We start from the raw sequence: 57,047 nt of genomic DNA on the forward strand, positions 1-57,047 counted from the left end.
ACGAGACGCCCGACGGCTTGATCACGAACAGGTCGGCACCCGGAACGCGGCCCGAGACATTGCCGCCCGTCCACACCACCAGGCCGTACCGAGTCAGCTCGGCGTGCAGTCGCGCGACGTCGGCGCGCACGCGGGCGATCGCGACCTCGACCTGGGGTCCGAACGAGCTCATCGCGCCGCCTCCGAGATCGCGACCGCGATCGAGCCGCCGGGGCGGCGGCTGTGCGCGACGGGGGCGGCGAACACGTGGACTCCTTCGTCAGGGGCGGTGCTGGACTCGGCGCCGGAACGGGCCCGGGTGCGTGCCGAAGCGTTCGACGCTTTCGTGTGACACCCGATGTGACCGTTCACATGGCGGTGCCCATAGTAACCCCAGGGCCGATCGAACTGTCAACTCGGCCGAATCACGGAACGGTAACGCCGCTCGGAACGCGGTCAGAATGCCGGCCGCCCGGTCGACGCGCGCACGACGAGCTCCGGCACGATCGTCTTCGGCCCGGCCGGGGCCGAAGGCTCCCCCGGCGCGGTGCCGGCGTCGCCGGCACCGCCCGGGCCGCCCGCCGAGGCCGCCGCCTCGGACGGGGCATCCGCATCGCCGATCAGCAGCGACACGCAGCGCCGGCCGAGCTCGGCGAAGTCCTGGCGCACCGTCGTGAGCGGCGGCCAGAAGTGCGCCGCCTCGGGGATGTCGTCGAAGCCGATGATGGACACGTCGCGGGGCACGTCGAGGCCGGCGTCGTGGATCGCGTGCATGAGCCCGAGCGCCATCTGGTCGTTCGAGGCGAAGATCGCCGTGAAGTCGCGCACCCTGAGCAGCTCCCGGCCCACGTGGAAGCCGAAGTCCGCCGTCCAGTCGCCGAGGATCGGCGCGGTCGTCGGCACGTCCTGCGCGCTCATCTCCTCGAGGAACCCGCGCATGCGAGCCTCGGCCTCGATCCAGTCCTGTGGGCCGGTGAGGTGGTAGATGTTGCGGTGCCCGAGCTCGATCAGGTGCCGCGTGGCGAGTCGCGCGCCGGCGATCTGGTCGACCGAGAGCGCATGGTCGGGGTCGCGCCCGGTCGACTGCAGCGTCACGTAGGGCACGTCGATCGACAGCTGGGCGAGCGTGTCGAACACGCGCACCTGCGGCGCGATCACGACGAGCCCCTCGATGCCCTGCGCGGCGAGGTGGGCCAACCCGTCGGCGATCGACGCGGGGTCGGAGGCCTCGATGTTCGCCGTGCTCACCCAGTACCCGGCGGCCCGCGCGGCACCCTCGATCGCCGCGATGCTCGAGGCCGGGCCGTACTGGGTGCTCGTGCTCGACGCCGACAGGATGCCGAGCGTGCGCGACCGGTGCGTGACGAGCGCCCGCGCGGCGCGGTTGGGCGTGTACTGCAGCTCGGCCATGACGTCGAGCACGCGCTGCTTGGTCTCGGGCCGGATGCTCGGATGGTGGTTCAGCACGCGCGACACCGTCTGGTGCGAGACGCCGGCGAGGCGCGCCACGTCGCGGATGCTGGGGGGCCGGCCCCGCTGCGACTCTGCTGTCACGGCGACCTCGTTCACGTCACGGCATGTGCACGGTCACATGCGACGTGCACCAGTATGCCCGAAGTCCGCGAACGGCATGTGACGGTCACACATGTGACGGTCACATGGGCGAACGGGCCGTCTTTCCGCTCCGGATGCCACGGATCCCGGCTGCGGGGTGACAATGGGGCGGTGTCCGACTACATGAGGAACCTGCCGCTCAGCTGGAAGGAGCGGCGCGACGAGTCCGACGTGCACTCCGACTGGCGGGCCGAGCTCGACGAGGTGCTCGCGCAGGGCGAGGCGATCTCGGCCGGGCTCGGCGACGGGGCATCCGATGCCGCCGACGCGCTCGCCGCGAGCCTGCGCGCACTCGGCGCCGACAGCCGTGCGCGACGCAAGGTGCCCGTGCGCCTGCTGGCCCGCGGGGTCCTCGACCTCCTCGCGCTGGCGCGAGAGGCATCCGTTCGACCGCCCCTCGCCGAACGCACCGGCGGAGCCGTCGCCCTCTACCTGGCCGCCAAGGCGCCGACCGAGATCCGGGCGGTCACCCGCGGCCACGCGCTGCGCGCGACCGACGCCGATTGGGAGTTCGGCCACGGGCCGGTGCTCGAGGCGCCGGCGGTCGAGATGATCGAGTTCCTCGCGGGCCGCAGCCTCAGCGCACCGCGGCCGGCCGCACCCGAGGGGCCAGCAGCACCGCCAGCACCGCGATGACGACGGTCACGACGAACTCGACCGTGTAGCCCGACGAGGCGGCGATGGTCGCGACGAGCGCCGTCGCCGTGATCGCGACGACTGATCCGAGCGACTCGCCGATCGTCAGCGCCGCCGAGTTGAACCCCTGTTCGGGCTGCGGCGACTGCGACAGCACCGCGACCGAGAAGCGCGGGTACATGAACCCCATGCCGGCGCCCGCGACGGTCCACGCGGCGAAGGCGACCGCCGGGTGCCACCGCATCGCCGCGCCCGCGAGGATGACCGCGAGCGCGACCAGCAGCAGGCCCGTGCCGATGCGAACCGCGGCGGTGTTCGAGACCCGATCGACGAGCCGGCCCTGGAGCCACGACGCCGCGGCCCAGCTGAGGCCCGCACCGGTCAGCACGGCGCCCGCGAGCGCCGGCGGCATGCCGTACTCCTCGCGGAACATGGCCGGCAGGTAGACCTCGGTCGCGAAGAAGGCGCCGCCCACGATCGCGCGCAGCATGATCGTCGCGGGCATGCCGCGGCGCACCAGCAGCGTGCCGCGCGGCACGAGCGGGCGGACGGCGATCACGATCACCGCGATCGACGCCACCGCGACGATGCCGCGCCACGGGTCGGGCAGTTCCTTCGCGAGACCGAGGACGAGGGCCGCGAACGCGGTGACGACCGACCACGCGATCCGGCCGATGCTCCACGGCACGGCGGGGTCGCCCCGCAGCCGCTCGCGCTCCTTGGCGAGCGGCGGCAGGATCATCGCGGCCACCGGCAGGATCAGCACGAGCACGCCGAGGAATACCCAGTGCCAGCTCGTCGCCTCGGCGATGACGCCGGCGAGCGCGGGCCCAACGATCGACGGGATGACCCAGGCGGCCGCGAATCCCGCGAACACCTTGGCCGTGAGGTACTCGGGGTAGACGCGCGCGACGACGACGTAGAGCGGCACGATCACCGCGGCGCCGCCGAGGCCATGCACGAATCTGCCGACGACGAGCAGCTCCATGCTGGTCGCGGTGCCCGCGATGAGCACGCCCACGAGCCAGACGACCGCCGAGGCGAGCAGGGCCGGCATGGGCCCCGAGCGGTCGACCCAGTTGCCCGCGATGACCATGCCGACGACGCCCGAGGCGAGCGGCATCGAGAACGCGACCGCGTAGAGCGCCCAGCCGTCGAGGTCGTCGGCGACGAGCGGCATGACGGTGGTGACGGCGAGCGCCTCGAACGCGGCGAGCACGATGAGGGCGAACATGCCGAGGCTGAGCCACCGGTACGGCGCCGACAGCACGCCCGGCCGACGCGCGGGAGCGGCTTCGGGCGATGCGGGCGGCGTCGAGGGTGCTTCGGTCACCCGATCGAGCCTACGACGTGCCTCGCGGTCACATCTCCTCGTGCGTGTCGGGGTCGCCGCCCCAGAGCCGGCCGCGTTCGAGCGCCGCGATGGCCTCGACCTCTTCGGGCTGCAGCGCGAACCCGAACACGTCGAGGTTGGCCCGGCGCCGCACGGGGTCGGCCGACTTCGGGATGGGGATCGCCTCGAGCTCGACGTGCCACCGCAGCACGACCTGCGCGGGCGTCACGCCGTACCGAGCCGCGAGCTCGGTGATGACCGGCTCCTGCAGCAGCTCGCTGCGCTTGGCCAGCGGGCTCCAGCTCTCGGTGCGGATGCCGTGCTCGTCGTGGAAGGCGCGCAGCTGCGCCTGCGGGAAGTAGGGGTGGAGCTCGACCTGGTTGACGACCGGGAGCAGGCCCGTCTCGCGCTCGAGCCGCTCGAGCATGGGCTGGGTGAAGTTCGAGACGCCGATGGAGCGCACGAGGCCCTTCTCGCGCAGCGTGATCATCGCGCGCCACGTGTCGACGTACTTGTCGGCGCTGGGGTTCGGCCAGTGGATGAGGTAGAGGTCGACCCACTCGAGCCCGAGCCGGCGGCGCGACTCCTCGAAGCTCGTGAGCGTCGCCTGCGACCCGTGGTGCCGGCCGGGCAGCTTCGTCGTGATGACGAGGTCGCTGCGGTCGACCGTCGTGCGCGCGATCGCCTCGCCGACCGCCGCCTCGTTGCCGTAGTTGTAGGCCGTGTCGATGAGGCGGTAGCCGTCGTCGATCGCGGTGAGGATCGCCTCGACCCCCGGCTCGTCGTCGAGCCCGTAGGTGCCGAGCCCGAGGGCGGGGATCCGGTTGCCGTCACGAAGGGCGTACTCGGGCGCGGTCATTGCTCCATCCTCACGCACCCGGGCGACCGGCGCCACCGCGCCGCACGAGGATTCAGGAATCCGTCGGCACCGCAGGGAGCTCGGCGAAGGCGCGCACGGGGAACGTTCCGAAGCCCTCGATGCGCGGTGGCACGGCCGTGAACCGGGCGCCGCGCGCGGGCACGCGCTCGAGCGCGGCGAGGTGCTCGACGACGTGGATGCCCGCGTCGAGCAGGATCGAGTGCGCCGGCCGCTCGCCGCCCGACTCGGTGTCGTCGATGTTGAGCGAGTCGATGCCGACGAGCGCGACGCCGACGTCGGCGAGGTACTGCGCGCCCGCGCCGGTGAGGAACGGCGCGCCGGTCGCGTACGCGGGCGTGCCGAACCGGCTCACCCAGCCGGTGTCCAGCAGTACCGCGGCGCCGCGCAGGTCGCGTTCGAAGAACACCTCGGCGGGGATGCCGCGCTCGGTCGCGTCGGCGAGGTGGAAGACCTCGGCCCGCAGCCCCACGAGGGTCTCGAGCGGCAGCGAGGCGAGGTCGCCGCCGCCCTCGTACCGGTGGAACGGGCTGTCGAGGTACGTGCCGGTGTTGCCGGCGAGGTGGATGACGTCCATGCGGAACTCCGTGCCGGGCGCGTAGTTCGCCCGCGAGGCCTCGCGCGTGAGGTGCGGCGTGATCGTCGGCGCGGGGATGCCCGGGTAGGTCACGAGCCCCTCGCGGATCGGGTGGCTGAGGTCGACGAGCTCGCCGCGGGCCGGGGCATCCGCTCGCTCGCCGGGCTCGCCGACCGCGTCGGCGACGCCCCGCGATCCCTTGTGCGCCTCCTCGACGACCTGCAGGTTCGTCAGGGCGACGGATGCCACGAGCGCGAGCCCGAGGTGACGCACGAGCAGTTCGGCGACCTGGGTCTCGGTCACGTCGGCCGAGGGCAGGTCGAGGCGGAAGCCGTCGGCCCGCAGCCCTCCCCCGTTCACGAACGCGATGTCGGCGTCGAAGGCGGCGCGGTACTGGGTCATGCGGTGGGCTCCTCAGGGGCGGGGATCGAGGCGGTTCGGCGAGCGCGGATGCGCCGCACCACGGTCACGACGACGGCGGCGGCCGCGAGCAGCAGCGGCACCAGCAGGTTCGACCAGGCCAGCACGAGCAACCCCACGGTCATCACGGTGGCGACGACGGCGAGCCACCAGCCGAACGACCAGCGCCGCAGGAGCAGGGTGGCGGCGACCATGCCGGCCGCGTAGATCGCGACCATGTTCGACGTGTGGACGAGGATGAAGGCCGTCAGGTCCAACCCGTTCGCGAGCATGAGCGCGAAGTACACGGCGACGAGGCCGGCGGTGAGCAGCAGCGCTCGGCGCGGCACCTCGCCGGCGGCCGCGCCCTTCGCGAAGAAGCGGGGCAGGTCGCCGTCGCGACCGAGGGCCGCACCCAGCTTGGCGAAGGCGGGCAGGTACGCGTTCATCACGCCGAGGCAGACGATGGCGGTCACGATCGCGACGAGCGTCGACCCGATGCCGGGCGCGGTGGAGTCGACGAGGTCGAGCAGCGGCACGACCCCCGTGCCGGCCTCCTCGCCGAGCACGCCCACCGTCACGACCTGGAGCCCGAGGTAGCCGGCGCCGACGACGACGATCGCGATGCCGGTGGCGAGCGGGATGATGCGTCGCGGGTTGCGGAACTCGCCCGCGATGTGGGTGCCGACCTCCCACCCGGCGAACGCCCACACGAAGAGGCTGATGGCCGTGCCCACACCCGCCCACCCGTGCGGGAGGAACGGCTGGAAGTTCGAGGCCTCGACGGCCGGGAAGGTCACGCCGACCACGCCGACCACCGTGGCGATCAGCAGCCCGGTCAGCGCGAACTGCGCCCACCCGGCGACGCGCACGCCGAACCAGTTCGCCACGAACGGCGGGATGAAGACGGCCAGGGCGATGATCGGCACGGCCGAGCGGTCGACGCCGAGCACGGCCACCACGTACTCGCCGCCGAGCACGGCGAGCACGGGCGCGCCGACGCAGACGCCGAAGAAGAACCAGTACCCGGTCATGCGCGCGGCCGTGTCGCCGAGCGTGCGGCGGACGTAGCTCGCGACGCCTCCCGCGTCGGGGTAGCGCGATGCGAGGGCTGCGAAGGTTCCCGCGAGCGGGATCGACAGGACCAGCACGGCCGCCACGGCGACGATCGAGGCGGGTCCGGCGGCCGCGGCGGCGAGGCCGGGGAGCACGAGGATGCCGGTGCCGAGGACGCTGGCGATGTACAGCGCGGTGCCCTGCCCGAGGCCGAGACTGCCGCGGCCCGCCGGTGGGTGGTCATAGGCCGGGTCGGCGGCGATCGCCGGGCCCGTGGCATCCGTTCTCGTGGTCACCTGCTCAGTTTGGAGCATCCGAACGCGCCGTGTCGCTGGCAGGCAGGACACGCTTCATCGAATTCCTGCCACCGATGCCGCGCGTGCTACAGGCGCGCGAGCGCGCCGTCGATATCGGCGAGCAGGTCGTCGACATCCTCGATGCCGACCGACAGCCGCACGATCGACTCGGGCACCTCGGCCTCGGTGCCGCGCACCGACGCGTGGGTCATCGACCACGGGTGGTTCACGAGCGACTCGACGCCGCCGAGCGACTCGGCGAGCTGGAACAGCTCCGTCGACTCGGCGAACCGGCGCGCCGCCTCGCCGCCGCCGGCGAGCTCGATCGAGAGCATGCCGCCGAAGCCCGACATCTGGCGCGCCGCGAGCTCGTGCCCCGGATGCGACGGCAGGCCCGGGTAGAACACCCGGGCGATGCCGTCGTGCGATTCGAGCCGCTGCGCGATCGCGAGGGCGTTCCGGCTGTGCCGCTCCATGCGCACGCCGAGCGTCTTGATGCCGCGGGTCGTGAGGAACGCGTCGAACGGCCCCGAGACGGCGCCGGCCGCGAACTGCGTGAACCCGACGCGCTCGGCCAGCTCCTCCTGCCCGGCGGCGAACACCAGCGCGCCGCCGACCACGTCGGAGTGGCCGCCCAGGTACTTCGTGGTGGAGTGCGCGACGACGTCGGCGCCGAGCGCGATCGGCTGCTGCAGCGCTGGGCTCGCGAACGTGTTGTCGACGACGGTCAGCACGCCGCGCTCGCGGCCGAGCGCGGCGAGCGCCGCGACGTCGGAGATCTTCATGAGCGGATTCGACGGCGTCTCGACCCAGAGCACCCTGGTCGCCGGCTCGATCGCCGCGCGCACCGCGTCGAGGTCGCTCGTGTCGACCGTCGAATGGCGGATGCCCCAGGCCCCGAGCACGCGGCGGACGAGCCGGTGCGTGCCGCCGTAGACGTCGTCGCCGATCACGACGTGGTCGCCCGGCGCGAGCACCGTTCGCAGGAAGGCGTCCTCGGCAGCCAGGCCGGACGCGAACGAGAGGCCGCGGACGCCGCCCTCGAGCGCCCCGAGCTGCGACTCGAGGGCCGTGCGCGTGGGGTTGCCGCCGCGCGAGTACTCGTAGCCGCTCCGGAGCCCGCCGATGCCGTCCTGCACGTAGGTCGAGGTCTGGTAGATCGGTGGGATGACCGCGCCCGTCGTCGGGTCGAAGGCCTGGCCCGCGTGGATCGCGCGGGTGTCGAAGCGTGCGTCGTCGTGCATGGGATCGTTGCTTTCGCGGGTCGGGACGGTCGGTTGCGGGTCAGTGGGAGAGGTAGGCGAGCAGGTCGCTGCGCGTGATGACGCCGAGCGCCTTGCCGCCATCGGTGACGAGCAGCGCCGGCGCCGAGCCGAACGCCTGGCGCGCGGTCACGACGGGCTCGTTCACGCCGATGAGGGGCAGCGGGTCGCCGACCACCGTCTCCACCTTGTCGGTGAGCTTCGCCTCGCCCGTGAAGACCAGGTCGAGCAGCTCCTGTTCGCGCAGGGATCCGCGCACCTCGCCGAGCACGACGGGCGGCTCGGCCGAGATGACGACCAGCTGCGAGACGCCGGTGCCGGTCATCCGGTCGATCGCCTCCCGGATGGTGTCGCCGGGGTACGCGTACACGAGCGGCGCCGTGCGGTCGGCCTTGGACGCGAGGACGTCGGCGATCGTGTGGCCCTCGGGGGCGTTGCCGAAGCCGTAGGCCCGCATCCACTTGTCGTTGAAGATCTTGCCGAGGTAGCCGCGACCGCCGTCGGGCAGCAGCACGACGAAGACGTCGTCGGCGGTGACCTCGGGACGGGCGGCGGCCTCGAGCGCGGCGACGACGGCCATGCCGGACGAACCGCCGACGAGGATGCCCTCTTCCCGAGCCAGGCGACGCGTCATCGCGAACGACTGCGCGTCGGTCACGGCGATGATCTCGTGCGGCACGGCGGGGTCGTACGCCCCGGGCCAGAAATCCTCGCCCACACCCTCGACGAAGTACGGCCGGCCGGTGCCGCCCGAGTACACCGACCCCTCGGGGTCGGCGCCGATGATGCGCACGCGGTCGCCCGAGGCCTCTCGCAGGTAGCGGCCGGTACCGGTGATGGTGCCGCCCGTGCCGACGCCGGCGACGAAGTGCGTCACCCGCCCGTCGGTGTCGCGCCAGATCTCGGGACCGGTCGTCTCGTAGTGCGAGCGAGGGCCGTTGGGGTTCGCGTACTGGTTCGGCTTGAACGCGCCGGGGATCTCGCGCACGAGACGGTCGGAGACGCCGTAGTACGACTCGGGGCTGTCGGGCGCGACCGCGGTCGGCGTGACCACGACCTCGGCGCCGTAGGCCGTCAGCACGTTGATCTTGTCTTCGCCGACCTTGTCGGGCAGCACGAAGACGCAGCGGTAGCCGCGCTGCTGGGCGACGAGCGCGAGCCCGACGCCGGTGTTGCCCGAGGTCGGCTCGACGATCGTGCCGCCCGGCTTCAGGTCGCCGCTGGCCTCGGCGGCATCGATGATGCGCGCGGCGATGCGGTCCTTCGAGGACCCGCCCGGGTTCAGGTACTCGAGCTTCACGAGGACCGTGGCATCCGTCACGCCCTGCGTGACCCGGCCGAGCTTGACGAGCGGGGTGTCGCCCACGAGGTCGACGATGGATTCGGCGTAGTTCATGTTCATGCTGTGTGTTCGTTCCTGTCAGTCACCGGCTCTGGTGGAGAGCGCCGAACAGCGAGCGGATGCTGCGCGCGGCGTTTCGGAAGGGGTCGCCTGCCTAGCGACGACAACACAGCAGTGAAGAGCTCACGGAGACCACCATACAAGGCGGCGCGCTCAGGGCGATGGCCGCTTCGCGGATCTCCTGGCTGAGCCCTTCGCGGGGAACAGCGTCTCGGATTCCTCGAGCGACATGCCGTTCGTCTCGGGCACCTTCGCGAAGACGAACGCGAACGAGAGCGCCGCGAACGCGGCGTACATGCCGTAGGTGAACAGCAGCGAGAAGTCGCTGAGCGCCGGGAACGTGACCGTCACGATGAAGTTCGCGATCCACTGCGCGGCCGCCGCCAGGCCGAGGGCCCGCCCGCGGATGCGGTTCGGGAAGATCTCGCCGAGCAGCACCCACACGAGCGGCCCCCACGAGAAGCCGAAGAACACGACGAACAGGTTCGCGGCGACGAGGGCGACGGGCCCCCAGCCGCCCGGCAGCGACACCTCGCCGTCGACCTCGACCGAATTCGCGAACGCGAGCGCCATCGTCGCGAGGCTCACCGTCATGCCCGCCGAACCGACGAGCAGCAGCGGCCGGCGACCGACCCGGTCGACGAGCGCGATCGCGACGAACGTGACGAGGATGTTCGTGACCGACGTGATCACGCTGATCGTCAGCGAGTCCGACTCGTCGAACCCGACCGCCTTCCACAGCGTCGTCGAGTAGTAGAAGATCACGTTGATGCCGACGAACTGCTGGAACACCGACAGCAGGATGCCGATCCAGACGATGCCCTTGAGCCCCAGCACGGGGCCGCGCAGTGCGCCCTTCGCCTTGGCGGCCTGCTCGTCGGCGTGCATCGAGGCGCGGATCTCGGAGATCGCACGGTCGACCTCGGTCGGCTGGATCTCGGCGAGGATGCGCCTGGCCTCGTCCTCCTTGTCGACCGTCATGAGGTATCTCGGCGACTCGGGCAGCAGCAACGCGATCACGCCGTAGACGACCGCCGGCACGACGCCCGCGAGGAACATCCACCGCCACGTCTCGAGTCCCCACCACAGCGGTTCGGATGCCCCGCCCGCGAGGTTCGCGAAGATCGCGTCCGAGAGGAGCGCGGCGAAGATGCCGAACACGATCGCGAGCTGCTGCAGCGACGCCAGTCGCCCGCGAGCCCGGCGCGGCGAGATCTCGGCGATGTACGCCGGCGAGACGACGGATGCGATGCCGATGCCGAGGCCGCCGACGAGGCGCCAGAGGATGAGGTCCCAGACGGCGAACGCGTAGCCCGAGCCGATCGCCGACACGAGGAAGAGGATCGCGCCGATCATCATCACCGGGATGCGCCCGTACCGGTCGGCGAGGCGGCCCGCGAGTTCGGCGCCCGCGGCGCAGCCGAGCAGGGCACTCGCCACCGCGATGCCCGTCAGCGTCGCCGAGAGGTCGAACTGCGCCTGGATCGCGTCGACCGCGCCGTTGACGACCGAGGAGTCGAATCCGAACAGGAACCCGCCGACCGCTCCGGCCGCCGCCAGCGCGATGACCTTGGCGTTCATGCCGCTGCCGCGACCGGCCAGGTCGACCGGTCCCGTTCCGGCTCCCGTTCCGGCTCCGGCTCCGGCTCCGGCTCCGGCTCCGGCTCCGGCTCCGGCTCCGGCTCCGTGCTTGCGTGCCTCGATCTCGTCGACCATGTCGTCCCCCTTCGACAGGCCGAGCCTATCGTCGGGATCGGCACGGCCCCCCGGCGCAGGTGGCTCACAGCTGCATGCACTCGAATGGTTCGGGACCGCCGCGTAGCCTGAGACTGCGACGTGTCCGCCGCATCCCCCGACCGGAAGGCCCCTCCCGTGAGCGCCAGCCCCTCGACCGGCTCCTCCCGACCGACCGCCAAGCAGCAGCGAGCCGCCGAGCGGGAACGCAAGCTCGCCGAGTACAAGCGCCAGGAGGCGCGCCGCAAGCGCAACCGCAAGCTCGCCATCGGCGGCGGCATCCTCGCGGCCGTGGTCGTGGTCGGCCTCGTCGTCGCGGCGTTCGTGCTCGCGCCGAAGCCCGCGAACTACACCGCCGGCGGCTCGGGTGCGCAGATCGAGGGCGTCGAGACGTTCGACAACGCGTCGGCCCACGTGCCGGGCGCCGTCGACTACCCCCAGACGCCTCCCGCCGGCGGCGAGCACAACCAGGTGTGGCTCAACTGCGGCGTGTACACCGAGCCCGTGCCGAACGAGAACGCCGTGCACTCGCTGGAGCACGGCGCGATCTGGGTCACGTACGACCCGTCGCTGCCGGCCTCGGAGCTCGAGACCCTGAAGGCCGCGCTCCCGTCGACGTACGTCGTGCTCTCGCCGTTCGATGGGCTCCCCTCCCCGATCGTGTTGAGCGGCTGGAACGTGCAGCTCCAGGTCGACGAGGCGGACGACGCGCGCGTCGGCGAGTTCCTCGAGGAGTACTGGAAGAGCGACCTCGTACCCGAGCCCGGCGCGCTGTGCACGGGCGGCGTGGACGCGCCCGGCAAGGCGTGAGCGACGCCGAGCCGAGCCGTCGGCGGCCGGCGCGGCTCGCCGCGCTCGTCGCGGCGGGCATCGCGCTCGTCGTCGTCGCGATCGTCGCCTTCTCGTTCGGGCGGCTCTCGACGCTCTCCGACCCGACGCCCGCCGACCGCAGCGCCGACGCGGGGTTCGCGCGCGACATGCAGGTGCACCACCTGCAGGGCGTCGAGCTGGCGATGCTGATCCGCGACCGCTCGGAGGCCGACGACATCGCGCACCTCTCGTACGACATCGCCACCAGCCAGGCCCAGCAGGCCGGCCAGATGTACGGATGGCTCGAGCAGTGGGGTCTCTCGCAGGCCGGCTCGGAACCGTCGATGACGTGGATGACGCGGCCCGCGCGCGGTGGGTCCGACGGGTCGGGCCACGATGGGCATTCGGATGCCTCGGGGTCGGCCGCCGCGGGCGCCGCGACGGCGCACGAACCGGGTTCGCCGATGCCGGGCCTCGCGACCCCCGAGCAGGTCGCGCAGCTCGAGGCGTCGACGGGCGTCGAGGCCGAGGAACGCTTCCTCGAGCTGATGATCGCCCACCACCGCGGGGCCGTCGAGATGGCCGAGGCGGCGCTCGACCGGGCCGACTCCGGCGTCGTGTTGAACCTCGCCCGGGCGATCGTCGCGAGCCAGTCCTCCGAGATCGAGCTGATGGAGCGCATGCTCGCCGAGCGCGAGTGAACCTCGATCGGGCTCCTCCGGCAACCACCCAACTCACCGCGCCCGGGGGCCACTCCACGCCACGGTCTACCTGTCGACAAATCGACCCGCTACAAGTCGACAGATCGACAAATCGACCCGCTACAAGTCGACAAGAAGACCGCGCGCGTGGACGTCCTCCCCCACCCCGCGGAAATCAGCGCGCTACGGGCCGAGGAACCCGTGCCGCTCGAGCACGGTGTCGATGAGCACCTTGAGCGCCGGCTTCGCGTCGACGTTCGAGTACTTCACCGCAACGTTGCCCTTGCCGCCCTTCGCGCCGGGGATGTCGGCCTGCGCCTGCGCGATGAGGTCGAAGTCGATCGCGTGCGTCGCGAAGTGGTCCTTCGCGGCCGTGAACATCACGTACCCCTTCTGGTAGCTGTCGAAGAACCGGTACATCGGCACCTGGCGGAACATGATGGGCGAGAGCCGCGGCGCGCGCTCGTCGACGTACGACCAGAACTCGGTGAGCCACGGCCTCCCGATCTCGGGAGCGTTCCGCAGGTAGGCCTCGGGCGATTCGGTGACCATGCGAGGAGGGTACCGCGTCGCGCGCCCGGCCGACCGGTTCGGCGCTACTCCGCCACCGAAGCCGCCTCCGCGACCCCGGCCGACGCCTCCGGCACCGACCCCGGCACCGACGCCGGCACCGAAGCCGGCGCCTGCGCCAGCTGCTGCCGGTACAGCGCCTCGTAGACGCCGCCTGCCGCGATGAGCTCGGCGTGCGTGCCGCGCTCGACCACGCGGCCCTCGACGATCACGAAGATGACGTCGGCCGCGACCACGGTCGAGAGCCGGTGCGCGATGGCGATCGTCGTACGGCCGCGGGCCGCGTCGTCGAGCGCTTCCTGCACGACGCGCTCCGAGATCGTGTCGAGCGCGCTCGTCGCCTCGTCGAGCACGAGCACGGGCGGGTCCTTCAGCAGCACGCGGGCTATCGCGATGCGCTGCTTCTCGCCGCCAGAGAGCCGATAGCCGCGCTCGCCGACGACCGTGTCGTAGCCGTCGGGGAACGAGGCGATCGTCTCGTGGATGTTCGCCGCGCGAGCGGCGGCCTCGAGCTCGGCGTCCGAGGCATCCGGCTTGGCGTATCGGAGGTTCTCGGCGATCGTGGCGTGGAACAGGTAGGTCTCCTGGCTGACGATGCCGATCTGCGAGACGAGCGACTCCTGGCGGAGCTCGCGCACGTCGACGCCCGCGAAGCGCACCGACCCCCCGGATGCCTCGTACAGCCGCGGCACGAGGTACGAGACCGTCGTCTTGCCAGCGCCGGAGGGGCCCACGAACGCGGCGTACTCTCCCGGCTCGATCGTGAACGAGACGTCGTCGAGGGTGGGTCGGGCACCGGCCGGGGCATCCGGATACGCGAACGACACGTGCTCGAACTCGACGCGCCCCAGTGCGGCGTCGGCCGGCACCTCGCGCGCGTCGGGCGCATCCACGATCGCCGGCCGCAGGTCGAGGTACTCGAAGATGCGCGCGAACAGCGCGCTCGAGGTCTGCAGATCGAGCGCCACCCGCATGAGCCCCATCAGCGGGAACAGCAGCCGCGCCTGCACGGTCGTGAAGGCGACGATGGTTCCGGCGGTGACATCCGCGCCGCCCGCGATGAGCCAGCCGGCCACCAGGTAGACGATCGCCGGGACCGACGACATGAAGATGCCGACCATCGCGAAGAACCACTGCCCGGTCATCTGCTGCTTCACCTGCAGCCGGATCTGGTTCGCGTTCTCGTCGGCGTAGCGGTCGATCTCGCTCTGCTGCCTCGTGAAGCTCTTCGACAGCAGGATGCCCGAGACGCTCAGCGTCTCCTGCGTGATCGCCGTCATCTCCGACAGCGACTCCTGCGTCTTCGCGGCGACCTTCGCCCGCACGAGGCCGACGCGGCGCTGCGCGAACACCATCACCGGCAGCAGCACGAGCGCGATGATCGTCAGCTGCCAGTTCAGCAGCAGCATCGCGACGAACGCCGAGATCACGGTGACGGTGTTGCCGAGCACGCTCGACACCGTATTCGTCAGCACGGATGCCACGCCGCCCACGTCGTTCTGCAGCCGCGACTGGATCACGCCGGTCTTCGTGCGCGTGAAGAAGCTGAGCTCCATGCGCTGGAGGTGCGTGAACAGCCGCACCCGCAGGGCGCCCATCACCCGGTTGCCCACCGTCGCGGTCAGCCAGGTCTGCCAGACGCCGAGCAGCGTCGACACGACGAACACGATGATCATGGCGAGCACGAGCCAGCCGAGCACCGGCAGGTTCGGCGGGGATGCCTCGCCGTCGGCGCCCACGGGGAACAGCCCGTCGTCGAACGCGCGCTGGGTCAGCAGGGGCGGCACGACGCTCAGCGCCGCGCCGATGAGCACGAGCACGACGGTGACGATGAGCGCGGCCTTGTGCGGGGCGAACAGCTCGCCGATGCGGCGCATCAGGTGCGGGATGCGCGGCGCGTCGGCGTTCTCGGCGCGCTGCGACGCCTCGTCGGCGCTCGAGATGCGGGTGCGCGGCTTGCCGAACTTGCCGGTCTGGCTGCCGGGCGGCGACTGGTGCATGCTCACTGCTTCACCCTACGCGCGCGCACGCAGACGACAGACGGATGCCGCGGGCCGGGCCCGCGGCATCCGCTCCCCCTGCCCGCCTGGGTCAGCCCTTGGTCGCCCCCGCGAGGAGCCCTCGGACGAAGTAGCGTTGCAGGCCGAAGAACACCGCGAGCGGGATGATCATCGAGATGAAGGCGCCGGCCGTCAGGCGCTCCCACTCCTGGCCTCTCGAGCCGACCATCTCCGCCAATCGTTGGGTGAGCGGCGCGACGTCTTGCGTGCCGCCCGAGAAGATGAGCGCGACGAGCAGGTCGTTCCACACCCAGATGAACTGGAAGATCGCGAACGACGCGATCGCCGGGGTCGCCAGCGGCAGCACGATGCGGAAGAAGATCTGCCCGTGCGTGGCGCCGTCGACGCGCGCGGCCTCGATGATGTCGCCCGGGATCTCGGCGATGAAGTTGTGCAGCAGGAAGATCGCCAGCGGCAGCCCGAACATGGCGTGCGCGAGCCAGACCGGTGCGTAGTTCTGCTCGGGGATGATCGGCACGACGTCGTGCAGCCAGGCCTGCATCGGCCGCAGCCAGGTCGAGAAGATCTGCAGCAGCGGCACGAGCGCCATCTGCAGCGGGATGATCTGCAACGCGAACACGAGGACGAAGAGCGTGGTCGCGCCCTTGAACTTGATCCACGCGAACGCGTAGGCGGCCATCGTGGCGAAGACCAGCGGGATGAGCGTGCCCAGCAGCGCGATCGCGATCGAGTTGACGATGTAGGCGCCGAGTTGCGGCGACGACTGCGACGTCGACAGCAGCACGTCCCCGTAGTTCTCCAGCGTGAACCCGGGGTTCTCGAAGATGGTCCACCAGCCGGTCGTGCGCACGAGCTCGCCGGGCCGGAACGACGAGATGAGCAGGCCGAAGGTGGGAATGGTCCAGACGACCGCGATGATCAGCGACACGATGGTCGCCGTGCGCGACGTCAGGCGCTTCTTCACCCGCGCGGTCTTCGTGCCGCCGTACTCGGCCTGCTCGGCCTGCTCGAGCGAGCCGACGTCTTTGCCGACGGGAAGGTCGGCGGGGGCGATGCTCATCGGATCTCCCTCTGCTTGCGAAGCACGTTGACGTTGTAGACCACGATCGGCAGCACCAGGAGGAACAGGATCAGCGCGAGCGCCGAACCACGGCCGACCTCGCTGGCCCGGAACGCCTGCGTGTACATCTCGTTCGCGATGACCGAGGTGTTGAAGTTGCCCGCCGTCATCGTGCGCACGATGTCGAAGACCTTCAGCGTCGCGATCGAGATCGTGGTGAGCACCACGACGAGCGACCCCCGGATGCCCGGGACGGTGACGTTGATGAACCGCTGCCACGCGTTCGTGCCGTCGAGCTCGGCCGCCTCGAGCTGCTCGGTCGGCACGCCCTTGATCGCCGCGCTCAGCAGGACCATCGCGAAACCCGTCTGGATCCAGATCATCACGATGATGAGCAGGAACGTGTTCAGCGGATCGGTCTGCAGCCACTGCACCGGTTCACCGCCGAACGCGACGACGATGCCGTTCAGCAGGCCGATCTGGTCGCGGCCCGGCGACTTGTACTCGTACACGAACCGCCAGATGATTCCGGCACCCACGAACGAGATCGCGATCGGCATGAACAGGATGACCTTGTAGTACTTCTCGCCGCGCGACTTGTCGATGAACACGGCGTAGGCCAGGCCGATGATGGTGGAGATCGTCGGCACGAACAGCACCCAGATGACGGTGTTGATGAGGGTGCGGATCGCCGTCGGCTGCGTGAAGGTCCAGATGAAGTTGTCGAGGGTCCAGTCGCCGCTGCTGTCCTGGAAGGCGAGCAGCGACGTGCGGATCGCGGGATAGATGAGGCCGATGGTGACGAAGATCAGCGCCGGAGCCAGGAACCCCGCGAGCTGCCAGTAGTCGCGGCCGCGCTTCGGCGCCTTGTCGATGAAGAAGATGAGGAGGCCGACCACCGCGGCGAACACCGCGAGCCCCATCACCACCTGCAGCAATTTGCCGAGCAGGTCTTCCGTCGTCATCGTGCCTCCCGATTCTCCGTTGAATTCAGCCGAAGCTGGGTAGCCGAGGGGCGGGGTTCGCACCCCGCCCCTCGATCATTCCGCGCCGGACGCGCAAGCGCCACCCGGCGCGCGGACTAGCTCGCGGGCCAGCTGGCCTCGATGGTGTCGAGGACCTGCTGGGTCTCCTCGCCGGTGACCCAGGCCACGATGCCCTTCCAGAAGGAGTCGGCGCCGACGGCACCGGGCATCAGGTCGGAACCGTCGAAGCGGAACGTCGTCTCGGGGTCCTGGAGGATCTCGATCGACTGCACCAGCAGCTCGCTCGACGCGTTCTCGGGGTCGACGCCCGTGTTCGCGCTGATGACGCCGCCGAGGCTCACCCGGTTGTTCGCCCAGGTGTCGCTCGACAGGTAGGCGCGGACCGCCTCGACCTCTTCGGCGTCGCGGAACGCGACCACGATCTCGCCACCACCCGTGACCGACAGCGGGTCGTCGGCGTTGGCCGGCGGGGTCAGGAAGCCGAACACGTCGCCGTCGGACGCGACCTCGACCTCGTCGCCGCCCTCGGGGTTCCAGAAGGTCTCGTAGAACGAGGCCTGGTGGTGCAGCGAGCACTCGCCGTCGATGATCGGGAGGCCGGCCGTCTGGAAGGCCTCGGTCACGAGCGTCGACACGTCGCCGATGCCGGCGTTGACCATCTCCTCGCTCTTCAGGTACTCGCCGACCGCGTCGAACGCCTCAGCGACCCGCGGGTCGTTGAAGGGAATCTCGTGCGTGACCCACTGGTCGTAGACGTCGGGGCCGTGCATGCGCAGCATGTAGTCCTCGATCCAGTCGGTGGCGGGCCATCCGGTGGCGTCACCCGACTCGAGGCCGACGCACCACGGGGGCGAACCCTTGTCTTCGGCGATCTGCTCGGAAAGGGTCTTCAGCTCGTCGAGCGTGGCGGGGATCTCGTAGCCGTTCTCCTCGAACTCGGCCGGCGAGTACCAGACGTAGCCCTTGATGCTCGCCATGAGCGGCGCGCCGTAGAACGTGTCCTCGTAGGTGCCGTACTTCTTCCAGTCTTCGGACCAGAACTCGTCGGTGTTCGCCTCGACCGCCTCGGAAGCCGGGATGAGCCAGCCACCCGCCGCGAGGCGGTTCATGAGGCCGGGCTGCGGCACGAAGCCGATGTCGGTCGCGTTGCCGCCCTCGGCGAGCACGGCGATCTGTGCCTCGAACTCGCTGGAGCCCTGGTAGTCGATCGAGATGCCGGTGCACGTCTCGAAGTCGGCCCACGACTCGACGAGCCGGTCGGCCTCGAGGTCGAGGATGGTGCCGCTCGCGGTGACCTCGGCGCCGTCGAACGTGCCGTACTGCTCGTAGTCGGCGCAGTCGACCTCGGCGGCGTCCTGCTCCGCGATGTCGCCCGTGCAACCGGTGAGGGCCAGTCCGACCGCGGCGGCCGCCACGACGGGCACCATCCACCGGCGATGCCGTGTGAGTCTCATGTCGTCTCCTCGTTGAGTGTGAATGCAGGTGGGCCCCGATCCCCCGGAACCGTTTCCAGCGACCACGCTAGGACACAGTCGTCGTCGCGCACAAGGCGACGACGGTCACGATCCGGAAACCATGCGCGCCGAGCCCGGCGAAACGGTGAGAGCGCGATCACGATCGGAGATGACGCCCGGCGCGACGGCTCGCTTGACGAGTGGAACCGGTTCCACCGCTGCTCGGGAGCGAGCGCTATGCTCGGCAGCGGGAACCGCCCGATGGAGGGAGGCGCGATGGCCGCGATCAGCGATGTCGCGCGTCTCGCGGGGGTCTCGAAGGCCACGGCGTCGCGCGCGCTCTCGGGTCGGGGCCACGTCGCGCCGGCCACTCGGCACCGGGTCGAGCAGGCCGCCGCCGAGATCGGCTACATCGCCTCCCCCGACGCCGCCAGCCTCGTCACCGGCCGCACGATGAACGTCGGCGTCGTCATCCCGTACGTGAACCGCTGGTTCTTCGGCGAGGTGCTCGAGGGCGTCGAGACCGCCCTGCTGGCAGCCGGCTACGACCTCACGCTCTACCACCTCGGCGAGCCGGGGCCCGAGCGGCGGCGGGTGTTCGACTTCTTCCTCGCCCGCAAGCGGGTCGACGCCGTCCTCGCCGTCGGCATCGACCTCGCTCCGCACGAGGTCGAATCGCTCGATCGCCGCGAGAAGCCGATCGTGCTGCTCGGCGGCAGCGGCGCCGGTGCGGCCCGGCTGTCGATCGACGACCGGGCGATCGGCCAACTCGCCACCGAGCATCTGCTGCACCTCGGCCACACGCGCATCGCGCACCTCGCCGGGCTGGGCGCGGCCGCCCACGGCCACAGCGTCCCGGGCCTGCGGCGCCGCGGGTTCCTCGAGGCGATGTCGGCGGCCGGCCTCACCCCGGCCGGCCGGGCGCACATCGTCGAGGCCGAGATGTCGCTGCCCGGCGGCTACGTGTCGGGGCTGCAGCTGCTCGGACACCCCGGCCGCCGCCCGACCGCCGTCTTCGCGGCCTCCGACGAGGTCGCCTTCGGGCTCATGCGCGCCGCCGACCGGCTCGGCATCTCGATCCCGGGCGAGCTCTCGGTCATCGGCGTCGACGGGCACGAGTACGCCGACCTCTTCGGCCTCACGACCGTCGAGCAGCACCCGGCCGAGCAGGGCGCGCTCGCCGTCGAGGTGCTGCTGCGCCTGCTCGGCGAGGGCGACGCGGTGGACCCGCTCCCCGACTCCGGCGCCCCGCTGCCGACCCGGCTCGTCGTGCGTTCGAGCACCACGAGCGCGCCCCGCTGAGCGACGCCGGGCGCCCTCCTCAGGCCGCGTCGCCGATGAGGATCGCCTCGGCCTCGGCCGGGGCATCCGTCTCGGTCTCGTCGGCGTCGGCCCGGGCGAGCGCCTTCGCGCTGCAGACGACGATCACCGCCGCGACGAGCACCGACGCCGCGCCGGCCCAGTACGGCGCGGCAGGCGAGAGCAGCTTCGCCAGCTCGGTCGCCGCGGGCGGCGCGATGGCGCCGCCGAGGAAGCGCACGCCCGAGTACGCACCGGATGCCACGACGCGCGGCAGCTCGGTCGCGCCCATGACGCACTCGGTGAGCACCGTGTTGAGCACGCCCAGCACGAGCCCGCCCGCGATGATCAGCCCGACCAGCACCGCGACGTCGTCGATGAAGAGCGCGCACGCGGCGAGGTCGAGCGCGAGCAGGGGCAGGGCGACCCAGAGCACGCGTGAGCGGCGCACGCGCGCGGTCAGCCATGGCGCGACGAACACCGAGGTGATCGCAAGGCCCACGCCCCAGCCGAAGAAGGTGAGCCCGAGTCCCCAGACGTCGAACATCAGCACGAACGGCGAGTAGGCCAGCATCACGAAGAAACCGATGTTGTAGAAGAGCGCCGCGAGGGCGAGCGCGAGCAGCGTCGGGTTGCCGAGCGCCCTGACCGAGGCGCTCAGCTTCGTCGGCCGGAACTCGGCCGGGTCGTCCTTCCGCAGCAGCACCGTGATCGCGATGAACGCGAAGGCCATGAGCGCCGCGGTGCCGAAGAACGGACCGCGCCAGCTGACGTCGCCGAGCGCGGCGCCCACGAGCGGGCCGATCGCGATGCCGAGGCCGAGCGCCGCCTCGTAGAGCACGATCGCCGCACCGGTGCCGCCCGAGGCCGCTCCGACGATCGTCGCGAGCGCCGTCGAGATGAAGAACGCGTTGCCGAGGCCCCAGCCGGCGCGGAAGCCGATGATCGCCTCGACGTCGTTCGAGAGGCCGGCGGCGGCGGCGAACACGATGATCAGCGCGAGGCCGATGAGCAGCGTCTTCTTCGGACCGATCCGGCTCGAGACGAAGCTCGTGACGAACATCGCGAGTCCGGTGACGGCCAGGTACGCCGTGAACAGCATCTCGGCCTCGGTGGGCGTGGCCTCGAGGCTCTCGGCGATCGCCGGGAGGATCGGATCGACCAGGCCGATGCCCATGAACGAGATGACGCTCGCGAACGCGACGGCCCAGACCGCCTTCGGCTGCTTCAGAATCGATCCGGATGCCCCGTGCGCCGTGCCGCGGCTCACGCGACGGCCCCCTCGCGCGCAGCGACGTCGGCACGCTCCATGCGGGCGCCGAGGATCGCGACGGCCGTTTCGAGCACGCTGCGCTCGGCGTCGTCGAGGTCGGCGAAGTGGGGGGCCATCGCCGCGGAGAGCTCCTCGCGCCACGCGTCGAGGGCGGCGAGCCCGCGCGGATCGGCGGAGATCAGCCAGGCGCGGGCGTCGCCGGCATCGGCGATGCGCCGCACCCAGCCGCGCTCGTCGAGCGCGTGTACGAGCTTGGTCATGGTCGGCTGCGAGACGCGGCTGACCCGTGCGAGCTCGCCCAGCCGCATCGCCCCGAGGTCGCGCAGGACGCTGAGCGTGCGCCAGGTGGCGGGAGACTCCGCACTGCCGGTCGCAGTGGCGGCCAGGCGCGTAAGCCGGTGGTTGACCGCGACGAGCCGGCCGATGAGGTCGGTCAGCCGCGGATCGGTGGAGGCATCCGTGAACTGCATAGCCCAACTATATAGGCGATCTATGCATATGCGGCCCACCCGACGATTCCGCGCATTCCCGCGGGTGTGAGAAACCCCTTTCTCGGAATCGGTCTCGATCTCGGCATCAGTTTCGGGAAAGCGGTTGCGAACGCCCGAGGACATGGGGTAGAAACGTCTCCAGTCGCTGAGATAGCGCTTTCTCAGACGGTGATCAACGAAGATGACTGGAGCATCCGTGCCAGAGATGACAACCCCCGGCGGGCCCGCCCGCCCGCTGCATCGGCGAGGCGGCGCATGAGCGCCCTCGGCGAGCTGCGCAGCTTGAAGGGCGCGGCCGCCCCCAAGCAGCGCAAGCAGAACAAGGCGGCCTTCCTCTTCCTGCTCCCGTGGTTCGTCGGCCTCGCGCTCATCACCGTCGGGCCGATGGTCGCGTCGTTCGCGCTCTCGTTCACGAGGTACAACCTGCTGAGCCCGCCCCGGTTCAACGGCGTCGAGAACTACATCCGGATGCTCGAGGACGAGCGGCTGCACAAGGCCCTGGTCGTGACCTTCCAGTACGTGCTGGTCTCGGTTCCACTGCAGCTGGGTCTCGCCCTCGTGCTGGCCCTCGTGCTGGACCGCGGCCTCCGCGGCCTCGCCCTGTACCGATCGGCCTTCTACCTGCCGTCGCTGCTCGGTGCGAGCGTCGCGATCGCCATCCTGTGGCGCCAGCTCTTCGGCGTCGACGGGCTGATCAACATCGCGCTCGGATGGTTCGGCATCGAGGGCCAGGGCTGGATCTCCAACCCCGAGACCGCCCTCGGCACCCTCATGATCCTGAACGTCTGGACCTTCGGCGCCCCGATGGTGATCTTCCTCGCCGGCCTGCGGCAGATCCCCGTCATGTACTACGAGGCGGCCTCGGTCGACGGCGCGAACCGCATGCAGCAGTTCCGGCACATCACGCTGCCGATGCTGACACCGATCATCTTCTTCAACCTGATCCTGCAGCTCATCGGCGCCTTCCAGTCGTTCACCCAGGCGTTCGTCGTCTCCGGCGGAACGGGCGGCCCCGTCGACTCGACGCTGTTCTACACGCTGTACCTCTACCAGCAGGGCTTCGCGAACCTCAACATGGGGTACGCCTCGGCCATGGCCTGGCTGCTCCTGGTGATCATCGCCGCGCTCACCGCCATCAATTTCTGGGCCTCGAAGTATTGGGTGTTCTACGATGACCAAGACTGACCCCTCGACCGACCTCGCGCCGCTGACCGAATCGGTCGTGACCGGACTTCCGCCCGAGCGAGTGCGCGAAGCGCGCCGCCGCCGGCATCCGTTCCGCAAGCCGGTGACGAGCATCCTGCGCCACGCGTTCCTCATCGCGGCCGCCGTGCTGATGCTCTACCCGGTGATCTGGATGGTCGTCAGCTCGTTCCGCCCGACCGAGCTGATCTTCCGCGAGGCCGGCCTCGTCTTCGACAGCTTCGAGATCTCGAACTACGTCGAAGGATGGAACGCCCTGTCGTACCCCTTCAACGTGTACCTGCTGAACTCGGGGCTCGTCGTCGTCGGCTCGATCATCGGCAACCTGGTCTCGTGCTCGCTCGCGGCCTACGCGTTCGCCCGGCTCGAGTTCACGGGCAAGAAGTTCTGGTTCGCGATCATGCTGCTGAGCATCATGCTCCCGATCCACGTGATCATCGTGCCGCAGTACGTCATGTTCTCCCAGCTCGGCTGGGTCAACACGTTCCTGCCGCTGATCGTGCCGAAGCTGCTCGCGACCGACGCGTTCTTCATCTTCCTGATGGTGCAGTTCATCCGCGGCATCCCGCGCGAACTCGACGAGGCCGCACGCATCGACGGGGCGGGGCATCCGCGGATCTTCCTGCAGATCATCCTGCCGCTCATGGTGCCCGCGCTCGCGACCACCACGATCTTCACGTTCATCTGGACCTGGAACGACTTCTTCAGCCAGCTGATCTTCCTGACCAAGCCGAGCCTCTACACCGTGCCGCTCGCCCTGAACGCGTTCCAGGACGCGCAGAGCTCGACCGACTTCGGCGAACTGTTCGCGATGAGCGTCGTCTCGCTCATCCCGATCTTCCTGATCTTCCTCTTCGGCCAGCGGTTCCTCATCAAGGGCATCGCCACGACGGGGATCAAGTGACCGGCCCCACCGGTCGCACCACCATCACCATCCGCACCACCAGCACCACGCTCATTCCCCGAGCACCTCACGACAGCACCAGGAAGGAACCGACCATGCGAGGCATCACACGACGCCGTGCCGGGTTCGTCGCAGCCATCGGCGCCGCGACGCTCGTCCTCACGGCGTGCGCCGGCAACGACGCCGGCGGCGGCGAGGCCGCAGCCCCCGAACTGAAGCTCAGCGACGAGCCAGTGACCCTCTCGTTCACGTGGTGGGGCAACGACACCCGCCACGCCGCGACCGAGGAGATCATCGCCGCGTTCGAGGCCGAGTACCCGAACATCACCATCGAGCCGCAGTACACCGACTGGGCCGGCTACTGGGACAAGCTCTCGACGTCGGTCGCCGCGGGCGACATCCCCGACATCATCCAGATGGACGAGAAGCAGCTCTCGACCTACGCGGCCAACGGCGTGCTCGCCGACCTGGGCGAACTCTCGTCGATCCTCTCGACCGAGGACTTCCCCGAGGCCGTGCTCGGAACGGGTGCCCTCGACGGCACCCAGTACGGCGTGCCGGTCGGCATCAACTCGTACACGATCATCGCCAACAAGGACCTGCTCGACCAGTACGGCGTCGACCTGCCCGACGACGAGACCTGGACGTGGGACGACTTCGTCGCGACCGCCGAGGAGGTCGCGACGGCTTCGGGCGGCGCGATCGTCGGCACCCAGTCGTGGGGCTTCGAGGACGGCGGCCTGAACAACTGGCTGCGCCAGCACGGCGAGTCGCTGTACGACGGCGCCGAGGTGGCCGCCAGTGAAGAGACGCTCGCCGGTTGGTGGGAGTTCCTGCTCGAGGCGACCGAGGCCGGCGCGACGCCCGACCCCGCCGCGACCATCGAGCGCGAGTCCGGCGGCCTCGCCGAATCGTTCACCGCGACGAACGCCTCGGCGTTCGGCCCGTGGTGGTCGAACCAGGTGCAGGCGCTGCGCGACGCGAGCGGCCAGGACCTCGTCGCCCTGCGCGTGCCCTCGACCGCTGACGGCAGCGCGTACTACAAGCCGTCGATGTTCTGGTCGGCCTCGGCCAAGACCGAACACCAGGCCGAGGTCGCGACCTTCCTCGACTTCCTCGCCAACAGCGAGGAGGCGGCCGACCTGCTGCTCGCCGAGCGCGGCGTCCCGGCCAACGAGAAGATCCGCGAGTACATCACGCCCAAGCTCGACGAGGTCAACCAGACCGTCGTGGAGTTCCTCGACGGCCTCGCCCCCGAGGTCGGCGACGCCCCGCCGGCCACGCCCCCGGGCGGCGGCGCGATCGAGACGATCATCGACCAGCACACCCAGAAGGTGCTGTTCGGCGAACTGACCCCCGAGCAGGCCGCGACGAGCTTCATCGAGGAGCTCCAGCGGGCGCTCGACGACGCGGCGATCTGATCCACCCACCCGGCGCCCGGCCACCGGACGCCACCCGACGGTCCCCCTGACCGCCACCCGACGGCCTGACCGTCACCACGACGGTCTGACCGTCACCCGACGGTTCCTCCCCGACCGTCACCCCTCGGGGCGGCTGCCGCACCTCGCGTGCGGCAGCCGCTCCCCCTCATCTTCCCGGCGCCGAACGGCAGCCGCAGCCGACATCCTTCCGACGGAGGTCCACGTGCCCAATCCGGCGCAGCGCCAGGTCACGATCGCCCAGGTGGCCGAGTACGCCGGCGTCTCGCAGGCTTCCGTGTCGCGAGTGCTCAACCGCAACGACAAGGTCGACCCGGCGATCTCGGCGAAGGTGCTCGACGCCATCGACAAGCTCAACTACTCGCCGAGCCAGATGGCGCGCAACCTCGTCCGCGGCCGCAGCAACACCGTGGCCCTGCTCGTGCCCGACCTCGAGAACCCGATGTTCCAGGGCGTCCTCAAGGGCCTCAGCCGCGAAGCCGCGCGCGACGGCTATCGCGTGCTCGTCGCCGACACCGCCGAGCGGGTCGCCGACGAGGAGGAGATCGCGATCGAGGCGCGCTCGCGCTGCGACGCCCTCGTGCTGGTCTCGCCGCGCATGCCGGCCGAGCGCCTCGAGGCGCTGCTCGAGCGAGTCCGCCCCACCGTCGTCGTGAATCGCCCCGTCGCGAGCGATCCGGCCGCCGAGCTCTCGGTCGACTACGCGCACGCCAGCCGCACGCTCGGCGAGCACCTCATCTCCCTCGGCCACACCCGCATCGCCTACCTCGCGGGCCCGCCGCAGTCCTACGCCGACAGCCTCCGCCGCCGCGGCCTCGCCGAGCTCGCCGCCCACCACCCGCAGCTCGAGGTCCGCGACCTCGCCGGCGGTTCGCAGGTCGAGGACGGCTACCGCGCCGCCGAGGCCGTGCTCTCCGCCGGAGTCACCGCCGTCGTCGCGTTCAACGACCTCGCCGCGCTCGGCCTGCTCGCGCGACTTCGCGAACTCGGCGTCGACGTGCCCGGCGAGCTCTCGGTCACCGGCATCGACGACGTGCCCCTCGCCCGCTTCGCCGCTCCGGCCCTCACCACGATGTCGGTGCCGCGGCTCGAGCTCGGCGCCCAGTCCTGGCGGCGCCTGCGCGATGCGATGGCCGGCGAGCCGGCGACGCATCCGCTCTCCTACCGCGCGATCCTCGAGGTCCGCGGCAGCACCGGGCCCGCGCCCGAGGCATCCGGCTGGCTGTCGCCCGGCCGCCCGGTGCTGCGACTCGGCCACCGCATCGTCGCCCGCTACGAGGAGGGCACGTCGATCGACGCCGTGCTCTCGCCGCGGCCGTTCCTGCACCCCGTCGAGACGCTCGGCGGCGTGCGCGTGACCGACGTGCATCCGACCGACCACCTGCACCACTTCGGCATCGGCGTCGCGATCCCCGACGTCAACGGAACCTCGTACTGGGGCGGACGCACGTACGTGCAGGGCGTCGGCTCGGTCATGCTCGAGAACCAGGGCCGCCAGCGCCGCGACGACGTCAGCGTCGATGCCGACACCCTCACCGAGCGGCTCACCTGGATCGACGAGCGCGAGGTCGCCCAGCTCAGCGAGGTGCGTACGCTCCGCGGGCGCGCCGTGCGGCTCGGCGAGCGCGACGCGTGGTCGATGGGCTGGCGGAGCGTCCTCACCGCGAACTTCGGCGCGCTGCGCATCGGATCGCCGGCCACGAACGGCCGGTCGGGTGCCGGGTACGGCGGCCTGTTCTGGCGCTTCCCGCGATGGGATGCCACGGTCACGACCGCCGACGGCGTCGGCGAGCAGGCGGCGCACGGGTCGTCGTCGCCGTGGCTCGCGGTGACGGATGCCTCGCGCCGGGTCACCGTGCTGCTGATCCAGCCGGCCGGCGCACCGGCCCGGCCCTGGTTCGCCCGCGTCGCCGAGTACCTCGGCGTGGGGCCGGCGGTCGCGTGGGACGAGGTCGCCGAGGTTCCCGAGGGCGGCACGCTCGAACTCGGCATCGACGCACTGCTCATCGACCGGGCGATCACGGACCCGGGCGAGCTCGCCGAACTCGCCGCCGCGCACGCCGCCGAGTGGCGTCCGGGCCCGACCGCGAAACCGGCCCCCAAGGGATGAGCGCGGGGCACGCCCCGGTTGGAGCGGAGACCGGCGCGGCGAGCGGCTCGGCGAGCGGCCGCCCCCGCATCGGCATCGCCGGCATCCACGGACACGGCGCGAGCCATGTGCGCGCCGCGCTCGAACTCGTGCGCGCGGGCCGTGCCGAGCTCGCGGCCGTGGCCGACCCTCGCCCCGTCGAGGGCGACCTCGCAACGCTCGCCGGCGGCGCGACGACCGGCGGCGCGGGGGCGAGTCATCCCATCGCCGTGTACGCGGACGCCGCGGCGATGATCGCCGCCGAAGGGCTCGACATCGTCGTGCTCTCGACGCCGATGCACACGCACCTGCCGCTCGCACTCGCGGCGCTCGACGCCGGATCGCATGTGCTGCTCGAGAAGCCGCCGACGCCGACGCTCGCCGACTTCCGCCGCCTGGTCGACGCCTCGGCGGAGGCCGGCCGCGCCGTCCAGGTCGGCTTCCAGAGCCTCGGCTCGGCCGGCATCGCGGCGGTGCACGACCTCGTCGCCACGGGCGCCGTGGGCGAGGTGCGCCACTACGGCGCCCTCGGCACGTGGCTGCGCACCGAGGCCTACTGGACCCGCGCCGCCTGGGCCGGCCGCCGCACGCTCGACGGCGTGCCGGTCGTCGACGGCGCGGTCACGAACCCGCTCGCACACGCGACGGCGACGGCGCTCGCGATCGCGGGGGCGACCTCCGAGGCGGATGTCGCCGCGGTGCGCCTCGACCTGCACCGGGCGAACGCGATCGAGGCCGACGACACCTCGTCGCTGGTCGTCGACCTCGTCGGTCGTCCGCCGCTCGCGGCGGCGCTCAGCCTCACGGCGCCCAGGCGCAGCGAGCCGTCGGTGATCGTCGAGGGAACGGCCGGGCGGATCGTCTACTGGTACACGCTCGACCTCGTGCAGGTGTTCGAGCCCGGCTCGACCGTGCCGGTGACCTCGACCCACGCGAGGACCGGCCTGCTCGAGAACCTCGTCGACCACGTCTCGGCCGGCGCGCCGTTGCTCGTGCCCGTCGCCGCGACCGGAGGCTTCATGCGCATCCTCGAGGCCGTGCGCATGGCGCCCGCGCCCGAGCCGATCGACCCGTCGTTCCTCGAGCGCCGCACGGGCGCCGACGGTGCGCACCTCGTGGTCGACGGCATCGAGGCCTGGAGCGAGCGGGTCGTGCTCGAGGGACGCACCTTCGCCGAGCTCGGAGCACCCTGGGCCTGACGCCACCTCCGGCGCCCGCGCGCCGGTCCGGCGCCCGCCCCTCCGGCGCCCGCCCCTCCGGCGCCCGCCCGCGCGTCGCCGAATGATGACGAAGTGCACCGGATGATGTCGTTCCGGTCGCGCCGACTCGGCATTCCGTCATCACTCGCGGGTGCTTCGCTCAGGGCCAACCCTGTGGTCGCCGCCCGGCACGGCGTCGTAGCCTCCGCGTGACGCGACCTGCGGCACCGATCCGAGCCGCGGCGGCACGCCTGTCCCGAGGAGGGCACCATGACCACCGAAACCTCCGCCGCCACGAGCGCGGCGATCACCCCCGACGAGGGGATCACGCTGCAGCGGATGGCCCGCGCGGGCGGCTACCGAGGGCCGAACGACGGCGTCCCGGGCCCGAACACGTGGAGGGGCATCCAGCATCTCGTCACGGGCTACGGCTACACGGGCGCCATCGACGGCCTGCCGGGGCCGAACACGTGGAAGGCGGTCCAGCGGCTCGCGGCGAAGGGCGGCTACACCGGCCCGATCGACGGCGACCTGGGGGCCGCTTCATGGAAGGGCGTCCAGACCGTCCTCACGGGCTTCGGCTACGCCCACCCGATCGACGGCATCCCCGGGCCGGCAACCAACACGGCCTTCCAGGTCCTCGGCCGCATCGGCGGGTACTTCGGGCCCTACGACGGCGTCCTCGGCCCGCACTCGTGGCGGGGCATCCAGACCGTGCTCGCCGGCGCCGGGTACACGGGGCCCGCCGACGGCGTCCCCGGACCGAACACCTGGAAGGCCCTCCAGCGCATCGCCCGGCGGGGCGGGTACGCCGGGCCGATCGACGGCGTTCCCGGTCCGAACACGTACGCCGGGCTCGCGGCACTCCTGGTCAGGAGCGAGCACGACTGACGGCGTGAACGACGGATGCCCCGCGGCTCATGACGAGCCACGGGGCATCCGCGTGTTTCAGGTGACGCAGGTCACCTCAAGGGGTGCGCTCGAGTGAGCGCACGTGTTACTTGAGGGTGACGGTCGCCGTCAAGGTGCTGCCCTCCGAAGAGGGCGGCGATCACTTGAGGGTGACGGTCGCGCCGGCTTCCTCGAGGGCAGCCTTGGCCTTCTCGGCGGTCTCCTTGTTCGCGCCCTCGAGCACGGCCTTGGGAGCACCGTCGACGACGGCCTTGGCCTCGCCGAGGCCGAGCGAGGTGAGCTCGCGGACGACCTTGATGACCTGGATCTTCTTGTCACCGGCAGCCTCGAGGACGACGTCGAAGGAGTCCTTCTCCTCGACCTCTTCAGCAGCGGCGCCGCCGCCTGCGGCAGCGGGGCCGGCAACGGCGACGGGGGCGGCCGCGGTGACCTCGAAGGTCTCCTCGAACGCCTTGACGAACTCCGAGAGCTCGATGAGGGTCAGGCCCTTGAACTGCTCGAGCAGTTCTTCAGTGGACAGCTTCGCCATGATTTTCTCCTTAGATTTCCTGGTTACTCACCGCTTGAGAGGCTCGCGCCTACGCAGCGGACTCCTGCTTCTCACGCAGCGCGTCGACCGTGCGAACGGCCTTCGAGAGCGGTGCGTTGAACAGATATGCGGCTCCGAACAGCGAGGCCTTGAAGGCACCGGCGAGCTTCGCCAGCAGCACTTCGCGGGACTCGAGGTCGGCGAGCTTGCCTACCTCTTCGGCGGTCAGGGGCTTGCCATCGAAATAGCCGCCCTTGACCACGAGGAGGGGGTTCGCCTTGGCGAAGTCACGCAGCGACTTCGCGACGGCGACCGGGTCACCGTGCACGAATGCGATCGCCGACGGGCCCTTGAGCTCGTCGTCGAACGAGGAGATCCCGGCGTTGTTGGCCGCGATCTTCGTCAGCGTGTTCTTCACCACGGCGTAGCTCGCGTCCCCACTGATGGACTTGCGCAGCGTCTTGAGCTGGGCAACAGTGAGGCCGCGGTATTCGGTCAGCAGAACGGCGGTCGAGCTCTCGAACAGGTTCGTGAGTTCGGCAACCGAGGCTTCCTTGTTCGCCATGGCCACTCCTTGTGTCTTCAACGTGCATCGCGGAGGCGCTGCACGGCCTGGAGCGCTGGCCTGCAAAAGAAAAGAGCCCCGGCGCAGACGCGCGGAGCTCGAACCGGAAACCCGGAAAGTCTTCGTCACACCTGCGCGGGCCCCTGCATTCGCAGAGCTTCGGTCGGCTCGCCCACTGCTCTCGCAGCCTGCGCGCACGACGACCAGCGGTCTTCGGCTTCGGGACACATTACCGGATGCCTCGGCGACCGCCAAATCGGCGAGGCACCCGGGCCGACCGGCCCGGGTGCCTCCTGCTGTGCCGTCCGCGACGGCGCGATCGATCCGGCGTCGCGGCGCCGGTCAACCCCGCACGTCGACGGTGAACGCGCCGACGGCGCCGATGTTGCCCGCGGCATCCGTCGACCGGTACTCGACCCGGTGGAGGCCGTAGCCCGGCTCACGCGGCTGGAACGGCGAGAGCGACATGCCGCCCGTGCCGAGGTTGCCGTAGATGAGGTCGTCGACGTTCGTGCCCGTGGGCGTGAACAGGAACGGGGCATCCGCGTCGGTCGGCCAGCCGTAGTAGTTGTGCCAGCCGTCGCCGTCGAGGCGGAACTCGGTCACGAGCGCGCCCGCCTGGTCGTCGGTCGCGGTGAGCTTCATCGTGAACGACTCGTCGACGACGTAGTGCGGTTCGCCGTTCTCGCCGACCGTCGTCTCGACGGGCGCGGACACGACGGCCTCGACCGAGGGCCCGGCCGCGTCGACGGTCCAGGTCAGCGTCTCGGAGGCCGCGCCGTGGCGCTTCGAGTCGGAGACCGTCGCGGTGACCGTGTGCGTGCCCGGGGCGAGCCCGAGATCGGCGAGCTCGAGGGTGCGAGCGTCGTGAGGGTTGCCCTGGCGGACGCCGTCGACGGTCCACGTGACCTCGAAGAGCCGGTCGGGACGGTGCGTGGTCTCGACGTAGAGCACGTCGAGCGAGCCGACGGGGCGGTCGGTGCGGGTCGACTCGGTGAAGGCCGGCTCGACATCGCTGGACGCCGGGCCCTCGGCGCCGACGGTCCACGTCCGCGTCTGGGTCATCGACGGGGCGCCGCGCAGGGCGGGGTCCCGCACGAACGGCGTGTTGTCGACGACGGTGACCGTCACCACGTCGCCGGGCTTCGCCCGCGTCTTCTTGAGCTCGAGGTGCGTCGTGTTGTGGGGGTTCGGCACGGCCTTGCCGTCGACCGTCCACTCGATGTCGAGCTCGTGGTAGACGGGGTGGGCGACGTCGATCGAGATCACGCCGTCGTCGGGAACGGTGGCGCCATCGGCCGGCGCCGCCGAGATGAGGGGCACCTTCGAGGAGATCCGCTCGGTCATGATCTCGCGGCCGACCTGGTCCATCTGGTACCCGAGGGTCTTCATCATCGAGTGCCGGCTGGGGCGGAAGACACCGGTGGAGTAGTACATGCCGCCCTCGTAGACGCCGATCGTGCCACCGGCCTCGCTGGGTTCGCCGAGCCAGCGCCACCACTTGACCTGCTGGGCGGCCATCTCCTCGGCGGTCAGCAGCGTGTGCGTGGCCGACCGCGGCTCGGGACCCGTGTAGTCGCCCGTGGTGACGCCGCGCGAGTAGTAGTCGTACTCGTCGGCGAGGCCGCCGAGCGAGTGGCCGATCTCGTGGGGCGAGATCAGCGCGGAGAGGGAGTTGCCGCCGCTCGCCGTCGCGTAGCTGCCGCCCGCACCGCCGTAGGTGTCGCTGTTGGCGATTGCGAGGATCTGGTCGACCTCGGGCGCGGCCGACGCGTACTGGCGGGCGAGCGAGCTGTTCACCGTGAGCAGCCGCTGCACGCTGTTGGCGTTGCATCCGCCCCAGAACGCCATCTTGAGCGGCGTCTCACGCCGCGGCGAGTCGAGCGAGGAGTCGCAGCTGACGCCCGACTCGCCCGAGATGATCTCCACGGCGTACACGTTGAAGTAGTTGCGGTAGCTCTTGTACGGCTCGATGCTCCACATGGTCTCGAGGTGCTCCTCGACCTGCTCGCGGAACAGCGGCTGCTCCTCGGCCGTGTACCCGTCGCCGAGGATGACGAGCGAGAAGCGCTCGGCGGGATCCCCGGTCACCTGGATCGGCACGAGCGTCGAGCTGCCGACCGCGGGTTCGTCGGCGAAGGCCGGCTGGGTGGCCGTGACGGCCAGGCCCGCGGTGAGGGCCGCGGTGAGCACGAGGGCGCCGGCACGGCGCCGGCCCGCGCGCGAAGCGGCGAGCGGCCGGGCGGCCGACGGAGTGAGCGGTGGGGGGTTCATGCGTGGTTCCCTTCGATCTGGATGTCCGCGGCGCGGCGCCGCGCAGCGGTCGGGGATCGCCGCATGGATCGTGCGATGAGCCGGCCGTCGGTACCCGTATCAGGTGGCTCACAGCCTAGGAAATCGGCACCGCCGGGTCACTCGCCAACTGTCGAGCGCCTTCGACCGCGGCCGCGACAGCTGTCGCACGGCGCCCGGCGGCCGCGACAGCTGCCGCACGGCGCGCGGCGCGACCACGTTCAGCGCGTCGCGTCGCGCTCGATGCGGTGCAGGAGCACGGCGAGGTGCACGCCGAGCCGCTCGAGTCCGTCCTGCAGGTCGACGCCGAGGATCCGCTCGACGCGCGCGAGCCGGTGATACACCGTCGCGCGGTGCACGTTCAGCCGTGCCGCGACGTCGCGCAGGCGACCGCCGTACCGGAGGTAGGCCTCGAGCGTCTCGAGCAGCACGTCGCCGTCGCGCTCCTCGAGGAGGCCGTCGAGGCCCGCTTCGAAGTCCTCCGAGCGCACGCCGAGCGATGCGGCGGCCTGGAGTCCGCGGTAGGCGCCGAGTCCGTCCCAGGCCACGGTCGGCCCGGGCAGCCCGAAGGCGGTCGCGATCGCGAGGGCGCGCTGCGCCTCACGGTGGCTGCGGGCCGAGTCGGCCACGCGGGCGGCCGAGCCGCCGATCGCCACGACCGGTTCGCGCAGCGGGCCGTCGTCGCGCACGACCGCGGAGCGCAGCCGCTCGGCGACGACGTCGACGGGCGGGTGGAGCCGTCCGCCGTCGTCGGGCACCACGACCACGACGCCGTCGGCGGTGACGAGGGTGAGCGGGGCCAGGCTCGCGGCGGCACGGCGGATCCGGCGCTCGGCCGCCTCGAGGTCGTCTCGCGAGAGTGTGCCGCGATCGCGCACGGTGACGAGGTGCGCGCGAAGGGAGCTCGCGGCTTCGACGTCGCCCGAGGCGATCAGCTCGTCGGCGGCGGCGTGCCGCTCCCGCCGGTCCCCGAGGATCAGCACGCGCGTGCGCTCGGCCCGCCGCGCCGACTCGTCATCGCGCTGCGAATGCAGCCGGGCCCACTCCTCGGCCAGGCGCTCGGCGAGCTCACGCGCGCGGGCGACGTCGGCGGGCGGCATCCGATCGGGCTCCTCGATGAGCCAGAGGTGCGCGCGGGCGCCGTCGGGGGTGCGGATCGGCACGTAGAGGCGCTGCATCATGCCGAGCGCCGGATTCCGGGGGACGTGCATGACCTCGTCGGAGCGGTAGACGCCGAGCTCGGCGAGCCAGGAGTGCACTCCGGGACCCGCCCGGTGCTCGAGGATCGAGCGGCGCCGCACCTCGTCGATGACCTCGGACTGCGGGCTGAACGCGACGACGCGGTAGCGGCCGTCTTCGAGGAGCGCCGGGCGACCGAGCTCTCGCGCGATGCGATTGACGAGCTGACTGACGGTCACCGGGTGCCTCCGACATGCGTCGCGCGGGACGGAACATGGCACGCGTCACATCTGGGTTCTCAGGATACCGGGAGGGCATCCCCCCGATTCGTCGGGATCCGGGAATAGTTGACTGGCATCAATAGTTGACTGAATTCAACGATTAAGATACAGTTGACTTCGATCAACGAATTAGACGCAGCGCAAGGGAACCGATTTTGACTGCAGCCAGCTCCACCGCCCCGGAGGCGATGCGTTCGCCCCGCGAGGTGTACATCGCCCTGTCCGGCCTCATCATGGGCATGTTCGTCGCCGTGCTCTCGGGCACGGTCGTCTCGACCTCGATGCCCGTCATCATCGCCGACCTCGGCGGCGACCAGTCCGCCTACACCTGGGTCATCACCGCGAGCCTGCTCGCGACGGCCGTCTCGACCCCGATCTGGGGCAAGCTCGCCGACCTCGTCAACCGCAAGGCCCTGCTGCAGATCGCGCTCGGCCTCTTCGTCGTGGGCACCGTCATCGCGGGCTTCTCGACCAGCGCCGAGATGCTCATCGGCGTCCGCGTCATCCAGGGCCTCGGCGCCGGCGGACTCATGTCGCTGGTCATGATCGCGGTCGCACTCATCATCTCGCCGCGCGAGCGCGGCAAGTACATGGGCGTCGTCGGCGGCATCATGGCGTTCGCGACCATCGGCGGGCCGCTGCTCGGCGGCCTCATCACCGACGTCTTCGGCTGGCGCGGCAACTTCTTCATCGGCGTGCCGTTCGCGGTCGTCGCGATCATCCTCATCCAGCGCACGCTGCACCTGCCCAAGCCCACCCGCGAGAAGGTCAAGATCGACTACCTCGGCGCGGTGCTGCTCGCCGTCGGCGTCTCGCTCCTGCTCGTGTGGGTGTCGATGGGCGGCAGCCAGTTCGACTGGGACTCGATGACGAGCTTCGTGCTCGTCGGCATCTCGGCGGCGGCGATCATCGGCTTCGTCGTGACGGAGTTCCTCGTCGAGGAGCCGATCGTGCCGATGACGCTCTTCACGAATCGCACGTTCACGCTCGCGGTGATCGCCTCGATCTCGGTCGGCGTTGCGATGTTCGCGACCAGTGTCTTCCTCGCGCAGTACTTCCAGCTCGCGCGCGGGGCCACCCCCACCGAGTCGGGCCTCATGACGATCCCGATGATCGTCGGCCAGATGGGCGCCTCGATCGGCATCGGCGCGCTCGTGAGCCGGTTCGGCAAGTGGAAGGGCTGGATGCTGTTCGGCTCGGTCCTGATCATCGCCGGCGTCAGCCTCATGGCGACCCTGCGCTACGACACCGACTTCTTCCTGGTCTCGGTCTACATGGTCGTGCTCGGCGCGGGCCTCGGCATGGTGATGCAGAACCTCACGCTCATCGTGCAGAACGACACCCCGCCGTCGCAGCTGGGCGCCGCGAGCTCGAACGTCAACTTCTTCCGCTCGATCGCCGGCACCATCGGCGTCACGATCATGGGCTCGGTGCTCGCCACGCAGGTGACCTCGCACATCACCGACGGGCTCTCGAAGTTCACCCCGACGTCCGAGGCCGAGGTCGACGCGCTCAAGGGGCTCGCCTCCGGCAACCTGCCGAAGGTCGGCGAGCTGCCCGACGCGATCCGCGTGATCGTCGAGGGCGCCTACGGCCAGGGCATCGCCGACGTGTTCATCATCGCGATCCCCCTCGCCGTGCTGAGCCTCATCGCCATCGCGTTCCTGCCCAACAAGTCGCTCTCGACCAAGAACGCGGCGCAGTCGCTCGCCGAAGAGGCCGAGGGTGCGGCCATCGACCTCGCGGAGGCCGAGATCGCCGCTCCCGTGACGTCGTCGGTCGCCGTGATCGAGGGCGGGCGGCCGGGTGCCGGCGATTCCGGTTCGGATGCCTCGGCGCGCGGAATCTCGCGTGCGTCGTCGCGCGACGAGCGCCCGTCGGGTGCCGCGGGGGGCGGCAAGTAGCATGTCCGTCATGACCGCCGACCGCGCCCTCGACGAGGCGATCGCCGCCGTCGAGCAGCAATTCAGCCACATGTTCAACCGAGCGCGCGTGGCGTGGAAGCAGGCGGCCGAGCAGATCCACCCCGACCTGCAGCCGGCGGGATACAAGATCCTCTCGTTGATCGTGCGGCACGGCACGACGAATGCGCACGTGCTCGCCGAGCAGCTCGAGATGGACAAGTCGGTCATCAGCCGGCAGGTGCGCACGCTCGAGGAGTTCGGCCTCGTCGAGAGCCGGCCCGACGCGAAGGACGGGCGGCTGCGCGTGCTCGCGCCGACGGCGACGGCCATCGAACGCGTGCAGGCCGTGCGGGTGCAGAACCAGAACCGCTTCCGCACGGCGCTCGAAGGGCGCTCGGCGGAGGAGCTGCTCGCGTTCGCCGAGCTCCTCGGCGAGCTCGCGGAGGCCTGACGCACCTTCATCGACGGCCGGTCGCCTTCGGGCGGCCGGCCGTTCGGCGTATCGGCAAGGGGTCGACGCTGTCGGTGGCGGCGAGTAGACCGGGGTCATGGAGATCGAACACCTGAACCCCGACTCGCTGCACCGCAACCCCGCCTTCAGCCAGGGTGTGCTCGTTCGCGGCGACCACGACACGCTCTACGTCGGCGGCCAGAACGGCACGGATGCCTCGGGCGCCATCGTTCCCGGCGGCATCGGCGCCCAATCGGCCCAGGCGATGCGCAATGTGCTCGCCGTGCTCGAGGCCGCCGGCGCCGACCAGTCGAACGTGGTCCGGCTGGCCATCCTCATCGTCCACGGCGAAGACCTGCAGGAGGCGTTCGAGGCGTCGATGCCCGTCTGGGGCGCACACGCCACGGCGATCACGGGGGCGCACGTCGCCGCCCTCGCGAGGCCCGACGCGCTCGTCGAGGTCGAGGCGATCGCGGCGATCCCGCGGTAGGCCGAACGGCGGTCGAGGAGGCGCGCCAGCGCCGTATCGAGACCCCCACCCGGTTCGACGGGCGCGCGAAACGGCCGGCCGACGCGGTCTCCCGCGCCGGCCGGCCGTCCGTCGTACGTGCGACTACTGGGCCGCGCGGAGCGAGGCCTGCAGGGCGTCGGTGCCACCGACGAGCGGCAGGTGCAGTTCCGACTTGAACGGCCGCACCGAGAGCGTGGTGCCGGGTGCGGGGCGCACGGTGTACTCCTGGTCCGACGACATCACGACGACCCCGATGCGCGATCCGGCGTTGAACACGTAGTCCTTCGGCTCGAAGTCGAACGCGAAGTCGTAGGCCTGGCCGGGCACGATCGGCTCGGTCAGCCAGGCGTCGTTGCGGTTCTCGACGTCCATCCAGCCGCGCGTGATGATCTTCGGCTCACCCGACGCCGGGTACTCGACGAGCAGGGCGGTGAGGTTGGCCTTGGCACGGTCGACCGACAGCTCGAGCGACACCGACGGCGTGCCCGAGAGCCGCAGCGGCGCACCGAGCGCGTCGGTGCGGTACGCGAGTCGGTTCGGCGACGTCTCGGCCGCGGCGAGCACCGACGCGCGGATGCTCGCGTCGTCGACGAGGTCCTCGACCGCCTTGTTCGAGTCGCGCGAGATGCCGAGCCCGCCGACGCCGTCGGCTGCTGCGGCCGGGCGGAACTTGAGCTTCACGTCTTCGGCGGCGGGGTCGGGCCACTCGGGGTACTCGGTGAGCGTGCGGTCCTCGCGGACCACGTAGGCCTTGGGCAGCTGCTCGACGCCGTTCTCCACGTCGTAGAGGTAGCGCGTGAACCAGCGGTTCAGCAGCGTGTCCGTCGGGTTGCCGCCGTGGCCGCCCTGGTGCAGGTAGATCTGGTGCGGCACGTCGTTGGCCTTGAGCGCCTCGTAGAGGTCGGAGGCGTGGCCGGTCATGACGTTCCAGTCGTTCAGGCCGTGCGCCACGAGCGTCGCTGCCGAGATCTGGTCGGCGTCGGCGAGGTAGTTGCGCTCCTCCCAGAACTCGCTCCGGTCGCCGGTCGCGCGGTCCTGGTTCGCGCGCAGCTCGTCGAGGATCGGCTGGCAGATCTCCTGGTCGAACCGGGTGTAGACGTAGTCCGCGAGCACGTCGAGGTCTTCGCCCTGGTAGCCGCCCGGAGCCCGCACAGCACCGTCGGAGCGGTAGTAGCCGTACCAGTCGGAGATCGCCGACACCGGGACGATCGCCTCGAGGCCCTCGACACCCGTGCTCGCCACGCCGATCGGCAGCGTGCCGTTGTACGAGGTTCCGGTCATGCCGACCTGTCCGGTGGTCCAGTCGGCCGCGACCTCGGTCGCCCGGTCGGGCGCCGTGTAGGCCTTCGCGCGGCCGTTCAGCCAATCGATGACCGCCTTGCCGGCCAGCACCTCGTTCGGTGCGCCCGAGGTGGGGCAGCCCTCCGACCAGCCGCTGCCGAGACCCTCGGCGTGCACGACGGCGAAGCCGCGCGGCACCCAGGTGCTCTCGAGCGACCGTGAGATGGTGGGGCTCGTCCGGTTGGTCGGCGTGAAGGCGGGCCATCCGGGCTTCTCGGACGGCGGATCGCCGATCTCGTGGTCGACGGGCCAGTTCGTCACCTGCGTGCCGCCCGCGTAGTAGGGGCTCATCTCCATGAGCACGGGCACCTTGAGGCCGGTGCTCTCGGTCTCGGGCACCCGGCTGACGTCGATGTGCACGAGGTCGGGCTTGCCGTCGCGGTCGGAATCGACCTCGCTCTCGACCCAGGCCTCCTCATTGATCCACTCGGATGCGACCCGGGTGAACACGGCCTGCGAGAGGCCGTCGACGAATGTCGGCTCGGCGGGCTCGGGCTCGGGCGTCGCCTGCGCGGGCGAGGCGGCGACGACGAGGCCGCACGCGAGGACCGACGTCACCGCGACGGCGAGCGCGCGACCGCGTCGCCTGCCGACGGCGCGAGGGATCGCTGGTGTCATGAGGATGCTCCTTCGATCGAGAGCGGGCGGCACCCGTTCGCCGTGGGACACGGGCGACGGCCACCACCCGGTGGCACTGCACACGCTACGCATGGCCCTCGCACAGGGCACGCGTCAGGTGTCGCGACCCGGCGCCGGACTGCTCGACAGATGTCGAGGCCGAGCGATGCTCAGGCGACCTCGCGCGTGCGTCGGCTCCGCCGCCCGCCGCGCTCGCCGGCGCGGAGCAGCAGGGCGACGTGCAGCCCGAGCCGGTCGAGCCCGTCGCCGAGATCGATGCCGAGGATCCGCTCGACCCGGGCGAGACGGTTGTAGAGCGAGGTCCGGTGCACCTTCAGCCGCGAGGCGGCCTCCTGCACGTGCCCGGCCGCGGCGAGGTAGCACTCGAGGGTCTCGAGCAGCACGGGCCCGTCGCGTTCGGCGGCCAGTCGCTCGAGGCCCGGCTGGAAGTCGCCCGAGCGGAGGCCGAGCGCCGACGCGGAGTCGAGCCCGCGGTAGACGCCGAGGCGGTCCCAGTGCACGACCGGCCCCTCGAGGCCGAATGCCTCGCCGATGGCGAGCGCGCGCCGGCCCTCACGATAGCTGCGGCGTGCGGCGGCGACCGCCGAGGCCGCTCCGACGCCGATCCGCAGGCCCCCTGCGAGCGATGCACCCGTTCCGCCCGCTCCGCCCGCTCCACCCGCGCCGCCCGCTCCGGCGGTATCGGGCGACCGCGGAGCCGTGCGGTCACCCGGCGTCACGGCCGCCGAGGCAGCCGCGGCCAGAACGGTCGCGGCGATGCGCTCGGGGTCGGCGAACCGCCCGAACGACGCGGGCACGACGAGCGCGGCGTGGTCGCGGCGCGTCAGCGCGAGCACGCTGCGGCCGCCCAGCGCCTGACGGGCCCGGCGCGCCACGCGCTCCAGCGACGGCCTCGCGGCATCCGCAGCGTCGCCGGCCGAACCGGCGGACCCGCCCCACCCGGCCGACCCGGCCGACCCGGCCGACCCGGCCGATCCTGCCGCGAGGACGAAGACCCGAACGCGACCGCCGTCGAACCGCCCCGATTCGCCGAGCTCGTCGGCGGCGCGGCGGCGCAGTTCGGCACGGCCGAGCACGAGCTCGCGCGCCAGCTCATCGTCGCGGGCTCCGTCGAGATCCTGCGAGTTGCGGGCGCGCGCCCACACGTCGGCCACCTGCTCGGCGCAGCTGCCGGCACGCTCGAGGTCGAGCGGCGCACCGAGCCCGGGGTCGATGAACCAGAGATGCCCGAACACGACGCCCGCGCGGGCGATCGGCACGCACACGCGCGGCAGCATGCCGAACTCGGCGTTGCCCGGCACGCGCGTCGGCGCCGTCGCCGCGTACACGCCCAGCCCGGTGATCCACGCGTGCACGGCGGGATTCGCGCGGTGCTCGAGGATCGAGCTGCGGCGCACGTCGTCGATACCGTCGGGGTGCGGGCTGTACGCCACGACGCGGCGACGGTGATCTTCGAGCAACGCCGGGCGCCCGAGCTCGTCGGCGATGCGCGTGATCGTCTGTTGCAGGGTCATGAATGGTCTCGGTCGCTCCGGGTGCGGGCATGCCCAGCCTACGCGGCAGCGATAGGTCTCGGTCTCGATACGCTTCGCTACTCGACCGCCGGGGCCGACGGAGGCGCCAGCGGCAGTCGCACGGTGAAGACCGTACGCCCGGACTCACTCGCGACCTCGACCGATCCGTGGTGCGCTTCGACCACGGCCCTCACGATCGCGAGGCCGAGGCCCGTGCTGCCCGCACGGCGCGAGCGCGACGAGTCGCCGCGCGCGAAGCGCTCGAACAGCGTCTCGCGCACGTCGGGATCGATGCCGGGACCGTCATCGGCGACCGAGATCGTCGCGCGCGTGGCATCCGTCGACAGGGTCGCGCCCACCGACGTGCCCGCCGGCGTGTGCACGCGCGCGTTCGCGAGCAGGTTGCCGACGACCTGGTGGAGGCGCGCGCGGTCGCCGGGCACGACGACGGGTACGTCGGGGAGCTCGACCGACCAGTCGTGGTCGGGGCCGGCGACCTGGGCGTCGGCGACGGCGTCGACGAGGAGCGCGCCCAGGTCGACCTCGTCGTCGACCAGGTCGCGGCCCTCGTCGAGCCGCGCGAGCAGCAGCAGGTCCTCGACGAGCTCGGTCATCCGCACCGACTCCGACTCGATGCGCCCGAGCGCGTGCACGACGTCGTCGGGCAGGGCGCCGCCGTGCATGCGGGTCAGTTCGGCGTAGCCGCGGATCGATGCGAGCGGGGTGCGCAGTTCGTGCGAGGCGTCCGCGACGAATCGGCGCACCTTGCGCTCGGACTGCTCGCGAGCCGACAGCGCGGATGCCACGTGCCCGAGCATGCGGTTGAACGCCGTGCCGAGGCGGCCCACCTCGGTGCGCGGATCCTCGACCGCGACGCGCTCGTCGAGGTCGACGTCGCCGCGGTCGAGGGGGCGTTCGGAGACGGCCTGCGCGGTCGCGGTGACCTGCTCGAGCGGAGCCAGCGCGCGGCGCACCACGAACGAGCCGATGCCGAGCACGAACGCGAGGCCGGCGACCGCGACGATGGCGACGGTGATCGTGAGCTGCGCGGTCTGCGCGGTGACCTCGGCGAGCGGCAGCGCGAGCACGATCCGGACCCCGGGTGCGGTCTCGATGGTGAGCGAGCGGTACTCCCCCAGTTCGCCGGCCCGGATCGTGTGCACCTCCCGGTCGACGGGCACGTCGGCGAGCGCGGCGAGCGCGGCGGGCCCCGCCGGCAGGAGCTCGCCCTCGGCGATGTACGCGGCATCCGACAGCTGGCCGACGAAGATGCCGCCGAGGGTGCCGTCGGGCTGGCCGGGCACGCTGAGGAACTCGCGGACCGTGGCGCTCGGATCGGTCGGGATGCCCGACCCGGTCGCGCTGTCGGCGCGCTCGGCCGCCGCGCGCAGGCTCGCGTCGAGCCGCGCGACGCTCGCCGTGTGCACCTGCACGACCGCCGCGACGCCGATCACGACGCCCATGGCGACGAGGAGGCCCGCGACGAGCGTGAGGAGTCGCCGGCGGAGCGTCCACGGCGCGCGGCCCTTGGGCACGTCGCGGGACGGGTCGGCGTCCTCCGGCGCGACACCGCCCGCGACATCGCCAGCGCCCCGCGCGCCCGCCACCGCGCGCGCGGCCGCGGCGTGGCCGGGATCGCCGGGGCGAGTCATCCGTTCGCCGCTTTCAGCAGGTACCCGGCGCCGCGCACCGTGTGGATCATCGGCGGGCGCCCCTGGTCGATCTTCTTGCGCAGGTAGGAGATGTACAGCTCGACGACGGACTCCTTGCCGCCGAAGTCGTACGACCAGACCCGGTCGAGGATCTGCGCCTTCGAGAGCACGCGGCGCGGGTTGCGCATGAGGAAGCGCAGCAGCTCGAACTCGGTCGCGGTCAGCTCGATCGGCTCACCGCCCCGCTCGACCTCGTAGGAGTCCTCGTCGAGCGTGAGGTCGCCGACGCGCAGCACCGGGTCGCGTTGCTGCGCGAGGGTCAGCGTCGAGCGGCGGATGAGTCCGCGCACGCGCGCCACGACCTCCTCGAGACTGAACGGCTTCGTGACGTAGTCGTCGCCGCCCGCGGTGAGGCCCGCGATGCGATCGTCGAGCGAGTCCTTCGCCGTGAGGAAGAGGACCGGCGTCTCAGTGCCGTCGGCGCGCACGCGCTGGAGCACCTCGAGGCCGTCGAAGTCGGGGAGCATGATGTCGAGCACGATGGCGTCGGGGCGGAACTCGCGCGCGGCCTTCACGGCGCTCACGCCGTCGCCCGCCGTGCGAACGTCCCAGCCCTCGTAGCGGAACGCCATCCGCAGCAGCTCGGCGAGGGATGCCTCGTCGTCGACCACGAGCACGCGCACCATCGAGCCGTCGGGCTTGTGCAGCTGCGGGGCGCGGTGGGTCGTCGGCTCGGTGCTCATGCTCCCAGTATCGCGACGCCGCTATGCGTTCCCTATGTCTCCGCTGGACATGTCCCCGTCGGACGTTCAGCCAGCCGGCTGGCGCTACCCGATGCGATAGAAGCGCCAGAACGGGTTCTCGATGCCGAGCACCTCGACCCCGTCGTATCCCGCTTCGCTCGCCCAGCGGCGCAGCGTCGGCGCCCGCAGCACGGTGCCGTTCGCGTCGGCGGCGGACTCGGCCGTCGTCGCCGGCAGGCAGTGCAGCACGCTCATCGCATAGAGCATCCGCTCGACCGGGTCGGCGTCGGCCTGGAACGCCTCGCCCACCCGCTCGTCGGCGACGAGCAGCGCTCCGCCGTCGGCGAGCGCCTCGCGGAAGGCGGCGAGCGCTGCGGCAGGCCGGCCCATGTCGTGCAGCGCCTCGAACACCGTGACCAGGTCGAACCCGGCCGGCGCGTCGACGGCCTCGGCGGCGGCGCGCACCGTCGCGGTCTCGCCTGCGTCGCCGACCAGGAACCGCACACGGTCGGCGACGCCGGCCACGGCCGCGTGCCCGCGAGCCTCGTCGATGGATGCCTCGTCGAGGTCGACCCCGACGACGCGTGCCCGCGGGAACGCCGCGGCGAGCGCGACGCTCGACCACCCGGTGCCGCAGCCCGCGTCGAGCACGACGCCGCCGCGGTCGAGCGCCGCAGCGCGGTCGGGCAGCGCTCCGACCCAGTCGCGCATGGCGTGGTGGAACCCCGGGCGGTTCAGCGCACCGAGCCCGTGGCGCAGTTCCGCGCCGTACGCGTCGAACGCGACGCCGCGGCCGTGCGGGAAGTCGGCGACCACTGCGGGGAATGCGAGCGCGACGCCCGCGAGCACACTCGCGGCCGGTGCGGCGTGACCCGGGTGCAGTTCCTCGACGAGCCCGGGCACGTGGTGGCCCGGGAGCGTGAACGGACGGGCATCGGCAGCGGGGGCGGCGGTCTCGGCGTGGAGGATGCCGGCCGCGGCCTGCTGTTCGAGCCATTCGCGGGCGTAGCGCGGCGCGATGCCCGTCGCCTCGGCGAGCTCGACGGGGTTCAGGGGTCCGCGTTCGTGCAGCGCCCGGTAGAGGCCGAAGCGCCGGCCGAGCTCGATCGTGAGCAGGGTGGTCGCCGCGCCGAGCATGCCGACGAGCTGCTCGGCGAACTCGCCGATGCGGGCGGCCTCCGCCTCCTCGGCATCGCGCAGTGCGCTCGGTTCGGGCTCGGTGTGGATCAGGGTGTCGGACATCTCGGCTTCCTTGCGTGCTTGCTTGCTCTGCGCCGCACGGTCGAGCGGCACGAGACCCCAGTGAACGCCGCACGCCCGTCGGCGGAATCCCCGGTTCCGGCCAACCTCGGCTGGCCGGAACCGGCCAGCGTGCGCCGGGCACCCGGTCAGATGACCTCGTGGCGCAGCGCCCACGCGGCGGCGGCCGTGCGCGACGGCACGTCGAGCTTCAGGCGGATGTTGGCGACGTGGCGGTGCACGGTGTGCGCCGAGAGCATGAGCCGCGTCGCGATCTCGCCATCGGTGCATCCCTGCGCGACGAGGCGGAGCACCTCTCGCTCGCGTTCGGTCAGGCGTGCCGTCGGCACGGCCGCACCCGCGCTCGCGACCACGCCGGCGCGCGACCGCCCTCCGGACGCATCGACCGGCGCGCCGAGGAACGCGAGCGTCTCGCGGACGACCGCATCGGCGTCACCGCGCCACGGGAAGTGGTCGTCGCCTTCGAGCTCCACGAAACGGGCGTTGCGGATGCGCCGGGCGATGTCCTTGCCGAGTGCGAACGGGATGGCGCGGTCGTGGCGGCGGTGCAGCACGAGCGTGGGGGCGAGCACGTCGCCGAGGTGCCCGGTCGCGTCGAACGCGTACACGGCGCGCAGCGAGGCGAGCGCTACCTCGCGCGAGGCCGACCGCCGCTGGAACTCCACGAACTCGGCGCGCTCGTCTGCGGTCGCGTCGGGCAGGAAGAGGTCGGCGAGCACCCGTGAGCCGAGCCCCCAGTGCTGCGCGATGACGGCGAGCATGGCGTCGCGGGCCGCGGGCGACGCGAGATCGGCCCCGCGCGCGTACGAGCCGTACAGCACCAGCGCGTCCACGCGCTCGGGGTGACGGGCCGCGTAGAGCGACGCCACCCCGGCGCCCGAGGACGCGCCGAACAGCGCGACCCGGCCGGGCGCCGCCTCGTCGATGAGCGTCTCGAGCGTCGCGAGCTCCTCCTCGAGCGTCCGCGCCGGGATGCCGCCACGGTCGGACACGCCCGCGCCGGGCCGGTCGTACCTGATGACCGTGCGATGCCGCGCGAGCGCCGCGGCGAACCGGCGGAACCGGGCGTTACGCCAGTCGAGCTCGAGATGACTGGACCACCATCCGCCGATGACAAGCGGAGCCCCTCGGCCGACGGCCGACCACGCGATCGATGCGCCGTCGTGCTCCGCGTAGCGGATGACCTGGTCCTCGGGTTCCACGCCCCGAGTCTAGGAGTCGAGGGATGCTCGACCTAGGTCCGAGAGTGCGACCGGCAGCTCATCGCGGTGTTCGGCCAGCAGTGCGCGGGCCCCGGCCAGCTCGGGTCCGCCGTCGTCGCCGAGGAGGGCGACGACGTGCTCGCCGGGGAGGAGGAACTCGTCGCCGCCGCCGCCGGCGGGCGACGGGACCAGCCGGAGGATGCCGCCGGCCAGCTGCACAGCCAGCCACTCGCTCGCGGCCTCCTCGGCGGCGCCGGCCAACACCGCGAAGGTCGCGACATCGACCGGTCCGGCGTCGAACAGCACGCGGTAGTACCCGCGTGCCCGGCCGACGGCGATCGACGCGCGGACGCGCCCCTCAGAGGCTGTGGCGGTGAGATCAATCGACATGGGATCCTCCTCGATCGGGTCGCCACGGTGCGGGCGACGATCAGATTCCAGATCGAAGCGGGGCCTGCGGCATCCCGCCTTCGAGCCATCGCCGACTGGCCGGTTCGGGCCACGCCGCGGTGCATCCAAGGCGACGCTCAGGTGGCTTCCGTACCGTCGAAGGCGATGTCGGAAACGCCCAACTCCCCCAATCCCGCCGTCCGCCGCAACCGGCTCGTCGCGATCGGCGTCGCCGCCGCGCTCGTCGTCGGCGGCGGTGCGGCGACCGCGATCGCCCTCGGCTCGGGCGGCGCCCCCTCGGATGCCTCCGGCGCAGCCGCCGCCGATGCGGCCGCCGAGACGTCGACGGACGACTCGTCCGGCGAGGCATCCGACCGCGACCTCTCGCCGGCCGTCGCCGCGCAGCTCGCCTACGTGAGCGCGCACTGGCGCGACACGTCGAACGAGGAGTTCGGCTTCCTGGAAGAGAGCGACTGCGTGAACTTCGCGAGCCAGTCGCTGCTGGAGCGCGGCTGGACGACCGACGACGAGTGGTGGTACGAGCCCGGCGGCGACCCGTACGCGCACGCGCCCGCCTGGATCAGCTCGACCGCGTTCCGCGACTACCTCGAAGCCCACCCCGAGCGCGCGACCGCACTCACCGACGCGCAGCGCGAGCGGGTGAAGGTCGGCGACATCGTGCAGTTCGACTGGGACGACTCGGGCGACCGCGACCACACCGGCATCGTGACCGCCGTCGAGATGCGCGACGACGGCAGCGTCTCGATCGAGTACGCCGGCCACACGGACGCCACCTACGACTACACGGTCGACGAGGCGATCACCGAGAAGCACCCGGGCGGGATCGCGTACTACTGGAGCGTTCCCGAGTGAGCTGAGCGAGCGGATGCCTCGCGCTCGAGGTCACGGGCGTAGGCGTCGACGAGGCTCGAGCCGCGCGCGCCGAGCCAGACGTCGAGCTCGACGCCGCCCTCGGGCCGCATCCACTCGCCGAGCCAGTGGTCGACTGCGGCGATGAGCGCCTCGCCGCGCGGAGCGACGCCGCTCGCGCGCTCGCGGAACACCCAGTGCACGCCGACGCCCGCGGGCGCGCCGAGGGGCGCGATCTGCAGGGCGTTGCACGCTTCGATCAGCACGAGGCCCACGGCGTCGGCCGGGCACGCCTCCAGCTTGGAGCGGATGACGGCCAGGTCGCCCGTATCGCCCGCGAACAGCACGCGAGGCGCCTCGGGTTCGCGCTTGCGCATACGACTGGCCATGCCGCCACTTTAGGTAAGCCTTACCTGAACCGCAAGTCGGTGCAGCCGGCGCACCTCACCCGTCGTTCATGCCGAACGTCGCCGGGTCGACCGGGCGCGCGGCTCGGGGAAGGTTCGCAACGACGAGCCGATACGACTCGGTGACCAACTCGTCGACCAGGCGCTGCCCGAGCGTCCCGCCCGGGCGCAGCGTGATCCAGTGCCGCTTGTTCATGTGGTAGCCGGGCGTGATGCCCTCGTGCTGCTCCCGGAGCGCCCTGCCGTCCTCCGGCGCGGACTTCAGAGTGACGATCGGTTCCCCGGTGATCTCGGTCAGCAGCATGAACACGCGGCCGCGGACCTTGAAGACCTCCCAGTCCGGGCCGAACGGGTACTCGAGGACGGCGCCCGGCAGCTCCTCCGCGCGGCGCCTGGCGCACTGCTGCACGGCGTCGAGCCGCATGCGTCCTCCCGAGATCGCGGTGGGAAGTTCCGAACTGCGGGAGGTCCGAACTGCCGGAGTTCCGAAGTGCCGGAGTTCCGAACTGCCGCCTTCGCTCGATGGTAGACACATCGACCGACCGACCGACAATTCATTGCACCTTCTGGTTCAGTGTTGTATAGTGAACCGCATGGTTCACAGTGAGGTCCTCGACGCGGCGTTCGCCGCACTCGCCGATCCGACCCGGCGCAGCGTGCTCGTTCGGCTCGGCGACGGGCCGGCGACGGTCACCGAACTCGCCGAGCCGGCGGGCATGTCGGTGACCGGCATGGCCAAGCACGTGCGCGTCCTCGAAGACGCGGGTCTCGTCACGACCGAGAAGGTCGGACGCACCCGCCAGTGCCGGCTCGGCACCGAACGATTGGACGACGCCATGTCGTGGATCGGCTTCTACCAACGGCTCTGGGACCGTCGCCTCGACGGCCTCGACGCCTTCCTCCTCCTCCAGAAGGGAACGACATCATGACCGACACGACCGCCCTCAGCCTGCGCATCGAGCGAGCGCTTCCGGCCTCCCCCGAGGAGGTGTTCGACGCCTACACCGACGCCGAGAAGCAGAAGATCTGGTTCTCGATCCTCGACGAGGATCCCGGCATCGTGGAGATCGAGGTCGACCTGCGAGTCGGCGGCACGCAGACCGCCGTCTGGGGCCCCGACCGCGAGCATCTCTTCCGCGAGACGCAGACCTTCCTCGAGATCGACCGGCCGAACCGGCTGGTCACCGAATCCGTCGGCAGCGGACCCGACGGCGACTCGATGACCACGCGCGTCGAGATCGACTTCGCCCCCACGAACGGCGGCACCCTCATGACGATCGTGCAGTCGGGCTTCCCGACGCCCGAGGTGCGGGACTTCTTCGAGACGGAGGCCTGGATCGGCGCGCTCGAGCGCATCGAGGCCTACCTGCGCCGCGAGGCCTGACGCAGGCTGCGCTCGACCGACGACACGGCCCCGTCGGTCGAGGAGCGACGAAGGAGCGTATCGAGGCTACGTCCGCGGGTCTCGATACGCGTCCTCCTTCGTCGGGCGCTCCTCGACCAGCGAGATCGACTCCTCGACCGACGACCTCACTGGTTCGAGAATGCCGCGTCGAACGAGGCGGTCGGCCGCGGGAACAGCTTCGACCGGATGAACCCGACGGCCTCGGCCGCGCCGTGCAGCCGGTCCATGCCCGCGTCCTCCCACTCAACCGAGATGGGCCCCGTGTAGCCGATCGCGTCGAGCGCGCGGAACGCGTCCTCCCACGGCACGTCGCCGTGCCCGGTCGAGACGAAGTCCCAGCCGCGGCGCGGGTCGCCCCACGGCAGGTGCGACCCGAGGATGCCGGCGCGGCCGGTGGCCGGACGCATCCGCGTGTCCTTGCAGTCCACGTGGTAGATGCGGTCCTGGAAGTCCTGGATGAACCCGACGGGGTCGATGCCCTGCCACATCATGTGCGACGGGTCCCAGTTGAACCCGAACGCCTCCCGCCGGTCGATCGCCTCGAGCGTGCGCACGCTGGTCCAGTAGTCGTAGGCGATCTCCGACGGATGCACCTCGTGCGCGAAGCGCACGCCCTCGGCGTCGAACACGTCGAGGATGGGGTTCCACCGGTTCGCGAAGTCCTCGTAGCCCGCGTCGATCACCGACGCCGGCACGGGCGGGAACATCGCCACGTACGGCCAGATGCTCGACCCCGTGAACCCGACGACGACGTCGACGCCGAGCTTGCGCGCGACGCGCGCCGACCGCTTCATGTCGTCGGCCGCGCGCTGCCGCACGCCCTCGGCGTCGCCGTCGCCCCACGTGTACGGGCGGACGATGCCCTGGTGGCGGAAGTCGATCGGGTCGTCGCACACCGCCTGGCCGGTGAGGTGGTTGGAGATGGCGTGCACCCCGAGCCCGTACCGCTTCAGGATCTCGCGGCGCTCGTCGAGGTAGCCCGGCTCCTCCTCGGCGAGCTTGAGGTCGAGGTGATCGCCCGAGCACGCGATCTCGAGGCCGTCGTAGCCCCACTTCGCGGCGAGGCGCGCGACCTCCTCGAACGGCAGGTCGGCCCACTGGCCGGTGAACAGCGTGACCGGGTGCGTGCTCATCGTGGTTCCCTCTCGTTCTGCAGTTCGTTCAGAAAGTGGATGCTCCGTGCCGCGAGCTCGTCCTGCGTGGCGGCCAGCGGCCGCCACACCGAGGCCGCGACCGCGATCGTCGCGTTCTCGCCGGTGAAGCTCTCGAGCCCGAGCGGCCCGGGATAGCCGACGTCGTCGAGCGCGTCGAGGAACGCCGGCCAGTCGAAGTGGTCGTCGCCGACGGCGCCGCGGTCGTTGCCGCAGACCTGCACGTAGGCGACGTGCTCGCCCGCGGCGCGAACGGCATCGCCGACGTGCTTCTCCTCGATGTTCAGGTGGTAGGTGTCGAGGGCGAGGCCGAGGCCCGGCCCGAGCAGCGGCCCGAGCGCCTCGAGCGCCTGCTCGACGGTGTTCACGAGGCTCGTCTCGTAGCGGTTGAGCGGCTCGATCGCGAGACGGATGCCCCGCTCCTCGGCCTGCCGCACGACGGGTGCGAGCGCCGAGCGGAGCTCGCCGTAGCGGCCCGCGCGCTCCTCGGCGTCCATGCGCCACGTGCGCCCGGTGGCCGCCGTGAACGGACCCGCCACCACGCGCGAACCGAGCCGCTCGGCGACCTTCACGCAGTGCACGAGGTAGTTCTGCGTCGCGACCACCTCCGAGCCGGGCGCCGCGACGAGGTTGCGGCCGGGGCCCATCGCCCCGATCACGACGGGGGCGAGGCGGTGCTCGGCCAGCACCTCGGCCGCGGCATCCGGCGACCAGTCGCCCGGCTGCTCGACCGGCAGCTCGATCGCGCCGAATCCCATGCCGGCCGCCTTCGCGGCGAGCTCGCGCAGCGAGCCGTCGTCGAGCGGCGAGGTCCAGACCCAGGTGTTGACGCCGATGGTGCGGCGCATGCTGCCTCCTTGCAGGGGTGCGATCGGGGAAACCCGTCGGTCGAGTAGCGAAGCGTATCGAGACCAGGCGAACGGATCACCGGGTCTCGATACGCTCCTTCGTCGCTACTCGACCAACGTACTCAGCGGGTTACGGGATGATGCGGTCCTCCCAGACCTGCGGGTACCCGGGCAGGTCCTCGCCGCCGAACTTGGCGTAGTGCCCGTCGGGCATGCCCTCGTTCAGGGCGAGGTACTGGTCGACCTCCTCGGCGGTGATCGGCGACTGCGGCAGCACCCACTCCTTCGGCACCTGCTGGCCCGCGAAGATCATCTGCGCGGCGAGCAGCGGCGTGCGCCACTGGAAGTTCGAGTACACCGGCGCGAGGCCCGTGAGCCCGGTCTCCTTCCACTTGCGGAGGAAGCTCATCTCGTCTTCACCGGTCATGACGGGGTAGTCGGCCCCGGCGTCCTCGAACGCCTCGATGGCGGCGACGGCGCCGTCACCGGCGTCCATCCACACGCCCTGCACGTCGCCCTTGGCGAGCTCGTCCGAGATGATCTTCTTGATCTCGGCCGGGTCGGCGCCCGTGAAGTAGTCGACCGCCTCGATGCCGGCCTCGTCGAACAGCTTCTCGGCCGCGGCCCAGCGCTGCTCGAGCACGTCGACGCCCGGCAGGATGCGCAGCGCCACGACCTTGTCGCCCTCTTCGAGCTCGTCGATCAGGAACTCGGCCGTGTCGATGCCCCACGCGAATCCGCCGATCGGGTGGATGAACGTGACGGGGCAGTCGGTCTCGACGCCGCGGTCGAACACGATCACGGGCTTGCCCGTGTCGCACGCCCGCTCGACGGCCGGGGTCATCGCCGCCGTGGAGTTCGGCGAGATGATGAAGACGTCGCAGTTGCCCTCGTTGATGAAGTAGTCGATGTCGGCGATCTGCGTGTCATCCGAGTCCTGCGCGTCGCGCGTCTCCATCTCGGAGATCGCACCGGCCTCCTGGAGCACCTTGAGCTGTTCGTTCATGGTGATCCAGCCGGTCTGCCGCCACGGGTTGGAGATCGAGGCGTTCGCGAAGCACGCCTTCTTCGCGCCCTGCGACGCGTACTGCGCCGTGTCGACGAGCTCGGCGTTGATGGTCTGGAGCCACGGCTGGCCCTCGGGACCCTCCGGCACGACGTCGCGCTCGGCGTCCTGCTTGTCGAAGAGCTCCTGGTCGAACCACTCGACCGCCTCTTCGGTCTCCGCCGCCTCTTCGCTCGGGGCGGAGACGTTGGGGTCGGTGGTACAGCCCGCCAGCGCGATCAGCGCGAGAGCCCCGACCATGGCGGATGCCACGGTGAACCTGCGTCGCATCACGAACCTCCCTTGGTGTCGTTGTCGTCCCTCTGCGTCGAGGGAATGTGTGCAGGACGAGCGGATGCCGGGTCGGCAACCGTCTCCTTCGCCTCGTCTGGCCCGGGCTCTGGTGCCTGCTCGGGTCCGGCGGGGGAAGCTTCGAGGGCGCGGCCCTTGCGGCGCGCGCGGAATGTCGTCGCCGCGTAGGCGACGGCGAGGATGATGATGACGCCCTGGACGGCGTCGCGGTACGTCGACGGGACGCCGGCGAAGTTCAGCAGCGTGAAGAGGGCCTCGAGCGCGAACGCGCCGGCGACCGCGGCGACGACCCAGCCCCGCCCGCCGCCCAGCACGACGCCGCCGAGCACGACGGCGGTGATCGCCGTGAACTCGTAGCCGCGGCCGACGCTCGGGTGGACGCCCGCATAGCCGACGAGCAGGATGCCGGCGACGGTGGCCGACAGCGACGAGAGGATGAATGTCGAGGTCTTCACCCACCACGTTCGGGTGCCCGAGTACGCGGCGGTCACCGGGTTGTCGCCGAGCGCGATGATCGTGCGGCCGAACGGCCGCTTCGAGAACCAGATCGCGAGCGCGAGCACCACGGCGAGGATCACGACGGCCCACGGCAGGATGCCGATGACCGGCAGGTCGCGGATGCCGCCGCGGCCGAGCTCGCGGAACTCGTCGGCCGGGTTGCCCGTGGCCGCACCGCCCGTCCAGTAGAGGACGCCGCCGAGCAGCGCCAGCATCATGCCGAGCGTCACGATGAAGCTCGGCACCCGCAGGAACGAGACGACCAGGCCGTTCACGAGGCCGACGAGGGCGCCGAAGGCGAGCATCAGCGCCGTGACGGGCAGGGCCAGCGAGGCATCCTGCCCGATGAGATTGCCGGCGATCACGACCTGCGCGGTCACGACCGAGCCCATCGACAGGTCGAACTCGCCGCCGACGATCACGAAGTACTGGCCGATCGCGACGATCGCGATGGGCGCGACACGCTGGATGAACCGCACCAGCTGGTCGGGCTCGGCGAACGAGGGGTTCAGCACCGTGATCGCCACGAGCAGGATCGCGAGGAGCAGGAACACCGCTCCGCGGGGGCTGATCAGGATCCGGCCGAACGCGGCGAGGCGCTCGCCGAAGCCCGGCTGGGTCGGGGTCGTGGTCGTCGCGGTCATGCGCGCACCTCCTCGCGGTCGGAGGACGTCTCACCGGGGCGGCCGGTGCCGGTGGAGTCGCTGCCGCCCGGGGCATCCGTCGCCTGCGAGACCGACCCGCGCGGACCGAATCTCGGGCGCCGCCGGTCGACCTGCCGACTCGTGTACACCGCGACGGCGGCGACGATGACGACCCCGCGCACGACGTCCTTCAGGAACGGGTTCACCTGCAGCACGCTCATCACGTTGTCGACGACCGCGAAGATCGCGACGCCGCCGATGGTGCCCCAGATCGAGCCGCGGCCGCCCATGAGCAGGGTGCCGCCGAGCACGACCGCGGCGATCGAGAGCAGGTCGTAGCCGCCCTGCGTGCCGACGGTCGGGCTGCCGACGCCGAGCCGGCTCGCGAGCAGCAGCCCGGCGAGTGCCGCCGAGATGGAGCAGAGCACGTGCGCCACGATCACGGGGCGCGCGGTGCGGATGCCCGACAGCCGGGCGACCTGCTCGTCGCCGCCGACCGCGTAGATGCGGTGGCCGGTGCGCGTGCGGGCGAGGAACAGCGCGGCGAGGAGCGCGACGAACAGCATGAGGAGCGTCGACACGGGGATCGGACCCACGCCGGTCGCGCCGATCAGCTGGAAGTCCCAGGGCACCGAGCCGCTCGTGCCCTGGTAGTTCGTGTCGAGGTAGCCCTTGATGATGAGGCCGGTGCCGAGCGTCGCGATGAAGCCGTTGACCTTGAGCTTGGAGACGATGAGCCCGTTCGCGAGCCCGATCAGGGCGGCGACCACGAGCACCACCAGCACCGCCATCGGGATGTTCGCCGGGTTGCCGGCCATGATGTCGGCGGCGATCAGGCTCGACAGGCTCACCACGTACGGCACCGACAGGTCGAGCGACGCGCACAGGATCACGAGGGTCTGCCCGATCGCGACGAAGCCGAGCACGCTCATACCGGTCAGGATGTCGCGGATGTTGCCCGCGCTGAAGAAGTTGCGGCCGATCGTGGCCAGCAGAACCGCGCCGATGACGATCACGGCGACGAGCGCGATGCCCACGATGAGCGACGCGTCGAGGCGGCGCCTGCGGCGCGGCCGGGCGGGTCGGGGTGCCGCGGAGGCGGCGCTCACGACGCACCCCCCAGGTCCGCGACATCCGTGCCGCCGACGCGCAGCGTGCCGGTGGCCGCCGCGAGGATGGTCGCCTCGTCGCTGCGCGCGGGCAGCTCGGCGGAGGCGCGGCCGTCGTGCATGACCAGGATGCGATCGGACATGCCGATCACCTCGGGCAGCTCGGACGAGATCATCAGGATCGCGACCCCTTCCTTCGCGAGTCGTCGCATGAGTCGGTAGACGGCGACCTTGGCGCCGACGTCGATGCCGCGCGTCGGCTCGTCGAGGAGCACGACGCGGGGCTTGGTCGCGAGCCACTTGGCGAGCACGACCTTCTGCTGGTTGCCGCCCGAGAGGTACTGCACCTCCTGGTCGACGCCCTGCGAGGCCACCTCGAGGCTCGTGAGGACGCCCGGGAGCTCGCGGCGAACCGCGCCGGTGCGACGCGAGAACACCGAGCGGATGACGAGCAGCGCGTTGTCGGCGATCGACTGGTTGAGGGCGAGGCCCTGCGCCTTGCGGTCCTCGGTGATGAGGGCGAGGCCCGCACGCACCGCCTGGCGGGCGCCGGTCACGCGCACCTCGCGGCCGTCGAGCCGCATCGATCCGCGCGTGAACGGCGCGACGCCGAAGACGGCCTCGACGAGCTCGGTGCGGCCCGACCCCTGCAGGCCCGCGATGCCGACGATCTCGCCCGCGCGCACCTCGAGGTCGACGGCGTCGACGTAGTCGTTGCCCGCGCCGCGCAGTTCGAGGCGCGGCTCGCCGAGCTCGGTGCCCGGCTCGGCGTCGGGATAGTAGGCCTCGATCGGCCGGCCGACCATGCGGCGCACGAGCTCGTCGGTGTCGAGGTCGGCGGCGGGGTCGGTCGAGACGAGCGCGCCGTCCTTCAGCACGGTGATCGTGTCGCACAGGTCGAAGATCTCGCGCAGCCGGTGCGAGACGTAGAGGATCGCGACGCCGCGCTCCTGCAGCCGCCGGATGATCGAGTAGAGCAGCTCGACCTCGTGGTCGGCGAGCGCGGCCGTGGGCTCGTCCATCTGGATGACGCGGGCGTCGGTCGAGAGGCCCTTCACGATCTCGACGATCTGCTGCTCGGCGACGGTGAGGCTGCGCACCGGGGCATCCGCGTCGATGAAGTCGATGCCGAGCTCGTCGAGGAGCTCGCGCGTGCGGCGCACCATGCCCTTGCGATCGACGAACCCGCCCTTGCGCGGCTCACGGCCGAGGAAGACGTTCTCGGCGACGCTGCGCTCGGGCAGCAGGTTGAACTCCTGGAAGACGGTCGCGAGGCCCGCCTGCGCCGCCTCGACGGGGTGGTGGAAGTCGACGTCCGCGCCGCCGAGTCGCACCGTGCCGGCGTCGCGTTCGTACACGCCAGCGAGGATCTTCATGAACGTGGACTTGCCCGCGCCGTTCTCGCCGACGAGGCCGTGCACCTCGCCCGCACGCAGCTCGAGGCCGACGCCGCGCAGCACGGTCACACCGAAGAAGGACTTCTCGAGGCCGCTCGCGACGAGCACGGGCTCGGCGGTCGCCGTGCCCGTCGCTCCGCTCGCGCCCGGGTTCGTCTGGTCGCTCACGCCGCCACCTCCGCCCACTCGCCGGATGCCGCCGAGGCGAGCACCGCCTCGGTCACGCGCACCGCGCGCAGCCCGTCGTCGAAGGTCGGCAGGCCTTCGGGGCGGTCGCCCGCGATGGCCGCGTAGACGTCGGCGACGAACGCGTTGAACGCGTCTTGATAGCCCATCGGATGCCCCGCCGGTACGAGCGAGAGGCGCGCCGCGTCGGCCGAGAGCCGGGCGGCGTCGCGCTCGACCAGCTGGGAGGCGTCGGTGCGCCCGATCCAGAGTCGCTCGGGCCGCTCCTGCTCGAAGCGGACGCTGGCCGCGGTGCCGCCGAGCTCGAGCACGAGCCCGTTCTTGTGCCCTGGCGCGACCTGGGAGACGAGCAGCGTGCCGACCGCGCCGCCCTCGAGTTCGACGATGACGGCGACCAGGTCTTCAGTGGCGATGTCGGTGTTCTGCGACCGCTCGCCGTAGACCGTGCTCGTCACGGCGTTCAGGCGCGTGACGCGCGCGCCCGCGGTGAACTCGAGCAGGTCGACGAGATGGCTGCCGATGTCGGCGAAGGCGCGCGACGGCCCGCCGAGGCCGCGGTCGACGCGCCAGTCGTCGTCGTGGGGCGTCGCGAGCCAGTCCTGGAGGTAGGCGCCGTGCACGCTGACGAGCCGGCCCGCGTCGCCGCCCGCGATGCGCGCCCGCGCCTCGCGGGCCATCGGGTGGAAGCGGTACACGAAGGGCACTGCGGCGACGAGGCCCCGCTCGGCGGCGAGCGCCGTGAGTTCGGCCGCGGTCGCCGCGTCGGTCGCGAGCGGCTTCTCGCAGATGACGTGCTTGCCGGCCTCGAGGGCGGCACGAACGATGCGGGCGTGCGTGGCGTTCGGGGTGCAGACGTGCACCACGTCGACATCGGCCGCCGCGTCGAGCAGGAGGTCGTCGAGCGAGTCGAAGGAGCGCTGCAGGCCGAGTCGGCCGGCCGCCTCCCGCGAGCGTTCGGGTGACGAGGATGCCCCGCCCGCGAGCTCGGCGCCCGCCGCCCGTGCCGCACGGGAATGCACGGCGGCCATGAAGCCGCCCCCGACGAAGCCGGCCCGTATCGTGCGGGCGGGAGCCGTGACATCCGTTGTCATGCGGACAGAGTGACAC

General features: G+C 71.3%; 52 protein-coding genes. 16 read left to right on the forward strand and 36 right to left on the reverse strand.

Annotated features, from left to right (window positions below; genetic code table 11):
• Together GE115_RS17485 and GE115_RS17490 are read right to left on the reverse strand one after the other, a co-directional pair.
• A partial coding sequence (locus tag GE115_RS17485; RefSeq protein ID WP_172979999.1) for a class II aldolase/adducin family protein occupies positions 1–172 on the reverse strand: 172 nt, incomplete at its 3' end.
• 263 nt (positions 173–435) lie between these two features.
• Positions 436–1,533: a LacI family DNA-binding transcriptional regulator gene (locus GE115_RS17490; protein WP_312855347.1), complete on the reverse strand. Its 1,098-nt coding sequence runs from the start codon at positions 1,531–1,533 to the stop codon at positions 436–438.
• A 171-nt stretch (positions 1,534–1,704) separates the two neighbouring features.
• Between GE115_RS17490 and GE115_RS17495 the strand changes: the two genes are divergently transcribed.
• The gene (locus GE115_RS17495; protein WP_153686048.1) at positions 1,705–2,229 is read left to right on the forward strand and encodes a hypothetical protein; all 525 of its coding nucleotides are present in this window, start codon (positions 1,705–1,707) and stop codon (positions 2,227–2,229) included.
• On the opposite strand, the gene GE115_RS17500 is transcribed toward GE115_RS17495, so the two are convergent.
• From GE115_RS17500 to GE115_RS17530, 7 genes are all read right to left on the reverse strand, one after another.
• Entirely contained in the window at positions 2,171–3,562 is a 1,392-nt protein-coding gene (locus GE115_RS17500; RefSeq protein WP_312855348.1) for an MFS transporter, read from the reverse strand. The two genes, GE115_RS17495 and GE115_RS17500, sit on opposite strands and share 59 nt — an antisense overlap.
• Before the next feature lie 28 nt (positions 3,563–3,590).
• On the reverse strand, positions 3,591–4,421 hold the full coding sequence (locus GE115_RS17505; RefSeq protein WP_153686049.1) for an aldo/keto reductase: 831 nt from the start codon (positions 4,419–4,421) through the stop codon (positions 3,591–3,593).
• 52 nt (positions 4,422–4,473) lie between these two features.
• Positions 4,474–5,418 carry a cyclase family protein gene (locus GE115_RS17510; RefSeq protein ID WP_153686050.1) on the reverse strand — a complete coding sequence of 315 codons (945 nt, stop codon included), beginning with the start codon at positions 5,416–5,418 and terminating at the stop codon, positions 4,474–4,476.
• On the reverse strand, positions 5,415–6,767 hold the full coding sequence (locus tag GE115_RS17515) for an APC family permease (RefSeq protein WP_312855349.1): 1,353 nt from the start codon (positions 6,765–6,767) through the stop codon (positions 5,415–5,417). Before GE115_RS17515 ends, GE115_RS17510 begins: the two co-directional genes overlap by 4 nt.
• Before the next feature lie 86 nt (positions 6,768–6,853).
• Positions 6,854–8,011 carry a cystathionine gamma-synthase gene (locus GE115_RS17520; protein ID WP_153686052.1) on the reverse strand — a complete coding sequence of 386 codons (1,158 nt, stop codon included), beginning with the start codon at positions 8,009–8,011 and terminating at the stop codon, positions 6,854–6,856.
• Between the two features lie 40 nt (positions 8,012–8,051).
• Positions 8,052–9,425 (reverse strand): cystathionine beta-synthase, encoded by a 1,374-nt coding sequence (locus GE115_RS17525; protein WP_153686097.1) that lies wholly within the window; start codon positions 9,423–9,425, stop codon positions 8,052–8,054.
• Positions 9,426–9,584: 159 nt separating this feature from the next.
• Positions 9,585–11,012: a sugar porter family MFS transporter gene (locus GE115_RS17530; protein ID WP_153686053.1), complete on the reverse strand. Its 1,428-nt coding sequence runs from the start codon at positions 11,010–11,012 to the stop codon at positions 9,585–9,587.
• Between the two features lie 291 nt (positions 11,013–11,303).
• On the opposite strand from GE115_RS17530, the gene GE115_RS17540 reads away from it, so the two are divergent.
• Positions 11,304–11,975 (forward strand): thioredoxin-like domain-containing protein, encoded by a 672-nt coding sequence (locus GE115_RS17540; RefSeq protein ID WP_312855350.1) that lies wholly within the window; start codon positions 11,304–11,306, stop codon positions 11,973–11,975.
• Positions 11,972–12,676: a DUF305 domain-containing protein gene (locus GE115_RS19175; protein ID WP_312855351.1), complete on the forward strand. Its 705-nt coding sequence runs from the start codon at positions 11,972–11,974 to the stop codon at positions 12,674–12,676. Before GE115_RS17540 ends, GE115_RS19175 begins: the two co-directional genes overlap by 4 nt.
• A 183-nt stretch (positions 12,677–12,859) precedes the next feature.
• Here GE115_RS19175 and GE115_RS17550 read toward each other — a convergent pair whose 3' ends face one another.
• From GE115_RS17550 to GE115_RS17570, 5 genes are all read right to left on the reverse strand, one after another.
• Positions 12,860–13,228, reverse strand: a complete 369-nt coding sequence (locus GE115_RS17550; RefSeq protein WP_153686055.1) for a hypothetical protein — start codon at positions 13,226–13,228, stop codon at positions 12,860–12,862.
• Between the two features lie 44 nt (positions 13,229–13,272).
• Positions 13,273–15,246, reverse strand: a complete 1,974-nt coding sequence (locus GE115_RS17555) for an ABC transporter ATP-binding protein (protein WP_172980003.1) — start codon at positions 15,244–15,246, stop codon at positions 13,273–13,275.
• A 91-nt stretch (positions 15,247–15,337) separates the two neighbouring features.
• Positions 15,338–16,327 carry a carbohydrate ABC transporter permease gene (locus GE115_RS17560; protein WP_153686056.1) on the reverse strand — a complete coding sequence of 330 codons (990 nt, stop codon included), beginning with the start codon at positions 16,325–16,327 and terminating at the stop codon, positions 15,338–15,340.
• Positions 16,324–17,292 (reverse strand): carbohydrate ABC transporter permease, encoded by a 969-nt coding sequence (locus GE115_RS17565; RefSeq protein WP_153686057.1) that lies wholly within the window; start codon positions 17,290–17,292, stop codon positions 16,324–16,326. Before GE115_RS17565 ends, GE115_RS17560 begins: the two co-directional genes overlap by 4 nt.
• A 116-nt stretch (positions 17,293–17,408) precedes the next feature.
• Positions 17,409–18,767 carry an ABC transporter substrate-binding protein gene (locus GE115_RS17570; protein WP_153686058.1) on the reverse strand — a complete coding sequence of 453 codons (1,359 nt, stop codon included), beginning with the start codon at positions 18,765–18,767 and terminating at the stop codon, positions 17,409–17,411.
• 276 nt (positions 18,768–19,043) lie between these two features.
• Here GE115_RS17570 and GE115_RS17575 point away from each other — a divergent pair, with 276 nt between their 5' ends.
• Entirely contained in the window at positions 19,044–20,069 is a 1,026-nt protein-coding gene (locus GE115_RS17575) for a LacI family DNA-binding transcriptional regulator (protein ID WP_153686059.1), read from the forward strand.
• A gap of 19 nt (positions 20,070–20,088) precedes the next feature.
• Here GE115_RS17575 and GE115_RS17580 read toward each other — a convergent pair whose 3' ends face one another.
• Complete coding sequence (locus tag GE115_RS17580; RefSeq protein ID WP_312855352.1) at positions 20,089–21,336, reverse strand: MFS transporter; 1,248 nt, start codon at positions 21,334–21,336, stop codon at positions 20,089–20,091.
• Positions 21,333–21,809 carry a MarR family winged helix-turn-helix transcriptional regulator gene (locus GE115_RS17585; protein ID WP_153686060.1) on the reverse strand — a complete coding sequence of 159 codons (477 nt, stop codon included), beginning with the start codon at positions 21,807–21,809 and terminating at the stop codon, positions 21,333–21,335. The genes GE115_RS17580 and GE115_RS17585 overlap by 4 nt, the downstream gene beginning before the upstream one ends.
• A gap of 276 nt (positions 21,810–22,085) precedes the next feature.
• Here GE115_RS17585 and GE115_RS17590 point away from each other — a divergent pair, with 276 nt between their 5' ends.
• The 6 genes from GE115_RS17590 to GE115_RS17615 all read left to right on the forward strand — a co-directional run bounded on the left by GE115_RS17590 (position 22,086) and on the right by GE115_RS17615 (position 29,594).
• Positions 22,086–23,015: a carbohydrate ABC transporter permease gene (locus tag GE115_RS17590; protein ID WP_153686061.1), complete on the forward strand. Its 930-nt coding sequence runs from the start codon at positions 22,086–22,088 to the stop codon at positions 23,013–23,015.
• A complete protein-coding gene (locus tag GE115_RS17595) occupies positions 23,002–23,937 on the forward strand; it encodes a carbohydrate ABC transporter permease (protein ID WP_153686062.1) in 936 nt (311 codons plus the stop codon). The genes GE115_RS17590 and GE115_RS17595 overlap by 14 nt, the downstream gene beginning before the upstream one ends.
• A gap of 95 nt (positions 23,938–24,032) precedes the next feature.
• Positions 24,033–25,358, forward strand: a complete 1,326-nt coding sequence (locus tag GE115_RS17600; RefSeq protein ID WP_153686063.1) for an ABC transporter substrate-binding protein — start codon at positions 24,033–24,035, stop codon at positions 25,356–25,358.
• A 223-nt stretch (positions 25,359–25,581) separates the two neighbouring features.
• Positions 25,582–27,486: a DUF6807 family protein gene (locus GE115_RS17605; RefSeq protein ID WP_312855353.1), complete on the forward strand. Its 1,905-nt coding sequence runs from the start codon at positions 25,582–25,584 to the stop codon at positions 27,484–27,486.
• Entirely contained in the window at positions 27,483–28,703 is a 1,221-nt protein-coding gene (locus tag GE115_RS17610) for a Gfo/Idh/MocA family protein (protein WP_153686065.1), read from the forward strand. The genes GE115_RS17605 and GE115_RS17610 overlap by 4 nt, the downstream gene beginning before the upstream one ends.
• A 270-nt stretch (positions 28,704–28,973) precedes the next feature.
• Positions 28,974–29,594, forward strand: a complete 621-nt coding sequence (locus tag GE115_RS17615; protein WP_153686066.1) for a peptidoglycan-binding domain-containing protein — start codon at positions 28,974–28,976, stop codon at positions 29,592–29,594.
• A 160-nt stretch (positions 29,595–29,754) separates the two neighbouring features.
• On the opposite strand, the gene rplL is transcribed toward GE115_RS17615, so the two are convergent.
• The 4 genes from rplL to GE115_RS17635 form a co-directional block, all read right to left on the reverse strand.
• Positions 29,755–30,144, reverse strand: a complete 390-nt coding sequence (gene rplL / locus GE115_RS17620; protein WP_153686067.1) for a 50S ribosomal protein L7/L12 — start codon at positions 30,142–30,144, stop codon at positions 29,755–29,757.
• A gap of 49 nt (positions 30,145–30,193) precedes the next feature.
• On the reverse strand, positions 30,194–30,709 hold the full coding sequence (gene rplJ, locus GE115_RS17625) for a 50S ribosomal protein L10 (protein ID WP_153686068.1): 516 nt from the start codon (positions 30,707–30,709) through the stop codon (positions 30,194–30,196).
• Positions 30,710–31,051: 342 nt separating this feature from the next.
• Positions 31,052–32,983, reverse strand: a complete 1,932-nt coding sequence (locus GE115_RS17630; protein ID WP_153686069.1) for a M64 family metallopeptidase — start codon at positions 32,981–32,983, stop codon at positions 31,052–31,054.
• Between the two features lie 239 nt (positions 32,984–33,222).
• Positions 33,223–34,419, reverse strand: coding sequence for a PucR family transcriptional regulator (locus GE115_RS17635; protein ID WP_153686070.1), 1,197 nt, complete (start codon positions 34,417–34,419; stop codon positions 33,223–33,225).
• Positions 34,420–34,649: 230 nt separating this feature from the next.
• Between GE115_RS17635 and GE115_RS17640 the strand changes: the two genes are divergently transcribed.
• From GE115_RS17640 to GE115_RS17650, 3 genes are all read left to right on the forward strand, one after another.
• Positions 34,650–36,365: an MDR family MFS transporter gene (locus GE115_RS17640; protein WP_153686101.1), complete on the forward strand. Its 1,716-nt coding sequence runs from the start codon at positions 34,650–34,652 to the stop codon at positions 36,363–36,365.
• Positions 36,366–36,375: 10 nt separating this feature from the next.
• Positions 36,376–36,816 carry a MarR family winged helix-turn-helix transcriptional regulator gene (locus GE115_RS17645; RefSeq protein WP_172980000.1) on the forward strand — a complete coding sequence of 147 codons (441 nt, stop codon included), beginning with the start codon at positions 36,376–36,378 and terminating at the stop codon, positions 36,814–36,816.
• Positions 36,817–36,913: 97 nt separating this feature from the next.
• Positions 36,914–37,306, forward strand: a complete 393-nt coding sequence (locus GE115_RS17650) for a RidA family protein (RefSeq protein WP_153686072.1) — start codon at positions 36,914–36,916, stop codon at positions 37,304–37,306.
• Between the two features lie 123 nt (positions 37,307–37,429).
• On the opposite strand, the gene GE115_RS17655 is transcribed toward GE115_RS17650, so the two are convergent.
• The 7 genes from GE115_RS17655 to GE115_RS17685 all read right to left on the reverse strand — a co-directional run bounded on the left by GE115_RS17655 (position 37,430) and on the right by GE115_RS17685 (position 46,068).
• Positions 37,430–39,286 carry a Xaa-Pro dipeptidyl-peptidase gene (locus GE115_RS17655; protein WP_153686073.1) on the reverse strand — a complete coding sequence of 619 codons (1,857 nt, stop codon included), beginning with the start codon at positions 39,284–39,286 and terminating at the stop codon, positions 37,430–37,432.
• Between the two features lie 170 nt (positions 39,287–39,456).
• Positions 39,457–40,821, reverse strand: coding sequence for a PucR family transcriptional regulator (locus GE115_RS17660; RefSeq protein ID WP_153686074.1), 1,365 nt, complete (start codon positions 40,819–40,821; stop codon positions 39,457–39,459).
• 77 nt (positions 40,822–40,898) lie between these two features.
• A complete protein-coding gene (locus GE115_RS17665) occupies positions 40,899–42,473 on the reverse strand; it encodes a sensor histidine kinase (protein ID WP_153686075.1) in 1,575 nt (524 codons plus the stop codon).
• The gene (locus tag GE115_RS17670; RefSeq protein ID WP_153686076.1) at positions 42,470–43,216 is read right to left on the reverse strand and encodes a response regulator transcription factor; all 747 of its coding nucleotides are present in this window, start codon (positions 43,214–43,216) and stop codon (positions 42,470–42,472) included. The genes GE115_RS17665 and GE115_RS17670 overlap by 4 nt, the downstream gene beginning before the upstream one ends.
• 84 nt (positions 43,217–43,300) lie before the next feature.
• Positions 43,301–44,458, reverse strand: a complete 1,158-nt coding sequence (locus tag GE115_RS17675) for a class I SAM-dependent methyltransferase (protein ID WP_153686077.1) — start codon at positions 44,456–44,458, stop codon at positions 43,301–43,303.
• Between the two features lie 146 nt (positions 44,459–44,604).
• Complete coding sequence (locus GE115_RS19320) at positions 44,605–45,678, reverse strand: alpha/beta fold hydrolase (RefSeq protein ID WP_216648862.1); 1,074 nt, start codon at positions 45,676–45,678, stop codon at positions 44,605–44,607.
• A 9-nt stretch (positions 45,679–45,687) separates the two neighbouring features.
• On the reverse strand, positions 45,688–46,068 hold the full coding sequence (locus tag GE115_RS17685; RefSeq protein WP_153686078.1) for a hypothetical protein: 381 nt from the start codon (positions 46,066–46,068) through the stop codon (positions 45,688–45,690).
• A gap of 165 nt (positions 46,069–46,233) precedes the next feature.
• On the opposite strand from GE115_RS17685, the gene GE115_RS17690 reads away from it, so the two are divergent.
• Positions 46,234–46,941, forward strand: a complete 708-nt coding sequence (locus tag GE115_RS17690) for an amidase domain-containing protein (protein WP_153686079.1) — start codon at positions 46,234–46,236, stop codon at positions 46,939–46,941.
• Here GE115_RS17690 and GE115_RS17695 read toward each other — a convergent pair.
• Both GE115_RS17695 and GE115_RS17700 read right to left on the reverse strand, forming a co-directional pair.
• On the reverse strand, positions 46,920–47,327 hold the full coding sequence (locus tag GE115_RS17695) for an SIP domain-containing protein (RefSeq protein WP_153686080.1): 408 nt from the start codon (positions 47,325–47,327) through the stop codon (positions 46,920–46,922). The two genes, GE115_RS17690 and GE115_RS17695, sit on opposite strands and share 22 nt — an antisense overlap.
• 55 nt (positions 47,328–47,382) lie before the next feature.
• A complete protein-coding gene (locus tag GE115_RS17700; RefSeq protein ID WP_153686081.1) occupies positions 47,383–47,769 on the reverse strand; it encodes an MmcQ/YjbR family DNA-binding protein in 387 nt (128 codons plus the stop codon).
• A gap of 169 nt (positions 47,770–47,938) precedes the next feature.
• Here GE115_RS17700 and GE115_RS17705 point away from each other — a divergent pair, with 169 nt between their 5' ends.
• Together GE115_RS17705 and GE115_RS17710 are read left to right on the forward strand one after the other, a co-directional pair.
• Positions 47,939–48,274, forward strand: coding sequence for an ArsR/SmtB family transcription factor (locus GE115_RS17705; protein WP_153686082.1), 336 nt, complete (start codon positions 47,939–47,941; stop codon positions 48,272–48,274).
• Positions 48,271–48,729 carry an SRPBCC family protein gene (locus GE115_RS17710; protein WP_153686083.1) on the forward strand — a complete coding sequence of 153 codons (459 nt, stop codon included), beginning with the start codon at positions 48,271–48,273 and terminating at the stop codon, positions 48,727–48,729. The genes GE115_RS17705 and GE115_RS17710 overlap by 4 nt, the downstream gene beginning before the upstream one ends.
• Before the next feature lie 146 nt (positions 48,730–48,875).
• On the opposite strand, the gene GE115_RS17715 is transcribed toward GE115_RS17710, so the two are convergent.
• From GE115_RS17715 to GE115_RS17745, 7 genes are all read right to left on the reverse strand, one after another.
• The gene (locus GE115_RS17715; protein ID WP_153686084.1) at positions 48,876–49,883 is read right to left on the reverse strand and encodes a sugar phosphate isomerase/epimerase family protein; all 1,008 of its coding nucleotides are present in this window, start codon (positions 49,881–49,883) and stop codon (positions 48,876–48,878) included.
• On the reverse strand, positions 49,880–50,749 hold the full coding sequence (locus GE115_RS17720; protein ID WP_153686085.1) for a sugar phosphate isomerase/epimerase family protein: 870 nt from the start codon (positions 50,747–50,749) through the stop codon (positions 49,880–49,882). Before GE115_RS17720 ends, GE115_RS17715 begins: the two co-directional genes overlap by 4 nt.
• A 130-nt stretch (positions 50,750–50,879) precedes the next feature.
• A complete protein-coding gene (locus GE115_RS17725; protein WP_153686086.1) occupies positions 50,880–52,085 on the reverse strand; it encodes a substrate-binding domain-containing protein in 1,206 nt (401 codons plus the stop codon).
• Positions 52,085–53,248 (reverse strand): ABC transporter permease, encoded by a 1,164-nt coding sequence (locus GE115_RS17730; protein ID WP_153686087.1) that lies wholly within the window; start codon positions 53,246–53,248, stop codon positions 52,085–52,087. The genes GE115_RS17725 and GE115_RS17730 overlap by 1 nt, the downstream gene beginning before the upstream one ends.
• Positions 53,245–54,357 carry an ABC transporter permease gene (locus GE115_RS17735; RefSeq protein ID WP_312855354.1) on the reverse strand — a complete coding sequence of 371 codons (1,113 nt, stop codon included), beginning with the start codon at positions 54,355–54,357 and terminating at the stop codon, positions 53,245–53,247. The genes GE115_RS17730 and GE115_RS17735 overlap by 4 nt, the downstream gene beginning before the upstream one ends.
• A complete protein-coding gene (locus GE115_RS17740; protein WP_312855355.1) occupies positions 54,354–55,922 on the reverse strand; it encodes a sugar ABC transporter ATP-binding protein in 1,569 nt (522 codons plus the stop codon). Before GE115_RS17740 ends, GE115_RS17735 begins: the two co-directional genes overlap by 4 nt.
• Positions 55,919–57,031: a Gfo/Idh/MocA family protein gene (locus GE115_RS17745; protein ID WP_153686088.1), complete on the reverse strand. Its 1,113-nt coding sequence runs from the start codon at positions 57,029–57,031 to the stop codon at positions 55,919–55,921. Before GE115_RS17745 ends, GE115_RS17740 begins: the two co-directional genes overlap by 4 nt.
• Positions 57,032–57,047 lie beyond the last annotated feature (16 nt).

Origin of the sequence: Agromyces agglutinans, from assembly GCF_009647605.1 — a bacterium.
GTDB lineage: Bacteria > Actinomycetota > Actinomycetes > Actinomycetales > Microbacteriaceae > Agromyces > Agromyces agglutinans.

Coding starts and splice junctions, on each gene's coding strand:
- GE115_RS17520 (WP_153686052.1), bottom strand. CDS start 8,011: ATGCACGACGACGCACGCTTCGACACCCGCGCGATCCACGCGGGCCAG.
- GE115_RS17685 (WP_153686078.1), bottom strand. CDS start 46,068: ATGTCGATTGATCTCACCGCCACAGCCTCTGAGGGGCGCGTCCGCGCG.
- GE115_RS17600 (WP_153686063.1), top strand. CDS start 24,033: ATGCGAGGCATCACACGACGCCGTGCCGGGTTCGTCGCAGCCATCGGC.
- GE115_RS17730 (WP_153686087.1), bottom strand. CDS start 53,248: ATGACCGCGACGACCACGACCCCGACCCAGCCGGGCTTCGGCGAGCGC.
- rplJ (WP_153686068.1), bottom strand. CDS start 30,709: ATGGCGAACAAGGAAGCCTCGGTTGCCGAACTCACGAACCTGTTCGAG.
- GE115_RS17570 (WP_153686058.1), bottom strand. CDS start 18,767: ATGAGACTCACACGGCATCGCCGGTGGATGGTGCCCGTCGTGGCGGCC.
- GE115_RS17695 (WP_153686080.1), bottom strand. CDS start 47,327: ATGGCCAGTCGTATGCGCAAGCGCGAACCCGAGGCGCCTCGCGTGCTG.
- GE115_RS17525 (WP_153686097.1), bottom strand. CDS start 9,425: ATGAACTACGCCGAATCCATCGTCGACCTCGTGGGCGACACCCCGCTC.
- GE115_RS17700 (WP_153686081.1), bottom strand. CDS start 47,769: ATGCGGCTCGACGCCGTGCAGCAGTGCGCCAGGCGCCGCGCGGAGGAG.
- GE115_RS17670 (WP_153686076.1), bottom strand. CDS start 43,216: ATGAGCACCGAGCCGACGACCCACCGCGCCCCGCAGCTGCACAAGCCC.
- GE115_RS17555 (WP_172980003.1), bottom strand. CDS start 15,246: ATGCACCAGTCGCCGCCCGGCAGCCAGACCGGCAAGTTCGGCAAGCCG.
- GE115_RS17705 (WP_153686082.1), top strand. CDS start 47,939: ATGGTTCACAGTGAGGTCCTCGACGCGGCGTTCGCCGCACTCGCCGAT.
- GE115_RS17675 (WP_153686077.1), bottom strand. CDS start 44,458: ATGTCCGACACCCTGATCCACACCGAGCCCGAACCGAGCGCACTGCGC.
- GE115_RS17585 (WP_153686060.1), bottom strand. CDS start 21,809: ATGCAGTTCACGGATGCCTCCACCGATCCGCGGCTGACCGACCTCATC.
- GE115_RS17645 (WP_172980000.1), top strand. CDS start 36,376: ATGACCGCCGACCGCGCCCTCGACGAGGCGATCGCCGCCGTCGAGCAG.
- GE115_RS17575 (WP_153686059.1), top strand. CDS start 19,044: ATGGCCGCGATCAGCGATGTCGCGCGTCTCGCGGGGGTCTCGAAGGCC.
- GE115_RS17590 (WP_153686061.1), top strand. CDS start 22,086: ATGAGCGCCCTCGGCGAGCTGCGCAGCTTGAAGGGCGCGGCCGCCCCC.
- GE115_RS17510 (WP_153686050.1), bottom strand. CDS start 5,418: ATGACCCAGTACCGCGCCGCCTTCGACGCCGACATCGCGTTCGTGAAC.
- GE115_RS17530 (WP_153686053.1), bottom strand. CDS start 11,012: ATGAACGCCAAGGTCATCGCGCTGGCGGCGGCCGGAGCGGTCGGCGGG.
- GE115_RS17630 (WP_153686069.1), bottom strand. CDS start 32,983: ATGAACCCCCCACCGCTCACTCCGTCGGCCGCCCGGCCGCTCGCCGCT.
- GE115_RS17550 (WP_153686055.1), bottom strand. CDS start 13,228: ATGGTCACCGAATCGCCCGAGGCCTACCTGCGGAACGCTCCCGAGATC.
- GE115_RS17565 (WP_153686057.1), bottom strand. CDS start 17,292: ATGACGACGGAAGACCTGCTCGGCAAATTGCTGCAGGTGGTGATGGGG.
- GE115_RS17745 (WP_153686088.1), bottom strand. CDS start 57,031: ATGACAACGGATGTCACGGCTCCCGCCCGCACGATACGGGCCGGCTTC.
- GE115_RS17655 (WP_153686073.1), bottom strand. CDS start 39,286: ATGACACCAGCGATCCCTCGCGCCGTCGGCAGGCGACGCGGTCGCGCG.
- GE115_RS17690 (WP_153686079.1), top strand. CDS start 46,234: ATGTCGGAAACGCCCAACTCCCCCAATCCCGCCGTCCGCCGCAACCGG.
- GE115_RS17560 (WP_153686056.1), bottom strand. CDS start 16,327: ATGAGCATCGCCCCCGCCGACCTTCCCGTCGGCAAAGACGTCGGCTCG.
- GE115_RS17665 (WP_153686075.1), bottom strand. CDS start 42,473: ATGACTCGCCCCGGCGATCCCGGCCACGCCGCGGCCGCGCGCGCGGTG.
- GE115_RS17505 (WP_153686049.1), bottom strand. CDS start 4,421: ATGACCGCGCCCGAGTACGCCCTTCGTGACGGCAACCGGATCCCCGCC.
- GE115_RS17595 (WP_153686062.1), top strand. CDS start 23,002: ATGACCAAGACTGACCCCTCGACCGACCTCGCGCCGCTGACCGAATCG.
- GE115_RS17650 (WP_153686072.1), top strand. CDS start 36,914: ATGGAGATCGAACACCTGAACCCCGACTCGCTGCACCGCAACCCCGCC.
- GE115_RS17720 (WP_153686085.1), bottom strand. CDS start 50,749: ATGCGCCGCACCATCGGCGTCAACACCTGGGTCTGGACCTCGCCGCTC.
- GE115_RS17715 (WP_153686084.1), bottom strand. CDS start 49,883: ATGAGCACGCACCCGGTCACGCTGTTCACCGGCCAGTGGGCCGACCTG.
- rplL (WP_153686067.1), bottom strand. CDS start 30,144: ATGGCGAAGCTGTCCACTGAAGAACTGCTCGAGCAGTTCAAGGGCCTG.
- GE115_RS17615 (WP_153686066.1), top strand. CDS start 28,974: ATGACCACCGAAACCTCCGCCGCCACGAGCGCGGCGATCACCCCCGAC.
- GE115_RS17610 (WP_153686065.1), top strand. CDS start 27,483: ATGAGCGCGGGGCACGCCCCGGTTGGAGCGGAGACCGGCGCGGCGAGC.
- GE115_RS17640 (WP_153686101.1), top strand. CDS start 34,650: ATGCGTTCGCCCCGCGAGGTGTACATCGCCCTGTCCGGCCTCATCATG.
- GE115_RS17725 (WP_153686086.1), bottom strand. CDS start 52,085: ATGCGACGCAGGTTCACCGTGGCATCCGCCATGGTCGGGGCTCTCGCG.
- GE115_RS17660 (WP_153686074.1), bottom strand. CDS start 40,821: ATGACCCTGCAACAGACGATCACGCGCATCGCCGACGAGCTCGGGCGC.
- GE115_RS17710 (WP_153686083.1), top strand. CDS start 48,271: ATGACCGACACGACCGCCCTCAGCCTGCGCATCGAGCGAGCGCTTCCG.